The 57,671-nt window shown below is 36.6% G+C and carries 45 protein-coding genes (2 of these 45 running past the window's edge); 10 read left to right on the forward strand and 35 right to left on the reverse strand.

Going from position 1 to position 57,671, the window contains the following annotated elements; all coding sequences use genetic code 11:
• Window positions 1-595 carry the 3' portion of a PucR family transcriptional regulator gene (locus IGM09_RS08565; protein ID WP_033625058.1) on the forward strand. It extends 257 nt beyond the left edge of the window, so 595 of the gene's 852 nt are visible here — the last part of the coding sequence; its start codon lies off the left edge, out of view; its stop codon occupies window positions 593-595.
• Between the two features lie 56 nt (window positions 596-651).
• Window positions 652-1,497: a PhzF family phenazine biosynthesis protein gene (locus tag IGM09_RS08570; protein ID WP_010713247.1), complete on the forward strand. Its 846-nt coding sequence runs from the start codon at window positions 652-654 to the stop codon at window positions 1,495-1,497.
• A gap of 26 nt (window positions 1,498-1,523) precedes the next feature.
• On the opposite strand, the gene IGM09_RS08575 is transcribed toward IGM09_RS08570, so the two are convergent.
• Both IGM09_RS08575 and IGM09_RS08580 read right to left on the reverse strand, forming a co-directional pair.
• Window positions 1,524-1,862 (reverse strand): hypothetical protein, encoded by a 339-nt coding sequence (locus IGM09_RS08575; protein WP_002356871.1) that lies wholly within the window; start codon window positions 1,860-1,862, stop codon window positions 1,524-1,526.
• A gap of 83 nt (window positions 1,863-1,945) precedes the next feature.
• The gene (locus tag IGM09_RS08580; RefSeq protein WP_002384290.1) at window positions 1,946-2,650 is read right to left on the reverse strand and encodes a zinc metallopeptidase; all 705 of its coding nucleotides are present in this window, start codon (window positions 2,648-2,650) and stop codon (window positions 1,946-1,948) included.
• A gap of 198 nt (window positions 2,651-2,848) precedes the next feature.
• On the opposite strand from IGM09_RS08580, the gene IGM09_RS08585 reads away from it, so the two are divergent.
• Entirely contained in the window at window positions 2,849-3,202 is a 354-nt protein-coding gene (locus IGM09_RS08585; RefSeq protein WP_002398569.1) for a YxeA family protein, read from the forward strand.
• 37 nt (window positions 3,203-3,239) lie between these two features.
• On the opposite strand, the gene IGM09_RS08590 is transcribed toward IGM09_RS08585, so the two are convergent.
• Window positions 3,240-4,244, reverse strand: coding sequence for a nucleoid-associated protein (locus IGM09_RS08590; protein WP_002356866.1), 1,005 nt, complete (start codon window positions 4,242-4,244; stop codon window positions 3,240-3,242).
• A gap of 127 nt (window positions 4,245-4,371) precedes the next feature.
• Window positions 4,372-5,838, reverse strand: a complete 1,467-nt coding sequence (treP, locus tag IGM09_RS08595; protein WP_002383776.1) for a PTS system trehalose-specific EIIBC component — start codon at window positions 5,836-5,838, stop codon at window positions 4,372-4,374.
• 211 nt (window positions 5,839-6,049) lie between these two features.
• Between treP and gloA2 the strand changes: the two genes are divergently transcribed.
• Together gloA2 and IGM09_RS08605 are read left to right on the forward strand one after the other, a co-directional pair.
• Window positions 6,050-6,430: an SMU1112c/YaeR family gloxylase I-like metalloprotein gene (gene gloA2 / locus IGM09_RS08600; RefSeq protein ID WP_002366964.1), complete on the forward strand. Its 381-nt coding sequence runs from the start codon at window positions 6,050-6,052 to the stop codon at window positions 6,428-6,430.
• 21 nt (window positions 6,431-6,451) lie between these two features.
• Window positions 6,452-6,934 (forward strand): SRPBCC family protein, encoded by a 483-nt coding sequence (locus IGM09_RS08605; RefSeq protein ID WP_002356863.1) that lies wholly within the window; start codon window positions 6,452-6,454, stop codon window positions 6,932-6,934.
• Between the two features lie 43 nt (window positions 6,935-6,977).
• On the opposite strand, the gene IGM09_RS08610 is transcribed toward IGM09_RS08605, so the two are convergent.
• Complete coding sequence (locus IGM09_RS08610) at window positions 6,978-8,078, reverse strand: FUSC family protein (RefSeq protein ID WP_113826059.1); 1,101 nt, start codon at window positions 8,076-8,078, stop codon at window positions 6,978-6,980.
• A gap of 172 nt (window positions 8,079-8,250) precedes the next feature.
• On the opposite strand from IGM09_RS08610, the gene IGM09_RS08615 reads away from it, so the two are divergent.
• On the forward strand, window positions 8,251-10,392 hold the full coding sequence (locus tag IGM09_RS08615) for a GH92 family glycosyl hydrolase (protein ID WP_033625060.1): 2,142 nt from the start codon (window positions 8,251-8,253) through the stop codon (window positions 10,390-10,392).
• A 40-nt stretch (window positions 10,393-10,432) separates the two neighbouring features.
• On the opposite strand, the gene IGM09_RS08620 is transcribed toward IGM09_RS08615, so the two are convergent.
• The 8 genes from IGM09_RS08620 to IGM09_RS08655 all read right to left on the reverse strand — a co-directional run bounded on the left by IGM09_RS08620 (window position 10,433) and on the right by IGM09_RS08655 (window position 23,665).
• Window positions 10,433-11,914: a response regulator transcription factor gene (locus tag IGM09_RS08620; RefSeq protein WP_033625061.1), complete on the reverse strand. Its 1,482-nt coding sequence runs from the start codon at window positions 11,912-11,914 to the stop codon at window positions 10,433-10,435.
• An 11-nt stretch (window positions 11,915-11,925) separates the two neighbouring features.
• Window positions 11,926-13,656, reverse strand: a complete 1,731-nt coding sequence (locus IGM09_RS08625; RefSeq protein ID WP_029655980.1) for a sensor histidine kinase — start codon at window positions 13,654-13,656, stop codon at window positions 11,926-11,928.
• Entirely contained in the window at window positions 13,610-14,245 is a 636-nt protein-coding gene (locus IGM09_RS08630; protein WP_002362905.1) for a YesL family protein, read from the reverse strand. The genes IGM09_RS08625 and IGM09_RS08630 overlap by 47 nt, the downstream gene beginning before the upstream one ends.
• Window positions 14,246-14,315: 70 nt before the next feature.
• Window positions 14,316-15,782, reverse strand: coding sequence for an ABC transporter substrate-binding protein (locus IGM09_RS08635; protein WP_033625062.1), 1,467 nt, complete (start codon window positions 15,780-15,782; stop codon window positions 14,316-14,318).
• Window positions 15,783-15,805: 23 nt separating this feature from the next.
• Window positions 15,806-16,729 carry a carbohydrate ABC transporter permease gene (locus IGM09_RS08640; RefSeq protein ID WP_002359877.1) on the reverse strand — a complete coding sequence of 308 codons (924 nt, stop codon included), beginning with the start codon at window positions 16,727-16,729 and terminating at the stop codon, window positions 15,806-15,808.
• Window positions 16,730-16,740: 11 nt separating this feature from the next.
• On the reverse strand, window positions 16,741-17,697 hold the full coding sequence (locus IGM09_RS08645; protein WP_002356852.1) for an ABC transporter permease: 957 nt from the start codon (window positions 17,695-17,697) through the stop codon (window positions 16,741-16,743).
• Between the two features lie 536 nt (window positions 17,698-18,233).
• The gene (locus tag IGM09_RS08650) at window positions 18,234-22,376 is read right to left on the reverse strand and encodes an isopeptide-forming domain-containing fimbrial protein (RefSeq protein WP_033625063.1); all 4,143 of its coding nucleotides are present in this window, start codon (window positions 22,374-22,376) and stop codon (window positions 18,234-18,236) included.
• A gap of 473 nt (window positions 22,377-22,849) precedes the next feature.
• Window positions 22,850-23,665, reverse strand: a complete 816-nt coding sequence (locus IGM09_RS08655; protein ID WP_002395516.1) for a MerR family transcriptional regulator — start codon at window positions 23,663-23,665, stop codon at window positions 22,850-22,852.
• A gap of 66 nt (window positions 23,666-23,731) precedes the next feature.
• On the opposite strand from IGM09_RS08655, the gene IGM09_RS08660 reads away from it, so the two are divergent.
• The gene (locus IGM09_RS08660; protein ID WP_002359874.1) at window positions 23,732-25,459 is read left to right on the forward strand and encodes an ABC transporter ATP-binding protein; all 1,728 of its coding nucleotides are present in this window, start codon (window positions 23,732-23,734) and stop codon (window positions 25,457-25,459) included.
• 52 nt (window positions 25,460-25,511) lie between these two features.
• Window positions 25,512-27,290 carry an ABC transporter ATP-binding protein gene (locus tag IGM09_RS08665; RefSeq protein ID WP_010729996.1) on the forward strand — a complete coding sequence of 593 codons (1,779 nt, stop codon included), beginning with the start codon at window positions 25,512-25,514 and terminating at the stop codon, window positions 27,288-27,290.
• Window positions 27,291-27,343: 53 nt separating this feature from the next.
• Here the strand turns inward: IGM09_RS08665 and trpS are convergent, their stop codons facing one another.
• The 10 genes from trpS to IGM09_RS08715 all read right to left on the reverse strand — a co-directional run bounded on the left by trpS (window position 27,344) and on the right by IGM09_RS08715 (window position 40,647).
• Window positions 27,344-28,348, reverse strand: coding sequence for a tryptophan--tRNA ligase (gene trpS, locus IGM09_RS08670; protein ID WP_002356846.1), 1,005 nt, complete (start codon window positions 28,346-28,348; stop codon window positions 27,344-27,346).
• A 161-nt stretch (window positions 28,349-28,509) separates the two neighbouring features.
• Window positions 28,510-32,289, reverse strand: coding sequence for an Ig-like domain-containing protein (locus IGM09_RS08675; RefSeq protein WP_010775981.1), 3,780 nt, complete (start codon window positions 32,287-32,289; stop codon window positions 28,510-28,512).
• A 10-nt stretch (window positions 32,290-32,299) separates the two neighbouring features.
• A complete protein-coding gene (locus IGM09_RS08680) occupies window positions 32,300-33,268 on the reverse strand; it encodes a hypothetical protein (RefSeq protein WP_010775982.1) in 969 nt (322 codons plus the stop codon).
• A 100-nt stretch (window positions 33,269-33,368) separates the two neighbouring features.
• Window positions 33,369-34,040 carry a hypothetical protein gene (locus tag IGM09_RS08685; RefSeq protein ID WP_002389950.1) on the reverse strand — a complete coding sequence of 224 codons (672 nt, stop codon included), beginning with the start codon at window positions 34,038-34,040 and terminating at the stop codon, window positions 33,369-33,371.
• Window positions 34,041-34,052: 12 nt separating this feature from the next.
• Window positions 34,053-34,970, reverse strand: coding sequence for a carbohydrate ABC transporter permease (locus IGM09_RS08690; protein WP_002383582.1), 918 nt, complete (start codon window positions 34,968-34,970; stop codon window positions 34,053-34,055).
• Window positions 34,943-35,845 (reverse strand): carbohydrate ABC transporter permease, encoded by a 903-nt coding sequence (locus IGM09_RS08695; protein ID WP_002356840.1) that lies wholly within the window; start codon window positions 35,843-35,845, stop codon window positions 34,943-34,945. Before IGM09_RS08695 ends, IGM09_RS08690 begins: the two co-directional genes overlap by 28 nt.
• A 150-nt stretch (window positions 35,846-35,995) precedes the next feature.
• Entirely contained in the window at window positions 35,996-37,273 is a 1,278-nt protein-coding gene (locus IGM09_RS08700) for an ABC transporter substrate-binding protein (protein ID WP_002356838.1), read from the reverse strand.
• Window positions 37,274-37,322: 49 nt separating this feature from the next.
• Window positions 37,323-38,465, reverse strand: a complete 1,143-nt coding sequence (locus IGM09_RS08705; protein WP_010713237.1) for a glycoside hydrolase family 88 protein — start codon at window positions 38,463-38,465, stop codon at window positions 37,323-37,325.
• 15 nt (window positions 38,466-38,480) lie between these two features.
• Window positions 38,481-40,280 carry a DUF2264 domain-containing protein gene (locus IGM09_RS08710; RefSeq protein ID WP_033625064.1) on the reverse strand — a complete coding sequence of 600 codons (1,800 nt, stop codon included), beginning with the start codon at window positions 40,278-40,280 and terminating at the stop codon, window positions 38,481-38,483.
• Complete coding sequence (locus IGM09_RS08715; RefSeq protein WP_002356835.1) at window positions 40,261-40,647, reverse strand: hypothetical protein; 387 nt, start codon at window positions 40,645-40,647, stop codon at window positions 40,261-40,263. Before IGM09_RS08715 ends, IGM09_RS08710 begins: the two co-directional genes overlap by 20 nt.
• A gap of 175 nt (window positions 40,648-40,822) precedes the next feature.
• Here IGM09_RS08715 and IGM09_RS08720 point away from each other — a divergent pair, with 175 nt between their 5' ends.
• The gene (locus tag IGM09_RS08720) at window positions 40,823-41,884 is read left to right on the forward strand and encodes a LacI family DNA-binding transcriptional regulator (RefSeq protein ID WP_002356832.1); all 1,062 of its coding nucleotides are present in this window, start codon (window positions 40,823-40,825) and stop codon (window positions 41,882-41,884) included.
• A 40-nt stretch (window positions 41,885-41,924) separates the two neighbouring features.
• On the opposite strand, the gene IGM09_RS08725 is transcribed toward IGM09_RS08720, so the two are convergent.
• From IGM09_RS08725 to lepA, 12 genes are all read right to left on the reverse strand, one after another.
• A complete protein-coding gene (locus IGM09_RS08725; RefSeq protein ID WP_033625065.1) occupies window positions 41,925-42,758 on the reverse strand; it encodes a hypothetical protein in 834 nt (277 codons plus the stop codon).
• A 202-nt stretch (window positions 42,759-42,960) separates the two neighbouring features.
• On the reverse strand, window positions 42,961-43,284 hold the full coding sequence (locus IGM09_RS08730) for a PTS sugar transporter subunit IIB (RefSeq protein ID WP_002374407.1): 324 nt from the start codon (window positions 43,282-43,284) through the stop codon (window positions 42,961-42,963).
• Window positions 43,285-43,293: 9 nt separating this feature from the next.
• A complete protein-coding gene (locus IGM09_RS08735; RefSeq protein WP_002356828.1) occupies window positions 43,294-44,889 on the reverse strand; it encodes a solute:sodium symporter family transporter in 1,596 nt (531 codons plus the stop codon).
• A 23-nt stretch (window positions 44,890-44,912) separates the two neighbouring features.
• The gene (iolE, locus tag IGM09_RS08740; protein WP_010713234.1) at window positions 44,913-45,803 is read right to left on the reverse strand and encodes a myo-inosose-2 dehydratase; all 891 of its coding nucleotides are present in this window, start codon (window positions 45,801-45,803) and stop codon (window positions 44,913-44,915) included.
• A gap of 21 nt (window positions 45,804-45,824) precedes the next feature.
• Window positions 45,825-46,844, reverse strand: a complete 1,020-nt coding sequence (iolG, locus tag IGM09_RS08745) for an inositol 2-dehydrogenase (RefSeq protein WP_002374396.1) — start codon at window positions 46,842-46,844, stop codon at window positions 45,825-45,827.
• Between the two features lie 23 nt (window positions 46,845-46,867).
• Window positions 46,868-47,875 carry a Gfo/Idh/MocA family protein gene (locus IGM09_RS08750; RefSeq protein ID WP_002364407.1) on the reverse strand — a complete coding sequence of 336 codons (1,008 nt, stop codon included), beginning with the start codon at window positions 47,873-47,875 and terminating at the stop codon, window positions 46,868-46,870.
• A gap of 173 nt (window positions 47,876-48,048) precedes the next feature.
• Entirely contained in the window at window positions 48,049-49,506 is a 1,458-nt protein-coding gene (locus tag IGM09_RS08755) for a CoA-acylating methylmalonate-semialdehyde dehydrogenase (protein WP_033625066.1), read from the reverse strand.
• Window positions 49,507-49,545: 39 nt separating this feature from the next.
• Window positions 49,546-50,385 (reverse strand): 5-deoxy-glucuronate isomerase, encoded by an 840-nt coding sequence (gene iolB / locus IGM09_RS08760; protein ID WP_002372122.1) that lies wholly within the window; start codon window positions 50,383-50,385, stop codon window positions 49,546-49,548.
• Window positions 50,386-50,423: 38 nt separating this feature from the next.
• Window positions 50,424-52,340, reverse strand: a complete 1,917-nt coding sequence (gene iolD / locus IGM09_RS08765) for a 3D-(3,5/4)-trihydroxycyclohexane-1,2-dione acylhydrolase (decyclizing) (RefSeq protein WP_010823829.1) — start codon at window positions 52,338-52,340, stop codon at window positions 50,424-50,426.
• A gap of 10 nt (window positions 52,341-52,350) precedes the next feature.
• On the reverse strand, window positions 52,351-53,385 hold the full coding sequence (gene iolC / locus IGM09_RS08770) for a 5-dehydro-2-deoxygluconokinase (protein WP_010823830.1): 1,035 nt from the start codon (window positions 53,383-53,385) through the stop codon (window positions 52,351-52,353).
• Between the two features lie 158 nt (window positions 53,386-53,543).
• Window positions 53,544-54,560, reverse strand: coding sequence for a LacI family DNA-binding transcriptional regulator (locus IGM09_RS08775; protein ID WP_033625067.1), 1,017 nt, complete (start codon window positions 54,558-54,560; stop codon window positions 53,544-53,546).
• 185 nt (window positions 54,561-54,745) lie between these two features.
• Window positions 54,746-56,581: a translation elongation factor 4 gene (gene lepA / locus IGM09_RS08780; RefSeq protein ID WP_002362155.1), complete on the reverse strand. Its 1,836-nt coding sequence runs from the start codon at window positions 56,579-56,581 to the stop codon at window positions 54,746-54,748.
• 246 nt (window positions 56,582-56,827) lie between these two features.
• Here lepA and IGM09_RS08785 point away from each other — a divergent pair, with 246 nt between their 5' ends.
• Window positions 56,828-57,671: the 5' portion of a GNAT family N-acetyltransferase gene (locus IGM09_RS08785; RefSeq protein WP_002356813.1), read on the forward strand. 377 nt of this gene lie beyond the right edge of the window; the window shows 844 of its 1,221 coding nt (coding positions 1-844); the start codon lies at window positions 56,828-56,830; its stop codon lies beyond the right edge, outside the window.

The raw sequence follows: 57,671 nt of genomic DNA on the forward strand, positions 1-57,671 counted from the left end.
GCAAATTCAAACGAATGTCCCAAAAGAATTACAAGCTGAATGGCAATTTAATTTAACAAAGATGTTTCCAGATACAGTTGATTGTTTCAGTCCAAGTAATAATATGTATATTTTAGTTGAAGAACAGTCAAAAAAGACCTTTCAACAAGAAGAAATTCAAGGGATCTTTTTAACATTAGATACAGACTTTGATTGCACTAGTGCTGTATTTGTTGGCAATTTTTATTCCTCTGAAGACATTCTCCGGCGTTGTTTCCATGAAGAACAACGTATTTTTTCAGAAGAACTTAATTCCTCTAGTCGGACGACTGTTTTTAGTTTAACCGATGTCGCCCTCCACTATTTTACCAAGGAAGCCATGAGTCAAAATATACTTGTCGAGTATTATCGTCGTTTATTAAATAAAGACACCGATATTCAGCCAATCATCAGCGCTTTGTGGAAAAATCAAGGCAATATCAGCTCCACTGCAAAAGATTTATTTATGCATCGAAATACTTTACACTATCGGTTGGAAAAGTTTTTTGAACAAACTGGCTTATCTTTAAAAAAAATGGATGATTTAATCTTTTGTTATTTGTTATTAAGAAAGTAGCACGTCCATTTTGTACTCGTATGTTTTTTATTCCCAATTAGAAAGTAGGCGTTCCAATGAAAATTACCGCATATGTCGCTAGTGCATTTAGTAAAAACCACGAAGGTGGCAACAAAGCAGGCGTTGTTTTTATGACACAGCCCTTAACGAGAACCCAAAAAATGGCCATCGCCAAAGAACTAGGATTTGCAGAAACTGCTTTTATTTCAGACTCAAAGATTGCTGATTTCCGCCTTGAATATTTTACACCAAAAGAAGAAGTCGACTTATGTGGCCACGCGACAATTGGCGCTTTCACCATTATGAAGCACTTAAATAAATTATTGCAAACAGAATATACAATCGAAACGAACAGCGGTTTGCTCGCAATCACGGCGAACGGTGAACAACTATTTATGGAACAAACTGTCCCAACTTTTTATGATACGCTCACTTTAGAAGAATTGAGCGGATGCTTTGATTTAAACGCAGTGGCAACTGCTTTTCCTATCCAGATTGTGTCAACGGGCCTAAAAGATATTTTGGTTCCCATTAAAAATACGCAATTATTACAGGATTTACAACCAAACTTTGAAAAAATTAAGTTACTTAGTCAAAAGTATGGAGTTATTGGGATGCATCTTTTTGCTTTGTCTGAAGAAAATATCATTTGTAGGAATTTTGCGCCCCTTTATGACATCGATGAAGAAGCCGCTACTGGTACATCAAATGGTGCGTTAGCTTGTTATCTGTACCATCACCAAATTTTACAAAAAACCAATTACACCTTTGCCCAAGGTTATACCTTAAACGCTCCTTCAGAAGTCTTAGTGCGTTTGAACACTACATCCCAAAAGACAATTGATCAAGTTTTAGTTGGTGGCAGAGGCTATTATGTTGAAACAAAAGAATTATTTTTATAAAAAAAAGATGGCCTAGGCCATCTTTTTTACTTCATTGCATCTTCAATAAATGTGAAAAAGCGTTCTTTTAAAGAATCTGTATTGTCTTTAACTTTTTCGCCATATTCAGCTAATTTTGAACCGCCATCTTTCACACGATCAACAACATTTAAAACAGAATCTAATTCATCATCGGATAAATCATCGACAATCGATAATAATTTTTGGTTTCCATCAAATTTATCGTCTACAAACTTTTTAACTTTATAACGATTGGAAACATGAGATACCTTCTTAATAATTTTTTCAGAAGCGATGACTGCAACAGAGACACTTGCAACTGCAGCAATGCTTAAACCGATACCAATTTTTGTTGATGCTTTCATTTCCTTCAGCTCCTCTGTTATTTTCTACTTTAATCATAACATATTATTACTTTTATGCGTAATAGAAAGACCTTTACTAGCACTTAGTCTCGTCGGTTGTTACCACCAAATAAAATAACCAAACGTAAAAGTTGTAAAAAGGTCGAAAGCGCCGCTGCTACGTAGGTAAGTGCAGCTGCAAAAAGAACTTTTCTGGCCATTGGGACTTCTTCTTCTGTTAATAACCCACCTTCAGAAAGAATACTTAATGCACGTCTAGACGCATTAAACTCCACCGGTAAAGTCACCAATTGAAAAATCAAGGCTAATGAAAAAGCCAAAATTCCAATGTTGATTAATGTTTGATTCCAACTAAATAAAACACCAATCAAAATTAGTGGAAAGGAGATGGTTGAGCCAATGTTGGCAACTGGAACAATGGCTGCACGAAGACGTAAAGGCACATAGTTCGTATGATCTTGTACCGCATGTCCGCATTCATGAGCCGCCACGCCAATAGCCGCGACCGATGTCGATTGAGCAGTGGCTTCGGATAAGCTCAACATTTTGTTTCCAGAATTATAATTGTCGGTTAAATCACCCGCAATTTGCTGAACTCCAACATCATTAATTTGTTCTTTTTGTAAAATATATTGTGCTGCCTGCGTGCCTGTAACATGTTTACTGCTTCGTACTTGATCATATTTACGAAAGGTACTGTTAACATATGCGGAGGCCGCACCAGAAATCGCAATTCCAATAATTACCAATATATAGGTTGGATCGATTCCAAAATAAAAGGGCATCATTGTCCTCTACCTCCATCTTTTTTTCTTTATTGTAGCATGATAGTGAAAAAAAGGGAGCGACAAACGTTGTCTTTTGTTTAAAAAAATGATGAATTTTTCAAGAAAGTACCAAAACTAACAAAAGTGTCACTCAATTAACGGAAAAAAATATGGCAAATTTTCTAAAAAAAAGGCATACTATTCCTTGAGGTGAGGAAAATGAAAACATTACTAAAAATATTAATCCCCTTAGTCATTTTAGCCGGTGGTAGCTGGGGCGTTTATAATTACTATTACGGCGGAGAAGCCTATTATACACAAATCACAACATCTGGTGAAAAGAAAGATGAAAAATCAGATTCTGGTGAACCGACGACCATGTATTACTATCAACAACCTGCGTTTAATAAAAACGGCGAAGAAAAGACCGTGGAATTAAATGAATACCGTGATCAACCTTTACGTATGAAAGCCTATCTAAAATTGAAAGTCAATCCCCGTAAAGGCGTGATCAGTTGGAATGAAGTGACAGAAAAAGAAGTCCCTGAAAAAGCTTTAGAAAAATTAAAATAAAGAAAAAACCGTTGGCAAACGACCAACGGTTTTTTCTTTATAATTGATTACTAATTTTTTCGATATTTTTTAGCATAATGGACACTGTGCCATCTGGATTATTGACGAATTCAATTAAATCGCCATTGCGGTAAACATCTAACGGAACAATTAATTCAATACCATTATCCATTTTTAACTTTTGTTTGCCAAATTTCTTTTCAGAAATTTCGCGAGATTCTCTGACTGGCGGTGTTTTGTCGACAAACTTCGATTCATTCACTTCTTCTTGGTAAGCTAATTTAGCTGATACATTTTCTTTAAACACTTGCTCAGCAATCTGCTCATTGTCAATCGTCCCCGTTTCCTCAATGCTATCATACACCGCTTCTTTTACAGAAGCCATTAGTTCAAACTCATCTTCGTTAAATTTCTTTCCAATGCGTTTGACTGCTTTTTTAATTTCTTTGATATTTTCTTCCATGGAAGGCGCCGCTTGCGTCTCAATCACTTTTTCAGAGAAATACCAGATTTTTTCTCCTGAAAATTCATATCTTTTCTCTAGTAATTCAAACGCTAATGTATCTAAGTCAACCGTAATCCCTTCATCTGGTTTTTGTGATTTTGAAGACAAAATTGCTCGGTTGATAATCAGTTTGTTATAAACGGATTCTTCCTCATAGTCGACGTAATGCGTGTAACTTTCTTTATAGTTTAATTTAATCATTGCGACATGTAACACCGTATCTAATTCATATAAAATGAACAAAATATCAGCACTAGGCGCATCTTCGCTTCCTGAATAAACATCATACCAATGTTGGGTAACTTCTTGGCTTTTCTTCACAAAATCACTAGGAATCCCACGTAACGTGTCAACAAAGGAACTATTTTCCGCCAATGTTCCAGTCTTTGTTTGTGCAGTCGAAAGTTTTGAAATTTTTGCAGTTAAATACGTTCGAATATACTCGGTCGTTAAATCTAGTTCCTTTTCAGAGAAAACCGGCGTCCCAGTTTCTCGATCAATAATGTGTAAAATTGCTTTTTTTAAATAAATATCCATTTTTACGCTCTCCTTTTCTCAACCTTTTTAGTCTAACTGAAAGAGAGAAAAAAGCCAATAGTTTCTATAAAAAGAAGAAGAATTCGTAGACAAATGTCTACAAATTCTTCTTTACTTCAAAAAGCGATTACCCTTCTTCGCTGTATAACATCCCTGTTGCTTCATCAACTGGATCGACTTTATTAAAGATGCCTTTCTTTCTGAAAATATAAGTTAAGCCCATTGGTACGATAATAGCAATCACCATTGCGCCTAAAAATGGCAAGTAATATTGTGGCACAATAGATAAAATTCCTGGCAAGCCACCGACGCCGATACTTGTCGCACGAACGCCCATTAAAGTGGCAAACATTCCTGCCATTGCCGAACCAATCATGCCCGCAACAAATGGATAAACATATTTTAAGTTGATCCCAAACATCGCTGGTTCAGTCACACCTAGGTAACAAGAAATCATTGCTGGAATCGAAACTTGTTCTTCTTTTTTGTTTCCACGATGCATAAAGATAACTGCTAAAACCGCTGAACCTTGTGCAATATTTGATAGAGCAATCATTGGCCATAAGTTGGTTGACTGAAAGTCAGCAATCAACTGTAAATCAATCGCATTACTCATATGATGCAACCCAGTGATGACTAATGGTGCGTACATAAAGCCAAAGACGGCACCAAATAACCAATTAAATGTTGACGTTAATCCTGCATTTACGATATCAGAGACCCAACTACCAATCGTCCAACCGATTGGTCCTAAAATGACATGTGCAGCCAATACTGTTGGTACTAGAGCAAACAATGGGACAAAAATCATTGAAATTGCTTGAGGAATCACTTTTCTAAAGAAAATTTCAAGATAGGCAAGCAAGAAGCCGGCTAACATAGCTGGGATAACTTGCGCTTGATAACCAATCATGTTAACTTGAGCAAACCCAAAATCCCAGAAAGGAATTTCTGCTGCTTTAGTCGTCGCAACTGAATAAGCATTCAGAAGTTGTGGTGAGACTAATGTAATCCCTAGGACAATCCCCAAGATTTGTGTGGTTCCCATTTTCTTCGTAATACTCCACGTAATCCCAACTGGCAAGAAGTGGAAAATTGCTTCGCCGATTAACCATAAGAATGAATTGACCCCATTCCAAAATTGAGAAACTTCCACGATTGTTTGACCATCAAGAAAGCCAAATGGAACCCCTTCCAAAATATTGCGGAATCCTAAAATCAATCCCCCGATAACAAGTGCAGGAATTAATGGTGTAAAAATCTCAGCTAAAACAGAAACAACTCGTTGAACAGGACTCAAATTACTTTTGGCAGCTGCTTTCCCTTCTTCTTTTGAAACCCCTTCTAAACCGGAAATTGCAGAAAAATCATTATAAAATTGTGGGACTTCATTCCCAATAATTACTTGAAACTGTCCAGCATTGGTAAAGGTTCCTTTTACAGAAGGAATATCTTCAATCACAGGTACATCCGCTTTTTTTGGATCTTTTAATACAAAACGCATTCGAGTTGCACAATGAGAAACAGCTGAAATATTCTCTTTGCCTCCTACTGCTTTCAACAACTGCTGTGCATCGCTTTGAAACTTACCCATTTTACATTCTCCTCTCAAACTTGTATATACAATTAAGTTGTATATACATCATACTTGATTATTCTTTTTTTGGCAAGCGCTTTCTTTCAAAAAAATAATTTTATTTTTTTACAAATCCCTTGTCTTTTCTTAAAGAGTCAAACAGAACGCTTTTTTAGCTGCTTCTTTATTGCTATACTACAGAGGGAAAAAACGAAAAGGAGTATGAAAAATGTTTTTTAAAGAAATTCATCATGTGGCAATCAATGCCTCAAATTATCAAGTAACTAAAAATTTTTATGTCGAAAAGTTGGGCTTTGAAGTTCTTCGCGAAAATCATCGTCCCGAAAAAAACGATATTAAATTAGATTTAAAATTAGGCAGCCAAGAATTGGAAATTTTTATTTCTGATCAATTTCCCGCTCGCCCCTCTTATCCTGAAGCTTTAGGATTACGTCATTTAGCTTTTAAAGTTGAACATATTGAAGAAGTGATTGCTTTTTTAAATGAGCAAGGAATTGAAACAGAACCGCTACGAGTAGATGATTTTACGGGTGAAAAAATGACCTTCTTTTTTGATCCAGATGGACTACCTTTAGAACTTCATGAATAATAAATAAAGGAGAGAAACAAAATGAAAGATACCTTTCGCTTAGAAAACCAGACGATTTATTTTGGTACAGAACGAGCAATTTCAGCCAGCCCTCAAACGATTTGGCGCTACCTGACTGAGACAGACAAGCTAAAACAATGGTTTCCAGAATTAGAAATTGGTGAATTAGGTGTTAACGGGTTTTGGCGGTTTATTCTGCCCGATTTTGAAGAAACGATGCCTTTCACTGACTACGCAGAGGAAAAATATTTGGGCGTGACTTGGGATACTGGTATCATCTATTTTGACTTAAAAGAACAAGCACCTCATCAGACCCTGTTAGTCTTTTCAGAATCTCTCCCAGAAAATTTTACAACACCTCGCCATAAAGATATCGCTGGTTGGTCAATTGTTCTCAACCGCTTGAAGCAAGTAGTTGAAACCCCTGATGCAGCACCAGAAAAAATAGATTTTCCGCAAATAGAAAATCATTACTTAGAAAAATTAACGAATTTAGAAAATTAAAAAGTGTGGCACAACGGGTAAATCACCCTCTGTGCCACACTTTTTAAAAACGTAAAATACGCTGATAAACAAATAAACCTAAATCAATTAAGCAAACAACAAAAATTGCCAATAATACAAAAGAGACCCGCAACTCTGCGGCGTACATCCCTCGTAAACTAATTGTTGCCAAACATAACCCAAAAATCGTTGCCATTGTCACTTGTAACACGGTTCCTGGTTTTAGGGAATAAACAAAAATGCCAATCAAACTAGAAACAACGAGGTGTGTCAGTGGCAATTGAAGCCAATTGACAACAAACAGACTAAGGAAACATCCTAAAAGAGTCCCCCAAAAACGTGTCTTAATACGCGTGTTCATTTCTGCTTTCACTGGATGCAAGAGTAGAAAAACATTCATCGGAATCCAAATTATTTTAATGCCTCCTACACTCCACATTAAAATAAAACTCAGCGTAATGGTGAAACTCATACGAATAGCTAAACGAAATCGTTGCACCCTTTCGTCAGGACTTTCTAAAAATTGTTTGAAACTTGTGATCCCAAAAAAAGTCTGTTGTAAGTCGTGCCAGAAATTAATAACCGCCAATTTTTGTTGTTTCATATTTAATTGAATGCTTTTATGGCCTCTACTCTTTAAGCTGGCTAACTGACTTAATCCTGTTTGCCACCAAGCGTTTAGTGTTAAAGCCAATAAAAAAAGACCAATTAAAAAGGCCACAACTTGAGATTGCATCAAAAATGTATTTCCTTTAACCTGGATTAACTGACAAAACGTAAACATCATCAAATAACTATGATACCGCATGGGTGTCGCAGATGAATAAAATAAATAAACAATTAAAAATGTCACACTACTATTTAAAATAATAGACCAGCTAAAGGAACTACTAGCTATAAATGCTAAAAAACTGATCACAAATTGCCTGATACTCATTTTGAGCAGCGCTACAAACGAATAATCTTTTTTATAGTTAATTTTAAACATAATAGTAAATACAGGCACCATAATTAAATAGCTTGGGGAAAATAAAAAATCCAATGTATAAAAACTAACCAAAAAAAAGGCGATGACTGGGAAAATGGCCCAAACATACGCAAAAAATTGCTGACTTTTTGTACTAAAAAAATAAATAACAATCACTCCAATATCGATTCCTTATCCATTGTAACATGCTTGTCAATTCCCTCTCCAAATTGAATATACCAATTCGTTAAAAATAAATAAAAAAGCGAATAAATACGCTTTCATTTCTCGTTTTTTGTGCTATAATCAGCCTATATGATATATCATTTAAAACAAAGGAGCTACTTTCATGAATATTCAAGCGATTGATACGCGACACGGAACTGCCAACCAACATAGTTTTTCAAATGGAAATTGTCTACCCTATACTGGCGTGCCATTTGGGATGAATTTTTACGCCCCGCAAACAACTGACCAAAAAGGCAGCTGGTGGTTTCATCCAGAAGATCGAACATTTCAAGGCTATCGAGTAACGCATCAACCAAGTCCTTGGATGGGTGATTTTAGCCATTTATTAATGACCCCTGTCAGTGGTTCATTGTCGGAACTTTCTTTATTCCATGCCCAAAGTTCTTATCGTCCAGAAGAAAGTCTTTTTTCTCCTGTCGAAATTAACTTAACTCAATTACGCTATCAAATCACTTCTCAATTAATCCCAAGCATGTATGGTGGTATCTTAACCATTGATTATCAACAAAAAGATAATCACTTACTACTAACTCTGCCTGGACGTTATCAAGTAAAACAATTAGATAACCATCAAGTGGCTGTAAAAGTCATCAACTATTCTGGTTGTGAAGATCCAGATTTTAGTTTTTATTTCGTGCTTCATTTTGAACAGCCTTTAACCAAATGGTTTGCCCCTTCTTCAGGCGAAGATGGCAAAATCCTTCTTTCTTTTGGAAATATTGCTCAACAAGTTGTTCATTTTAGTAGTTCATTTATTTCTGAAAAACAAGCGCAGTTAAATTTAGCGCGAGAAATCTCTTTGCGTTCTACTGAGATGCTGCAACAAGGAATCGCAGATTGGCATAATTATTTCGATCGCCTTAAAGTAACGCATGAAAATCCTGAACATACTAAAACGTTTTATCATACACTGTATCGAACATTCCTATTTCCGCAAACCTTTTATGAATTGGACGAAAATCAGCAGCCGATTCATTATGATACGTTCTCACAAACGGTTCGTCCTGGTGTACTATATACCAATAATGGCTTTTGGGATACTTATAAAACGGTTTACCCATTGTTCTCACTCATTGCTCAAGAAAAATACGAAGAGATGCTAGAAGGCTTTTTAAATAGTTACAACGAAACAGGTTTCTTGCCAAAATGGTTATCGCCAGATGAGCGTGGTTTAATGCCCGGCACCTTGATTGACGCTGTCATTGCTGATGCCGCCGTGAAAAAGATTCGTCCTGACTTGATGCCTCAGTTCCTAGAAGCGATGAAAAAAGGCGCCACACAACAAAGCGAACGAGAAAATTATGGACGTCAAGGAACTCTGGATTATCTAAAATATGGCTATGTTCCTTCAACCTATCATGAATCTGTCAATCATACCTTAGACTATGCGTACAGCGATTTCTGTATTTCGCAAGTTGCAAAAACACTGAATGATTCAGAGACCGCAACATTTTATCGTCAACAAGCCTTGAATTATCAACAACTTTTTAATCCTGAAACTGGCTTTATGCAAGCCAAGGACACTGAAGGCAATTTCCGTCCTGACTTTTTAGATATTCGTTGGGGCAAAGATTACGCCGAAGGAAGTGCTTGGCAATCAAGTTTTGCGGTTTATCAAGATTTTGCAGGTTTGATTAAGCTATATGGTAGCGAGTTAGCTTTCGAAAAAAAATTAATTCAGCTATGCAATCAAGCGCCTAACTTTAACGTTGAAGGCTATGGTTTTGAAATTCATGAAATGAGTGAAATGGCGGCAATTGATTTTGGTCAATTAGCCATCTCAAATCAACCAAGTTTCCATTATCCGTTTCTATTCAGCTACATCGGCAAACCAGAGATGGCTCAACCACTTTTAAAACAACTAATGCAAACATTTGATGCTTCACCAACTGGCTATCCAGGTGATGAAGACAATGGCAGCATGTCTGCTTGGTATATTTTTAATAGCTTAGGCTTTTATCCCGTCACACCAGGAACTGGTGAATATGTAATCGGGATGCCTTTAGTCCAGACGGCGGAAGTAAAACTATCAAATGGTAAACAATTAACCATTCAAACATCACCAAACAAAGTCCAACAACAATTTATTCATGAAATTCAGTTAAACCAAGAAAAACATACTGCGCCTTATTTTACTCATCAAGAACTATTAAATGGCGGGACTTTAGATTATCAATTAGGGATCGTCCCGAATCCACAAAACACAGCAGAACGACCGTTTTCATTAAGTACGGAAAAATAATAAAAAGAAAGATGTTCATAAAAATTGAACATCTTTCTTTTTATTCTTCGACACCTGCGTAATTTGATTGGTATTGCTCTCGAAATTCTTTTGGCGTAATTCCATTTAATTTTTTAAACATTTTTGAAAAATAGTTGGTATTGTTAAATCCTACTTTTTCTGAAATTTCGTTGATTGTATCATCCGTGTACAATAATAATTTCTGGGCATGCTTGGTACGCACTTGATTCAAATATTGAGAAAAACTCCGCTTGGTTTCTTTTTTGAAAATTTGGCCTAAATAACTAGGATTCAAATGAAGCTCATCCGCCACCGTTTTTAAGTTTAATTCTTCTAAATAGCCTTGTTCAATTCTTTCTACAGCTTGGCTAACACTTTCTGAATATTTTTTTATTTTAGGTTTATTTTTCACTTCTGCTAAGACTTGCTGCATTAACGCATACAGTGTATTAAGATTGTTGCTGGCTCGAATTTCTTCCACGATTTTTTCATAGTTTTCTTCTAACACAGTTGGATACTGACGGGAAATATCTGAAAAAAGTAAAAAGACTACATAGCGTACATATTCTGGCGTAGCGTGTTGTTGACTTAACTGATTGAAAATGGCATCTAATTCCCGTTGAATGGTCTGCATATCCCCAATCATCAAGGCTTGGTTAAACGCTAGAAAAGTAAAATCTTCTGCCGAACGATTCATTTGTTCTTTTTGATTATTTGGCAGAAATTCTTGATAGAACGTTTCAATTGCTTGCAACTGTTTTACTTTCTCATAACTTTCATAAACCGTTTCCCATTCATTGACAGATTCCCCTACAAAAATCTGACCTTGACCAGCTAGAATCGCTTCAATTTCACGAATAAATAAGAACGCTTCTTGTCTGGCCCCTTTATAGATAAGTAACAATTGGTGGTACGTACTCATCCAACTTTCAATGAATAACAGTTGGCCTTTTTCCATAAATAGTTCTTTAATTGCTTCTAAAAAAGGCATCTCAGCTTCAACCAATAAAACGGTAAAATCACCTGGTTTTATAGTCGTAAATTGCTGCATTAACTCTTCGTATTCCCCTTCGCTGATTTCATCATTAAGCCAACGCATCAAGCCATTTTCTAGATATAGACGCACGCGGGCATGGGATTTTTTTTGTTGGTCCAATTCTGTTTTAATTCTCTGGATATTGGCTAATAGTTCTTGTTTATTGACTGGTTTCAAAAGATAATCTTGGACCTGCAAAGCCATGCCTTTTTTGACGTAATCAAACTCTTGATAACCTGATAAAATTAAACTAATAAATTGATGTCCTTTTTTCTTTGCTTGCTCAATTAATTCGATCCCACTCATTTCCGGCATCGTAATATCTGTTAATAAAACATCAATGGATTCTGTTTCTAAAAAAGCCAATGCTTCTTGCGCACTACGCGCTGTTTTAACAATTTCAAAGCCTAACTCTTGCCAAGGAATAATCCATTTTAAGCCTTCTAAAATCATATATTCATCATCAACAAACATCACTCGATACATCTTTTCACCCCTTATGCTACAAACGAAAGACGAATTGTCGTCCCTTCTCCTTCTTTCCCTTCAATGGTTAAACCATAACTCTCCCCAAAAAAGCGTTGTAAACGTTCATGAACATTTCTTAATCCAATGGATTGTTCCGTTTCTATTTCTGTTTGATTTAAACGTGCGCGAATTTCCTCTAACCGATTGGCGGTGATTCCTTTTCCATTATCCACAACAGCCACAATAATTTTTTCGCCTTCTCGGTAGGCGTGGACCTTAATAGCATTGTCTTGTCGTTGATAGTCAATACCATGCACAAAATAATTTTCGACAAGCGGCTGAATAATGAACTTAGGAATTTCAACATCAGCAATTGCTTCTTCTATTTCGAACTTATAGGCAAATTGGTCGGGATAACGCATTTGATACAAATACACATATTTTTCGCAAAATGAGATTTCCTCTGCCAAGGTCGTGGTTTTTTCTTGGTTAATATTATTCCTAAGTAACGTTGAAAAAGCATAGACAACATCAGCTAGTTCTTCTTGTTGCCGACTCAAGGCATACATGCGAATATATTCCAACGTATTATAAAGAAAATGAGGATTAATTTGCGACTGTAATGCTCTCATGTGGGCATCGCGTTGCTTAATTTCTAAAGTATAAATATCGTGAATGTATTGATCTAAACTGTCTACCATAAAATTAATCGCAGAAGCAATATCATTCAATTCTTCCTGAACTTGATTCGTGTCAATTCGTTCTTTTAAATTGCCATCGCCAATGGCTCGTGTCGCTTCTAAAATTAATTGGACTTGTTGAGAATAGCGTTTAAACAGGCGGTTTAAGCCCACTAATAAAATAACAATCAAAAGTAACCCAATCCCTAAAATGGCTGCATAATTCATAAACAATTGTTGAAATAAGACTCGGCGGCTTGTTAATAAGAGAATGGTACTCCGGCCACTGCTTTCTATTTCCGTAATATCGTAGCGATTATGAAAAACCTGTTGAATGTCACTATCGGTGTGCATTCTTTTATCTAGTTGCCGCTCTTCTTCTTTGGTAAATTGTGCTTTTTCAGAAAAAATTTGATTCCCAGCACTATCATAGATAAACGCATTAATACCTGATTTTTTCAATAAGTCTGCTTGGTTGCCTAGCAACTCTTGACTTGAAAACACAGTGTACAATTCTCCCAGCGGTTGTCCTGTATAAGGATCGGAGATAATTCGCATTAGTTGAAAGCCATGTTTTTTAATTGATGACATATCCATTTTTTTCCCATTTGTAGCTGTGCGATTGGCGAACAAAACCTGATCAAATTCATCTAAGCGAATAATCACTTCTTCTAAGTCAGGAAAGGTGCTAAATAATGTACTTAAATTATTTCCAAAGTGGGTACTGACCCGATCTTCCGACCATTGACTGTAAGTATAGTCAAAATACTCAGGAGGAGAAAGTTCCATATATTTTCGCATGTTTTCAATTTTACTTGCAGAGCCAGCTAATTCATTAATCATATTTGTCGCCGCATTATTTTTATTCGTTACATAGCTGTCAATTTGGGAAACGGCGTTATTTTTTTGTGAATCAATTGATAAGTTAATTGTATAAGTAACATAAACGCACAAAGCAGCCACCGTTAACAAAATAATACTTGTTAACAGTAGACTGTATTTTTGTACTAATCGATTTAATAAATATTTTTTTTTAAACAGTTTTTTGAAGATTCGCTTCATTTTGTTCCAACTTTCCATCAATAAACTGGCGATTTTTGCGCGTGACATAGGCACACCACATCATAATTAAGGCAAACGAAGCAAATAGTAGCAGTCCTTTCATTTTCCAAGTTAAAGCAACGATACTAATTACACCGAATAAGACTTTAAAAAATACACCGAGGTTTAAAAAGATACTGATAAATGAAAGCTTCATTAAATCAATAGTTGAGATAAAATAGCTTCCTTCATATAGTAGCATATAAATGTAAAAAATAACGAGTATTAGGGAAACAAAAAATAAAATAAATGTAATAATTAACCACATTATTCCGGTAAATTGAACGGCTAAATAAATATTATAAAAAACAAATCCTAAAGTGAAGAGAAAAAGTAGAAAATAACAGTTACTTCTTTTAAAATGTGCTTTCCATGATTCAAATGCTCGTTTAACGGTGATTGCTTGATAATTCATGCCCTCTTCCAAAATGAAATCAGTCATCATTTGGAGTGCTGGACCAACACCAAAAATAATCCCTCCAGCTAAACTAAATAAAACAAACAGTAAATTTAGTTTGATTACTGTCCAGGAAAGGTAAAACAACCGCTGAATCCCTGTACTTTCCATCTTCCTCTTCCTTTCTATTATGTAAAAGGCTGAGCCAAAAGCGCTCAGCTAATGCCTCAGCCTCCTGTGATTATTTTTGAGATTGGATATATTCGTCTAATTGTGTTTGCATTTCTTTTTGAACTTTATCCCAGCCAGCTGTTTTTAGGTCATCCATTAATTTTGGAAGTGTTTCTTCTGGATCAACAGTTCCTGTATTTAAGCTTGCTGCGTAACGATTCATAACTGTAGCAACGTTAGTGATTTCAGTTTTCACTTTATCATTTACAAAAGTAAAACCAAGAATTGGTGAATCTTTTGCTTCTTCGATGCTCTTATCACGTTCTTTAACCATGTCTTCAGTGACAGATTCTTCTGGCCAAATGATTAAGTTGTTTCCTGTGTTCCAAGCACTCAAATGAGTTGTTGGTGTGTAATCTTTCAATAATTTCACGCGATCATCACCAACTTTTTCATATTGTTTGCCTTCTTCACCATAAACAAGTCCGTTTAACAATTCTGGATTGCTGTTTAATAAACCTAACAATTCAACAGATTTTTCTTTGTTTTTAGACGTGTTTGCAACAACATAGTTAGCCATTTGCGCTTGTGCTGTTGTTTTTAATGGTTCTGTTAGTGGACGAGAAACAAGTGGTTTGCCAGCAGCTTGTGTTAAGATTGTATCACCATAATCCATAGGTCCTTGTGTTTCTTGACGCATGAACCAAGTATTGGTATTTAAGTCATATGGTGTTGTACTTGTAGCAGCATCTGTTGGAATCAAGCCATCTTTATACCATTGATGTAAGACTTTTAAGTTATTAATCATGTCTTTGTCGGCATATTGGTTAATAATTTTTGGTGAGCCATTTTCAGTTGTTTTTACTGCAAATGGATATTGGTTACCAATAGGGAAGTCATAATTACCTGTTGCAAAGAATGTTTGGCCGATAGCAAAAGCAGCAATATTTGGTTCTTTTTTATGGAATTCTTTTAGAACTTCCGTTGCACTTTCATAACTACCATCGACTTTACTAATATCTAAATTGTATTTATCGACATATTCTTTATTAAAAGTTAAAACTTGTTGACCGTAAGAGTTACCTAGAATTGGGAACGCATACAGTTTTCCATTGATCGTATTTCCTTTAATATAGTTATCTGGCAATTGATCATAGGCTTCTTTGGCATATTTAGGTGCTAAATCAGTTAAATCAGCATAGGCGCCTTTTTGTGCATTCGTTGCATAATTTTGTGCTAATGAAATATCATAGCTTTCACCAGAAGCAACGATTGTTGACATTTTTTGGTCCCAATCGCCCCAACCAACAAATTCCATTTTTAATTTTGCCCCAATTTTTTTCTCAATAATCTTATTCGCATTATCGATTAATTGGTCATAATTATCTGGTTTGTCCCCAACACGATACATTAATAACGTTGGTGTACTATCATCACCTTTTGACGCTGCATCTTTTGAAGATTTACCGCACGCGCTTAATCCTACAGCTAAAGCTGCTGCGCCAGCTACGGCTAATCCTTTTTGCCATTTTTTCATTCCTTATTTCCTCCTGTACAATTTTATTCTTTCACGCCGCCGATTGTTAAACCACCCACGAAATATTTTTGGAAGAATGGGTAAGTTAACGCAATTGGTAACGTAGATAAGACAACAATCGCCATTCGAGCCGATTCACTTGGTAGAACGCCTAAGCCTTCTTGTGCTGCTGCACCCATATCCGTACTTCTTGATAAGAACTCTAAGTTGTTTTGAATTTTCATCAATAAATACTGTAATGGTACCAAGGTATCTTTTTGAATGTAAAGTAACGCATTGAACCAATCGTTCCAATAACCCAAAGCCGCAAACAAACTAATTGTGGCAATCCCTGGAACGGCTAGCGGTAACACAATGCTGACAAAAATGCGCATTTCACTTGCGCCATCAATACGTGCTGATTCAATAATACTGTCAGGCACGGTTTTCTTGAAAAACGTTCGCATCACTAAAATATTAAATGGTCCTAAAGCTAAAGGCAAAATTAACGCCCAAATTGTATCTTTCAATTGCAATAAGTTTGTCATTACTAAATAGTTCGCAACCATCCCTGGTGAAAATAACATTGTAATTAAAGCAAACAATGTAAAGAATTTTTTAAACGGAAAGTTGGAACGAGAAATGACATAGGCATATAATGACGTCATTGTTGCATTGACAATCGTCCCTGTCACCGTAATGAAGACCGTTACCCCTAAGGCATGAATAATGCGTTGACTCATTGCCCCTTGGAAAATGTAACGATAGGCCTCCAATGAAAATTCTTTTGGCCAAAACCGATAGCCGTTTGCTGCTAATGATCCTTCACTTGTCAATGAAATCATAATAACAAAGAAAAACGGAACCACACAGGAAATAGCAAAAATAGCAATGACAATATTGAAAATCAAATTCGCTGTCGGGTTGAAGGATCGAACGTTAACGCTAGTGACTTTTTTCTTTTTCATAATCCTTCCTCCTAAAATAGTGCTGAATCTGGTTCAATTCGACGAACAACTAAATTCGCAATTAATAACAAACATGCGCCAACGACAGATTGATATAACGCTGCAGCTGCCGTCATGCCTACATCACCAGTAGCCGTTAAGCCATTGTAAATATAGGTATCTAACACACTTGTCACGTTGTAAAGCGCACCTGAGTTTCTTGGTACGATGTAGAACAAACCAAAGTCTGCTCTGAAGATACCGCCGATGTTTAAAATTAATAAAACAGACATCATTGGTAAAATTTGTGGAATCGTAACATTTTTTATTTGTTGCCATTTGTTGGCACCATCTACCATCGCTGCTTCATAGTATGTCGGATCAATCCCCATCACAGAAGCATAGTAGATAATACTGTTGTAGCCTAGACTCTTCCAAACATTTAGGAAGACAAAAATTACTGGCCACCAACGTGGATCTGCATACCAGTTAATCATTGTGCCGCCATTACCAGTAATCCATTGATTCAAAATCCCTTTATCTGGACTTAAAAAGGCATAAACAAAATAGTTAATAACCATCCAAGATAAGAAATATGGTAGCAATGACATCGTGTGATAAACTTTAACCAAGCGACGATTTCTTAATTCACTCATAATAATAGCAAAAGCAATCGCAAAGAATAAGTTAAAGGCTAAAAAGACGACATTGTACAAAATGGTGTTTCTAGTAATTAACCAAGCATCTTTTGACGCAAATAAAAATTTAAAGTTTTCAAAACCAACCCAAGGACTTTCTCTTAGACTAGCTAAGAAACCATCTGGTGAAATATGAAAATCTTTAAATGCGACCACATTGGCTAAGACTGGTATATAGAAGAAAAATATAAACCAGATAAATCCTGGTAACGCCATAAGGATTAAGGCCTTATAACGCCATACATTTTGAAAAAACCCGTTTTTCTTCTTCATTCGTTTCGCTCCTTTCATAAATATAATAGCGTTTTCATAATATCTTTTTAAGGAACAAATTATAGGATTTGAGAAACAAATTATAGATTTTGTGTCATTTAAGGTAAAAATTTGCCGAATTGACCGTTCTTTGTGAAAACGTTTATCTGATATTTTTTTTACAACTGTTTAAGAACCTTAAAAATAATTGGATAAGCCTCACTCATAAAGCGATTTTGCTAGTGTGTATTTGTTTTATAAAACCTGAGAACTTGATAGTTTCACAAAGGTTATCCTCTAATTATTTTTGAGGAGGACTATTTTTGAATTTTATCCGTAAAAACACTAGAGCAATTCGTTTAATTGTAGTTTATTTTTTTGCAGTTTTAATGCAAGCTGGTTCTTTATTATTACTAGCTATTTCACTACTATTTTTCTATTTGACTTTATGCACACACAATATGTTGGGTTTCTTGTTATAAATCAAAAAGAGTTGACGACATAGGTCATTTTGACTTATGTCGTCAACTCTTAAATTTTCAGCTAATTAGTCGTTCTAAAACAATCGATTTTGTTTACTCCTCTTTTTCTTTGTTTCTCTTTATAACATAGAGAATTAATACAATTAAGATCAGTCCTACACCCAGATACGCAAATATTTTTTGAACTTTTTCTCCTGTTTTTGGTAAATAGGATGATTTAGACGTTTCTTTCTTGTTTATGGCAATTTCATTTTTACTATTTTTTGTAGGTTTGTTCTGGTCTGTAACAACTTTGTTTGTTTCCTTTTTATTTTCCGCTGGTTCTTCGGGTGTAATAGGTACCTCTGGTTCTTCTGGTGGATTGATGCCATCACCTACTTTGGCTTTGTTGAGAATTGTTTCGCCCGCTTTGGCTTCTTCGTTAACAATCACTTTGAAACGAATACTCCGTTCTTTCGTATCGGTGATACTTGGGTATTCCGCTGTGATTGTGCCGTTGGCTTCTTTCAAGCTGGTTGGTTTTGGTTCATCACCGACACTTGTTAGGCTATCTTTGACATACGTCAGTCCTTTTGGTAGTTGGTCTGTGATAACTACTTTGTTTAGGACACCATTTTCGATGGTGTTGCGGAAGCTAATTGTGTACTCGATAGTTTCGCCTAGTTTTGGTTTGGCGTTATTAACGGTTTTTGTTGCGGCTAGTTTGCCTGCGTTCGTTTCTGGTACCACAGGCACCTCTGGTTCTTCGGGCGGATTAACTGTGTCATCTACTTTGGCTTTGTTGAGAATTGCTTCGCCTGCCTTCGCTTCTTCGTTAACGGTCACTTTGAAACGAATACTCCGCTCTTTCGTATCGGTGATACTTGGGTATTCCGCTATGATTGTGCCATTGGCTTCTTTCAAGCTGGTTGGTTTTGGTTCATCACCAACACTTGTTAGGCTATCTTTGACATACGTTAGTCCTTTGGGTAGTTGGTCTGTGATAACTACTTTGTTTAGGATGCCGTTTTCGATAGTGTTGCGGAAGCTGATGGTGTATTCGATTTCTTCCCCTAGTTTTGGTTTGGCGTTATTAACGGTTTTTGTTGCGGTTAGTTTGCCTTCTTTTACTCGAGGTGTGATTGGTTCTTCGGGTGTAATGGGCACCTCTGGTTCTTCGGGTGGATTGATGCCATCATCTACTTTGGCTTTGTTGAGAATTGTTTCGCCCGCTTTGGCTTCTTCGTTAACGATCACTTTGAAACGAATACTCCGTTCTTTCGTATCGGTGATACTTGGGTATTCCGCTGTGATTGTGCCGTTAGCTTCTTTCAAGCTGGTAGGTTTTGGTGCATCACCGACACTTGTTAGGCTATCTTTGACATACGTCAGTCCTTTTGGTAGTTGGTCTGTGATAACTACTTTGTTTAGGACGCTGTTTTCGATGGTGTTGCGGAAGCTAATGGTGTACTCGATAGTTTCGCCTAGTTTTGGTTTAGCGTTATTAACGGTTTTTGTTGCGGTTAGTTTGCCTTCTTTTATTCGAGGTGTGATTGGTTCTTCGGGTGTAATGGGTACCTCTGGTTCTTCGGGCGGATTAACTGTGTCATCTACTTTGGCTTTGTTGAGAATTGTTTCGCCCGCTTTCGCTTCTTCGTTAACGATCACTTTGAAGCGAATACTCCGTTCTTTCGTATCGGTGATACTTGGGTATTCCGCCGTGATTATGCCGTTGGTTTCTTTCAAGCTGGTTGGCTTGGGTTCATCACCGACACTTGTTAGGCTATCTTTGACATACGTCAGTCCTTTGGGTAGTTGGTCTGTGATAACTACTTTGTTTAGGGCGCTGTTTTGGATGGTGTTGCGGAAACTGATTGTGTATTCGATTTCTTCCCCTAGTTTTGGTTTGACGTTATTAACGGTTTTTGTTGCGGTTAATTTGCCAGTTACCTGTTCGTCCGCAATTTTTGCTTCTACTATATTAGAAGTTTCGTTGACTTTTGCAGATGTTAAAATATCTACTGCCTCAACGGTTGCGCTATTAGGCACTAATTCATTTGCTTTTGCTCGTTCATTTATCTGCGCTTTAAATTCGTAAATTGTTTCAGCTGTATCAGCTTTGTAGCTACCTCCTTGTGTAGCAGTTGCACCATTGCCGACACGGACTATAATTTGTTTATTGGTTTCATCATATTCAGCTTGATCATCGCCTGAAGCATCCGTTTTTTCACCAGAATTTGGTCCACTAATAATTTTTAAAGAGCCTGGCAAATAATTTAAGCGACCATCTAGTGCATCCTTCGAGACTGAATTTATCGCTTCTGAATCAGCTTTTGTATTTTTTAGTGAGACACGATACGTGATTGTTTCACCAACTTTGTAAGTTTCTTTTGGTTCCACAATTTCTTTCTTAATTTCAAATTCAGGTGTTTCTGCGTTTACAGCAAAACCAATCGCATTCGTAGAATAATCGTCACCACTACTTGTTGTTCTAAAATTAATTTGGTTTTGTCCAGCATTTAAAACACCTTCGGGAATTGCCATACGATCGATATCAATATCTAAAAAATTAGGATGATCCGGCGCAAATTTTCCTGGATACTTATCTACCATATGTTCATCGTTATCTGTCACAGTTGCGTTCATAGCATTATTAACTGGATTGAGCGTGTTCGAAATATTTACCCAAGTTCCTGCGCTATTTTTAATTTGTGCGTTGTCTCCAGTCCAGTATTTATCTCCTTGAACAGTAAACCAGGTCACAATTGGATCAAGATTTCCTTGTTTTGCTGTTAAAAAGTTGCTCATAGTAAATTCATTATTAGTTCCAGCAGCATTGCCACGTGCTCCATAGTAAATACTAAAAGCTCTTGACTTACTTGCCTGATCCTTTGTAACAACAAACAAACTCCAACCACTAAAGTTATAATATTGATATTGACCATTTAAACTACTTGTCATAGGAATATCTGCTAACGTATAACTTCCTGTCGCACTTTTATCCCCTTGTAAAATTGAAGTTACATCTGCATAATTAGAAAATCCAGTATTATTGTATCCGAAACGTTGTCCTGGATTTGTTGCATCTTGATCGATACGATGGTACCTTTGGGGCGAAACGCGCTGTACGGTTCCATTTGGTGTTGTAAATTGAACTGGTGCACTAATTTCTTCATCAGAAAGATTTGTTCCGTAAGCAGGGCCTTTATATCTAGATGCACTCCAAAATAAGCCCGCCCAAGCAATCTCTTTTGCACCATTTAAATCAATATAAGCCCGACTAGAGTTATACGTATTTGGATCATTGTCAACATCTGCAAATTCTAAAGGAAAATTGTTAATTGCATAACCACTACTTGCTCCTCGTGTGTTTAAAAATGTTTGCGCAGCCGCCGTACTTTCATTCGCAATTTTTAAGTTGGTATTTCCCGTTGAAAAAAGTTCTCCTTTATGAACGCTTTGATAAATCGGTGTATTAAACCCCCGACCAGGTGTTGGTGGCACTAACGGACCAGTAGGTTGCGCCTTTAATGGAGGTTGCTCAGGACTTTCGGTAGCCTGCGTTAGTGCAGTCTCTTGAATACTTTCTGTCGCCTTTCCTGCTTCAGGCTTTGTTTCGTTACTAGTAGTTGCGGTCATTTCATTTGTAGAAGAGGCTGTTTCGCTTGCCTGATTTTCTACTTTTGTTTCTGAAGTTTCCTGTTTTTCCTTCGAAACAAACTCTTTATCTGCTAGCATATCTTTACTAGGTAAATCAATTACTAGTGTCCCTTTTTCATTATCTTCTATTAGTACGCTGACCAATAACTTGCTCGACGCTTTTGTAGTTATTTGCCCATTTATGGTAATCTTTCTTGTCGAATTTGGTTGAAGGTTAAGCAGTTTAATATCGGTTGTTCGATCTTTCTCATTTGTTTCAACCTTTGCTTGTTCTTCTAAAGACGTAGGTCCTCGCTCTTCGCTTAAAGTATCTAATACAAATTTGATTGGACTATCATTGTTATTTTTTTGTTTTAAAATGAGATTTTTGATTGGTACATCTCGTGTATTTGTTACTTCGTAAGTGACCGTTTTAATATCTTCTTGAGACGATGTATCTTCTATTTTCCCTATTACTTTGAGCCCGTCTTTTTCAACAGTATTCTCAGCATCACTTGTTACTTCTTGAGCAAATGCGTTCATCATTGGTAACAAATTTAAAATAAACAGCATGGTAATCATAAGGTAACTCACAAAATTTTTAACTGCTCTATTCATTTACATTCTCCTTCGTTCTTTTCATTTACTTAAACAAATCATCTTCAAACAACTTTTACAATTACTAATTGTTTCTCAATATCCACCTCCATAAAATACTTTTCAACCTTCAATTCTTTCTTTATTTAGCTACAACAACTTTTTTTAACGTACGATTTTCCGTTTCTCCTTATAATCAAAAAGTAACACATTATATTAGCTAAAAAAAGAAAAAAACCCGATATTTCAACAAAAAATAGCGAATTAAATAACACGTTTTATATGAAGCAAATATATTGACTTTCCCTAAAAAAATACAAATATAGGTAAGTTCTAGCTTTAAGAGTAATTTTTTTATTGTTTTCCCTTTAATAACATTCGTTCTAAATTGTTTTAAAAACTAAAACTTTTTTCATGTAATTTTCATTACATTTACCAAAAAAAGAAACTAGCTTAGCTACATTTGCTATTGCTAGTTCCTTTTTTTAATTGTTTTACTTTTCCCCTAAAATTTCAATCCAACCATAATAATATTCAATATATTGATTTTCCTCTTCTAGTTGTGTCAAGATATGCTCCCCGACAACGATGCCTGTTTCAAATCCTTGTTTTGCTAAACGCTTTTTTACTTCTTCGATATTATTCAAACGGGTATCTTGTGTATTGACTTTTAAAATAAAGCCTTTGTATTGGCTACTTGGTTCTTTGAGCCAAATCACTTTGTCTAAACTTTTTTTATTCACATGATTTGCCAAACAAATCCCATACGTCAATTCATTGGATTCACTTAAATCCCCGTAAATACCTAAAGTTGAAATGTGTTCCATGTAAACTTTCATCTCTTCTGGATCCTCAATATCAACAACAACAATTTTATCAAAAGGAATTGGTTCATCTGAAAAAACCAATGTTTCTAAATCAATTAACGCATGTAAATGTAATTTTCTTTTCTTGATTTCTTTGTATTTATGCTGAAGCCTTTTTATTTCTTGCCCCAGTTGTTCTTCTGTTGCTTCCATGGTGGCATAGAGATCGGTAGGAGTCTTTTTATATAAATTCAACATATCTTTGATAGGAATCCCCATTTTTCGATAAAAATCAATATCATATATTTTGAACAAATCTTCTAAATCAAAGGTTCGATATCCGTTTTCTTCATTGCGTGTTGTACTAATCAACCCTTGCTCGTCCCAATAACGAATCGTGGACTTAGGGATATTTAACAACTCAGAAACATCTTTTATTGTGTAATTTTTTTCCATACTGTTCCCTCCATCAAAAAGTTTAGCATTTCTACTGTTGACATTCAAGTTACTTGAACGTGTACAATGACTCTTTGTAACAGCTAAAACGGTATTGTTTAAGGAGGAAATTTCATGAAATTAATGAAAGAGTTTATTAAAGAAAATAAATGGATTGTTCTTGCGACAACTTTAACCATCTGTTTGCAAATCGCAGGAACCCTTGGCGTCCCTAAATTAGTTGGCAAGTTGATTGATGTGGGCATCGTTAGCGGTGACCAACAAGTAATTAAAACGATTGGCATACAAATGTTTCTTGTGGCATTCATTGGAACAATTGCCGCAATTATTTCTAGCTATTTGTCTGCTTTAGTAGCTGCTAAGTTTGGTTTTCAAGTTAGAGGATTGTTCTTTAAAAAATTTCAACAATTCTCGATGAAAAATGTTGATAAATTTGGTTCAAATTCTTTGCTAACTAGAATGACCAACGATGTAGACAATGTTCAAACAATGATTGTGCTGTTTTGCCAATTAATCTTTCCAGCGCCTATTATTAGTTTATTTGCCTTAGTGATGACATTTTCTTATTCAGTTTCACTCGCTTGGGTAACATTGGCTTCCATCGTATTTTACTTAGTCGTTGTTTATTTTTTAATGAAAAAAGGTACCCCTTTATCTTTAAAAATTCAACCAAAAATGGATCGAATTACTACGACTTTACGAGAGTTCTTTACTGGAATTAATATGATTCGTGCGTTCAATAATCAAGACTTTGAAGAGCAGCGAACCAATCAAACATTTAAAAATTATGCTGAACGCATGAGTAAAGTGAATCAAATCTTTGCTTGGATTACTCCCGTTGCCTTTTTATTAATGGGCGTTGTGTACGCCTCTATTTTGTGGTTTGGCGGTAATTTAGTTGCAGTAGGCACCCTACAAATTGGCACCGTTACAGCTGTGATTGAATATACGCTTCTAACTTTGGCCTACTTAATGATTGCGGCTATGGTATTAGTTGTCATTCCACGGTCCGTTGCTTCCTTGAATCGCTTGCAAGAAGTTTTGTCAGAAGAAATTGAAATTAGCGATCCTCATACTGAAGCAACCATTGCTTATCATCCTGAGAAAGCCTTGATTTGCTTCGATCACGTCACGTTTCAATACACAGAAACAGCTGATCCTGTTTTAGAAAATGTTAGTTTTGTCATCCCTAAAGGAAAAACAACGGCGATTGTTGGGGCAACTGGCGCTGGTAAAAGTACTTTAGTTAAGTTACTTTTACGAATAAATGAGGTCACAGCCGGCACGATTAGCTATTCTGGCACAGATATCCGCTCATTATCTCAGCAAACGATTCGCCAAGTCATCAGTTATGTGCCACAAAAAGCCTTTCTTTTCAGTGGGACAATCTTATCAAACTTATTAATGGGAAATGCCAAAGCAACTACAGAAGAAATAAGAACGGCACTAGAAATTTCACAATCTTCTGAATTTATCGATTCCTTACCACAAGGGATTGAAAGTTTCGTAGCACAAGGCGGGTCCAACTATTCTGGTGGTCAAAAACAAAGAATGTGTATTGCACGAGCCTTAATCAAACCGGCAGACGTTTATATTTTCGATGATAGCTTTTCCGCATTAGATTACAAAACTGACGCCGCTCTACGTGCCGCTTTACATGCACAAATGTCGGACAAAACTTTACTCATTGTTGCTCAACGGTTAAGTACAATCATGAACGCTGACAATATTATCGTCCTAGATGAAGGAAGGATTGTTGGTCAAGGCACCCACGCTGATTTACTTACCACTAATAGCTATTACCAAGACTTTGCTAAATCGCAAGGTATCTTACCCAAGTAACTAAAGAAAGGATGTGACTGCTTGAAAGAAAGTTTTCTTTTCAAGCCATACAATGAAAAAAACAATGAATCTTCAAAGCTTTAAACGTTTCTGGAAAATGATTAAACCTGAGCATCCAATCTTTTATGGTCTAATGATCTGCAGTTTAATTGGAAACTTATTAATTGTTGCCATGACCTATATTATGGCAATCGGGATTGATAACCTCTTAGAAGCTATCAAGCGTGTCGGGCTCAAAGGCATGACACTTCCTTTAGTTGAAGAAGCACTCTTAGGTCCCGTCTTACTTTTAATTCTCTTTTCAATCATTAGTAGTATCACTTCTTTTATTCAGGAACGAGCAATGGCTTCTTTAAGCGAACGGGTTACTTTAAGAATTAGAAAAGAAGTGACAAAAAAGTTTAAAACTTTACCAATGGCCTTCTTTGACAATCACCAAGTGGGCGATATCATTAGTCGTTCAACAACTGGCTTAAACCAATTGTCACAAGTTCTTTTAACAGGCATCAACCAATTTTTCACTTCCGTCGTGACTATCCTTTTTGCAGGAATCATGTTGTTCTATATTGATGCAAAATTAACCATTTTAGTGTTGCTCCTAATTGGCGGCAGTACTTTCATGACGACAAAAATCGCGAATAAAAACAAGGTGTTTGCTGATCAAAGTCAAGCTGAATTAGGTCAATTAAATAATAAGATGGAAGAATATTTAGCAGGAAATTTGGTCACAAAAACCTTTAATCAACAGCAAAATGCTGAAAAAACAATTGATGCTGTTAATCAACAACATTATCGTGCCTTTAAAAAAGCACAGTTTCTAAATTTTGCGATTTATCCAGCTATTCGTTTTATCAATCAGTTGGCTTTTATTATTAGTGCTATCTTCGGCGCAATGCTCGTTTTATCTGGTGGTATTACGATTGGTTTCTTGCAAGCATATTTGCAATATATCAACCAAATTTCTGAGCCGATTTCTACCGCTTCTTATGTCATTAACTCAATTCAAGCAGCGATGGCTTCCATTGATCGGATTTTTGTTATCTTAGATGAAGCTGATGAACAGCCAGAAGCAACTCATTTAGAAACTATTTCTTCTCCTAAAGGAGCCATTGAATTTAAAAATGTTCAATTTGGCTACACACCAGAAAAAATTTTAATGAAAAATGTTGATTTTTCTGTTCAACCGAAAAAAACAGTGGCCATTGTGGGACCCACCGGCGCTGGTAAAACAACATTAGTTAACTTATTAATGCGTTTCTATGAAATAAATCAAGGCGCCATTACTTTTGATGGGATTGATATTACGAAACTTTCTCGACAAAATCTAAGAAATTTATTTGGCATGGTTTTACAAAACACTTGGCTATTTGAAGGAACCGTAGCAGATAATATTGCCTATGGAAAAAAAGATGCTTCTCGTGAAGAAATAATTGAAGCAGCTAAAATTGCTCAATGTGATCATTTTATTCGGACCCTTCCTCAAGGATATGACACAATTATTTCTAGCGAAAATGGTGCATTATCACAAGGGCAACAACAGTTATTAACCATCGCCCGAATCATTTTAGCAAATCCGCCCGTTGTTATTCTCGATGAAGCAACTTCGAGTGTGGACACACGAACAGAAGCCCATATTCAAAAAGCGATGGAAACTGTCACAGAAAATCGAACAAGCTTCGTTATCGCTCATCGATTATCTACGATTGAAAATGCTGATTTAATTTTAGTGATGAAAAATGGCGATATTATTGAAAAAGGAACGCATCAGGAACTATTACAAGCTCCGACTCTTTACGCCAGCTTATATAATAGTCAATTTCAAACCACTTAAAAAGAACTGGAACAAGTCATTCTTCTTTTGACTTGTTCCAGTTCTTTTATTGCTTAGAAATATTGAATTCCCATCGCTTTTTTGACTTCTGTTAAGGTTTGTGCTGCCACTTTTTCAGCAGCAAGACTTCCTTTATGCAACATTTCCATAATCGCTTCTGGATTTTTAGCCAGCTCTTCACGACGTCGACGAATCGGTGCGAGTTCTTCTTCTAGGACATCAATTAAGTAACGTTTAATTTTCACATCTCCTAAACCGCCATGACGATAGTGCTCTTTTAATTCTTCAATATATTCTTTCTCTTTCCCAAAGACATCCAAGTAAGTAAAGACCATATTTCCTTCAACTTGTCCTGGGTCCTCTATACGAATATGATTTGGATCGGTATACATACTCATTACTTTTTTCTGTACCACTTCAGCTGGATCTGAAAGATAAATACCATTGCCTAAAGACTTACTCATTTTTCCGTTTCCATCAATTCCTGGCAAGCGTCCCATGCCTTTTGGTGGTAACACAGCTTCCGGTCTAACTAAAACTTCACCGTACGTCTGATTAAAACTATGCACAATTTCTTGCGCTTGTTCCAACATTGGTTTTTGGTCTTCCCCAACTGGGACTAAGTTCGCTTGAAAGGCAGTAATATCAGCAGCTTGTGAAACGGGATAAATAAAGAATCCTGTCGGAACACCTTCCCCAAATTTTTTTTGCTCAATTTCTGCTTTGACCGTTGGATTCCGACGTACACGTGACGTGGTCACTAAATTTAGATAGTACATTGTTAATTCAGCTAACTGTGGAATTTGCGATTGGATAAAAATTGTTGTTTTCGTAGGGTCTAAACCAACTGCTAAATAGTCCAAAGCAACTTCTAAAACATTGGCTGAAACTTTTTCGGGATTTTTTGCATTATCTGTCAATGCTTGTAAATCTGCAATCATGACAAATAATTGATTTGTAGGGTCTGCTTGCATTTCTACTCGTTTTTTTAAGGAACCTACGTAATGTCCTAGGTGCAATTTACCAGTTGGACGATCACCTGTTAAGATAGTATTCATTGTCTACACACCTTTATCGTTTACTTTCATTTATTATTTTACCTTGTTTTAAAAAGAATGAATAGTAGGCAATAGAATATTTATTGATTCTAGATAATCGAAGAGACTAGAAAGATTGCAAGGTACAGCAATTCTTGTTCCAGTCTCTTCAAACAGTTTATTTATTTTGTGACTTTAATTGAAAATTGTGCAGTCACTATCGGCAAAACTTTGCTTGTTACTTTGATTTGATAATTTCCTGCAGCAGTCGTTGCTTCTGTCCTAATCAGACCGTTTTCATCTACACTTACTGTATTGCTAGCATCTGGTGTAACCAACTCATACGTGACTTGCGAGCTCCAAGCATCCGTTTCTGTGTGCGGCGCTTGACCAATCACTTTAGATTGAATTTGATAATTTTCGCCTGATTTTATAGTAGCTGTTTCTGTAGCAAATTGAATTCTTTCAGGAATCGCATGAGTTTGCACGACTTGGAAGATTTTTCGTTCATCGGGATTCGCAATTCCTATTTTTTCTTCTACTGCAGCAGGGAACTGGTAAGTACCTGGCGGGCTACTTGGCGAATAATTACTAACATCGTCATCCCAAGAAATAACCTTCAATTTCGTTTCGCTACCATCATCTAATTTTGCAATTACTTCAGTTGGCAAATTCAGTTCGCCTCGCGAGGTGCCTGTTAGGCGATCCAGCGTAGGCAATTCCTTGAATCCAACAATATGTTTAGCGGTGACTTTTACATTGGCAATAATTGGCATTGAGACACCTGCTGCTCGTCCTACAACAGTGAATGTTCCTTCTTTTTGATAAGAAGATGCTGGAACTTCTGACCAATTGACAGTCACTTCTCGTTGTGAACCATCCGAATAAAAAATAGTTGTTTTTTCTGGTAGATTAGGGGCTTGACCCGCTTCTGTCGTGACCTCAATCGACTCATGTTTGACTTCGAAAACATTCGATAAAACAATTTTAGGAGCTAAACTATCCTCTGTTAGCTGTTGACCAGTTGGCAAGGTCAATTTGCCTGCTAAAAAGTCTTGATAGGCCTTTTGTGCGCCTTCTTTTGAAAAAGCATCAAACCCAGCATTATCAGAATCATAACCAGGCAAACGACTGTCTGTAATCGCTAATAAGAAACTTAACTTGGCTGGAATTGTCTCACCACTTTGAATTAGCTTTCGTAGATAGTTACTAATATCAATAGAGATTGTATTTTGATTATTCATAATTGAACTATTTGTAAAAGATTGTCGAGCAATAAATTCTTCATTTGGTACATTTAAATTATTTGGACCATTATTCCAAGTAATGGTGTTACTCATCCAATTAGTATCTGTTCCATAAACATCTACTTGGAACTGCGTATTTTTCAAACGTTCATCATTTGTATTGCCAGCACCATTCCACGCATCATAACGCATCACATTTAGTTCTAAATTGGCACTTTTTAGTGATTGATAGTTCTTCAATTCTTGTGTATCAATTTCAACGTAAATCCGGCGATTATACCCTGCAGAACTAGCATTTTTTAATTTTAATGCGTAATTGCCCGTATAGTTTACTCCATAAGGATATTTATAGGCGTCTCCTGAACTAATGGCAGCGGTACCGCCTGCTATAGCAGAGTATGCTCGGTTACCATCACTCTTTTGAACATAGGCAGTTTGAGCTGTTTTTAGTTTAACGGTGTCTTTTCCTTCACCAAGTTCACCCTCAAAAGAGACCTTGGCTGTTACTTTGACAGCATCTATCGGTAAGCCGATAACTGTTGCTGCAACTTCAACTGTGCCTGCTGTATTAATTTTTTCTTGAGGGATTGCTTCCCATTGTAACTTAAATTCTTTTTTGCCTGTCGCAACCACTTCTTCATTAACGACTTCTTCGTACGTTAATTCAACTTGCTCTGGCAAATTAGGATACACACCTGTTGCCGAACTAATTTCTAACACTTGATTTTGATAACGAATACTTTTTTCAATTGTGGATGCTTGTTGCGCACCAATATCTAAAACTTTATTTTTCAAGCTATTTCCAAAGAAGTCTTCGGCCGCACTGTTCACTTCCGACAAGCCTTTACCAATCGCTGGCGAGGTTTCTTTTAATTGGAACATTTGTGCTCGCTGACGTAAGCGTTCTTTGGAAGTAAATTCAACCACATTATCTTTTGTTGGTTTCAATGTCGTAAATTCTTGCTCTGCCAACTCTTTCACTTTTTCAGGGTTATCTGTGATTTCTAATTGTGGTTTTTCAAAAATGTTTCCACTTGATACTAATTTTTCAACAGTTGCACCACTTTTTTCTGTAGCAATTTCTTTTGGCCAAATAACATTATTTTTGAAATATTTTTCTGGATTATCGACCATTTTACGTTCAATTGGTTGTGTCCCATTTGTTGGATAATTAGATAAGAATTTTAATTGTCCGGTACCTTCTTTGTATAAAATATTATTGTAAAAATTGGCTACTGTACCACTGTTGTCAGAACTATTTCCTTCACCAAATAATGACGTTGAAATGCCGTCGCCAACATAAATCGTATTATTGTGGATAGTTGGCATTGCCGCTCCATCATTTTTCACCCAATAATGGAAAATGCTTTGTTCTTTATAATTGTAGCCACCAGCTCCGCCTGGATTGTCTTTACCTGTTCCTCGGTTACCACCGCCGTCATTAGCTGAGATATTGTAACGAATAACCGAATTTTTTTGATCAGACATAAGCAATAAAAAGCCGCCAGTATTATGATGTGAATAGTTATATTGATAAATAACATTGTTTGACTGCATGTCCACATCATAAGCTTCGGCATCGTTAAATCCATATTTGATTCCGTATACTTCGTTATATTGGAACAGTCCGTCATCTACAGACATTGCCCAAACGCCCGCGTAATTTTGTGTACCATAATCGGCATTGCACATTCGGACAGCAACATTTCCTTCGACGACACCGCCACTTTTGGCTTCTGACAAGACAATCCCGTCGCCAGCAATATCTTCTAAATAGTTATTACGAATCGTAATATTAGAAAACGTTTTGTAGAAAGTGTTGCCTCTTGAGGTATCTGAATCAGCTTTTGTTCGAATTCCTTCAAGTCCCACTCGTTGAATCACATTATTTTCAATCAAAATATCATTAAATCCAGTCGTTGTTCGATGATCATTAGCTGCCGTTACTACATTGCCATTCTCATCAAACCAACTTCCTAAAACAATAATTCCACCTACCGCTTTTAATCGTTTGGTTGCAGTATTCCCACTTAGATTCAAATAATATTCTGTTTGAACATCATGAACATAGTTATTCCTTATCGTGACACTATTGAACGTTCGATTTTGTTCATATCCTAGGACTAATATCCCCGCTCTTTGAGCATCTCCTGGTTTCTTATAGCCTTCGAGATTATCTAGCTCTGGTGTATTTGTCACTTCTAAGTTTGAAATATCCCAATATTCTTGGTTCACTAACTGCACGGCCCCTGAGATTGCACGTTTGAAAGTCCCTGTGCTGTAGGTGCCACCACCGTTAATAATCGGACGCCGTGTGGTTTCAAAAATGGTTTCTCCTTTGTCATTCGTATCATAAAAATCAATGACAATCTTTTGTGCCGCTGTCCCATTCCCTTTTGGATGTAACAATTGGTTATTCCAGGTACTTTGCGCATTCAGCAAAAGATGGTCGCCTGGCTGAAACTCCGTCTGATTCACTTTTTCAAAATCACGCCAAGCACTGGCTGGAGACTGCCCATCATTGGCATTATTTCCTCCTTCCCCATCCACATAGTAGGTCGTTCCATTTTGAGCGACACCTACTGAACGAAAAAGTAACGGTTGATCACTCACTGTTTCCCCATAAGCAGGAAGACTAAATAATTGAAGCTGGGAAAAAACAAGCAAAATAGAAAGGAAAATGGTTACACTTTTAAAATACGCTTTTTTTCTCATTTTCTGCTCCTTAACTGTTTTTATTTTGATAATTTTGAAAAAACTTTTCTCTGTCTTTCTCCAACAAGTCTACTTTGGTTGCTTGTTGATACGTAGCTAATTTCTCTTTGTAGCATGTGTTGATATAGGCATTTTTGCCAAATTGTGGTGCTTCTTCAAACTGTAAAAGTTGCCCTCCTTCCTTATTAAAAATATAAAAGTATTGGTTTTCGTGGTATCCTTTCACCACGGTACCAACAGCTTTTTCACTAAGAATCTCCCCAACAGACAACGAATAAATATCCTCTTTTTGGATTTCTGCACTCTTCAATTGATACGATGCAATAACAAGATTAGGTAATTTATTTTGCCATTCCAATAACGTCTCCTCATAAGATAGATTCGGAGAGATTGCTTCGGCTATTTTTTCTAATTCTGCTTGCTTACCTGAAAAATTTGGAATTTCAATTGCTTCAATAAAGTAATCGGTCTTTTTATATTTATCATCCAATTGCTCAAAGGCCTGCCGCAATTCTTTTTGCGTTGGCTTTTCTTTCTCCATTAATTTCTCTTTTATTTGGTCCTGTAATTGTTGATCTTTTGCATCTAAAAATTGCCAGAGCGTTAAACTGCTCTTTTGGTCTTGCCATTCTTTTTTTTCTTGCCCAAATGTTTGTGAGTGGGCTATTTCTAACTCCGTCGCCAGCTGTTTAATCATTTTATGTTGTACTAAATCCTTCGTTGCAACCTTCAGTAGTTCCTGAGTGGGTGATTTTCCGTTATACGTTTTGCGCCAGAAATTTTTCCCAAACGAAGTTAAATTATTCTGATCAGAGAATTGCTTCGCTACACGATTCATATTTTTATCGCCATAAACAATTAATTCTTCGACTTGGATTGCTTCGTTATTAATCATACTTTGCTGGCTGGTAGTAAAAATAACGAGCACAAAAATAGCACCTATCAAAAAGCTACTTAAAATAATTATTTTTTTCTTCATTCGTTCGCTCCCTCCACTTTAATAAACAAGGCAAGAACAAAATAAGCAACCCCACCTTCATTCATTTTCCTGAAAATCGAGATTACTTATTAGGTAAAAATTATTTATTCTTTTTTTGCTTTTCATGCAATTTCCCAGTATTTAAATAAATAATCCCTAGGAACAGGACAGGGGTTACAACAAACCCAAACTGTGGCTTCAAAAACATCATTGCAAACATTGAGAATAGTAAAAAAACATTTAGACAGCTGACATACCATTTCCGCAGTCCATAGTAAATTGAAATCCGAAACACATCTTTAAAAGAAGCTTGCGGGTTTCGTACTTGAAAATACCAAGCATTCAGCATAATAGCTAACCCAAAAATTAGCAGAAGGACCATCAATGGAATAAACCATTTACCAATCGTTGTTTTGGCAAAAAAGAATATATCTGTCACACTGATGATGCTACTTCCTAAGCCTAGCAAGCTGATAAGAAAGCCTCTTAACCCAAACTGACGAAACTTTTGGAAAAAAGTTTTAAATGGATCCAGCTCCTTTTCTTCTTTAAAAGTATCGATTAAACCTAAAAGTGCAATCATCCCTGCCCCCATCGGCAACAACGTTACTACAAAAAGTGGGAGGTTTCGTGGATCAATGTCTAAGCTAATCACCGCTATGAAAAAAGGAATGTTCACTAAGAGAAGCCCTAGATTACCGATAAATAAAATGTAAAGCCAGCGAAAAATTTTCATATAGATATTATTATCAAAGGTTTGCTTAGTAAACATTCAAACTTCCTCCTAATTCTTCATTCCAGATGTAGCAATACCTTCAACAAAGTATTTTTGCATTGCTAAAAAGACAATCCCTACTGGTAAAATAGAAACCACTGATGCGGCCATGATTAAGGCATATTCAGCATCAAATAAACCGACGAACATTTTCAAACCTAACTGAATCGTTTTATTCTCAGTAGAAGATAAATAAATGAAAGGTCCCATATAGTCATTCCATGTATTCACAAAAGTAATAATCGTGAGACTAGCTAAAGCTGGTTTGGTTAATGGTAAAATAATTTTCCAATAAATTCCCCACTCACTTAACCCATCAATCCGCGCGCTTTCACATAGTGAATCTGGAATACTGCTGTAATATTGTTTCAGTAAAAAGACCCCAAATGCATTAAATGCTTGTAATAAAACAAGTGACCATAACGTGTCAGTCAAACCTAATTGACGCATCATAATAAATTGTGGAATCATATACGATTGCCAAGGAATAGCAATTGTTGCGATGTACGTAATAAAAAGTGTATCTCTTCCTCTAAAATTCATTTTTGAAAAGCCATATGCTGCAAAACTTGAAGTAAATAGTTGAATAATCGTAATCACAATACTTAAAAATAACGTATTTTTAAAGAAAGTTAACAATGGAATGCGTTCCCAAATAACGGAATAGTTTTCTGGATGCCAACTTTTAGGAATCCATTGAATTGGAATGGTGAAAACTTCATTGTTTGTTTTAAATGATGCTGAAACCATCCAAATGAAAGGCACCAAAGTAATTAACGCAAGTAAAGTTAAGAGAATGATTACAAGGATCCCACCAGGTGTGACTTTTTCTGCTTTTTTCGTTTTTGCTTTTCGAGTATTTTCTTTTTTTGAAAAAGTTGCTTCCATCTTTTCTCCTCCTAAACTTTCTCTTGATGTTGATTCCATTTAAATTGAGCCACAGTAATCGCTAGAACGATGATGAATAAGACCATCGCAATGGCTGATGCATAACCAAAATTAAATTTGACAAAGGCTTCATTGTAAATTTCGTAAACTAACACATTCGTTGCACGTCCTGGTCCACCACCAGTCATAACTTGAACTAAGTCAAACACTTTGAAACAGTTAATTACAAGCATGATAGTCACGAAAAAGGTCGTTGGTCGTAGTGAAGGTAAGGTAACATTTAAAAATTGATTCCATTTACCCGCGCCATCCATTGACGCTGCTTCATATAATTCTCTTGGCACACTTTGTAAACCAGCTAAATACAAAATCATATAATACCCCATAAAGCGCCACACACTAACGATGATAATTGCTGGTAAAGCCCAAGTAGAACTAGATGTCCAGCCAGGAGGATTTTCAATAAATAATTTCAAAAATTGATTAATTGGTCCCATCGTTGGATGAAATAGCATATTCCAAACGACCGCAATCGCAACTAATGACGTTACATAAGGAAAGAAAAAAGCCGTTCTAAAAAATTTCATCCCTCTAATTTTACGATTCAACAAAATCGCTAGTCCTAATGAGCAAATCAATGTTAACGGAACAACACCAATCGTATAGATAAACGTTTGTTTTAACGAAATCCAAAACGTATCATCATGAATCATTTTGGTGAAATTTTTCATTCCGACAAATTCAGGAGTTGAAAAAGAATCCCAACTCATAAAAGCTAAAATCAGTGAACAGATAACCGGGATTAAAGTGAAGAGGAAAAAGCCAATAAAGTTTGGTGCGATAAAAGATAACGCAGTCCACGTATTTTTTCGTCTCAATTTATTTGCTGTTTTTGTTTTTGAAGTAATTTCCATAATTGTATTCTGTTAAGTGAACTTAACAGGCCCTCCTTCCAAACTCAAGCTACATTCTTTATTTAAAAAAATAAGCTGAAATTCATTGTAGGTTACTCATTTCAGCTTATTTTTTTCATCAATCTTTTGTGTTTTTGCTGGAAATAATAATTAGTCTATCTCTGCTTTGACACGTTTTTCCATGTTAGCAATACCATCTTTTGGTTTTTCGTCGCCGACCATAATTAAATCATGTTCTTCTTGTAATACTTTATCAATTGCGGCACCGTTTTTATCAGATGGGAATTCTAAATTAATTGTATCTGGGTTAAAGGCTTTTTGTGAGACTTCATCTGAAGGCATTCCTTTTCTTGCAAAGTAGATTTTGTCAATTTCATCTGTTTTATAAGAAGGAACCACCCCTACTTCTGCTAAAAGTTTTGCACCTTCTTTACCTGAAGCAAAGTCTAAGAATTTTTGAGCAGCTTTTTGTTTTTTACTGTTTTTATTAATTGCAAAACTTGTCGGTGAGCCAAAGGTAGTTGCTTTGCCTTTTTCTTGTTGTGGTATTTCGGCAATCCCCCATTCGACATTTGTTTTGCCATCATCAATGTTGGTTAATAAAGTCCCCATGTACCAGCTACCCATGTACATCATCGCCGCTTTTGAATTTTCAAATTGTGATTGATACGTTACTTTTGTTGATTTTGCTGTTCCAAAATCCATTTGTGATTGATCTTTTTGCATTCTCAATGCGCGATCATAATAAGTTTCCATATAATTGTATTTCGGTTCAATCAAATTGGCATTATTTTGAGCAGCAGCAATCGCTTGAACGGTTGAGCGCCAAGTATGTTGATAGGCACCATATACTTGTTCTTCTGGTTTAGATAATTTTTTCGCTAACGCTTCATATTCGTCCCAAGTTAAGTTATCGGGATAGGCAATTCCGGCTTCATCAAACATTTTTTTATTGTAATACAATACCCAGAAATCTGTACGGTAAGGCTGAGCATAGGTTTTACCATCGATTTCATACATCTCGTAACTTGCTTTGGCAGGTGCGATATCTAAATCTTTAACGTGATCGGTTAAATCCACCAATTGATTGCGTAGCGCGTAATTAGAATATGAAAGTAAGTTTTTCATGGTTAAAATATCCGTCGTATCTCCTGATGAAAGCATCGTTGTTACTTTTGTGTCATAATCATCTGAAGCAATGTCCACCGGTTCAATAGTGATATCAGGATTTTCCGCTTCAAAAGCTCTGAATAATTTCTCAAATTCTGGGGTCGTGTCATAATTCCAAGTAGTTACTGTTAATTTTGTTTTGCCATCTTCACTCTTTTCAGTTGCTTTCTTTTCACTTGAACCACCACATGCTGTTAAAGTTACTGCCGCCACCGCTAACAACGCTGCCGCTGTTAAGCCTTTTTTCCAAAATTTCATTTGTACTACCTCCGCTATTTATTATTTTTTAGGAGTTTTCCTCCATGAATTACCAAAAAGAATACCAGCTTTTCGCTAAACGAGTTAACGCTTCCAAATAAAAGTAGTCGCCCCAAATCATGCATTCATCGACTCCTGTATTTGTTTTTTTATCATAGACACCATGAAGCATTAGGCCGTTCGACTCTGGTCGTAAAACCGTTGTATACTTTTCCGCTAATGCTTGTAATAGTTCTAGCGCAACCTTTTCATAATAGCCATGTTTTTCATCATTTAATGGAAGCTGACGAGATAATTCTAGTAAGCCACATGCAGCAATTGCAGCAGATGAGCTATCACGTTCTTCTTCACTCCCTTCATTGAAAATTAAATCCCAGTAACAGATTTTGTCTTCTGGTAATTCTTGAATAAAGTAATCAGCAACATTTTTTGCTGTTTCCAGAAAACTACTATCTCCTGTATATAAATAACTTAACGTAAAGCCGTAAATTCCCCAGGCTTGGCCGCGAGCCCAACAAGAATCATCTGAGTATCCTTGCTGTGTCTTTCCGTACAAGGCTTCGCCTGTTTCCGTATCAAAATAATACGTATGGAACGTGGTGTGATTTTCTCGCACAATATATTTTTGTGTTTGTTTCGCATGATTGTAGGCAGCTTCATAATACTCTTGCTTGCCAGTCATTTTTGCTGCAAAGTATAATAATGGTAAGTTCATTAAACAATCAATAATCATTCTACCTCGTTGCTCTGGATCGTCTAAATTCCCCCAAGCTTGAATAATCTTGGCTTTTGGTGAATAACGTTTCATTAATAAGTCCGCAGCTTGCAAGGCCATTTCTTTTGAGGCCTCATGACCATTGACTTGATAATCGGCAATGGCTGTTAAAATATACAAAAAGCCTATATCATGTGTCTCCAGCTCAATTTGTTCATCTAAGCGATGTTGAAAAGAAGCCATCTGTGTGGCAATCACCTCATCGAACTCTGTTGAATTTGTTAATTCCTTTGCTAAAAATAACATTCCTGGCCAAAAGCTGGCCGTCCAGTCAATATTTTCTTCAGGATAATAAATTTGATTTAAACTTGCCGCGGGTGGAACTAATTCTTTAAATGTCTCTAAATTTCCTCGAACTTTGTTTAAAGCAAAACTGATTTGCTTCGGCAACCACTCAATCTGTCCATTTTCTGTCATTGTGTATTTCTCCCCCTAATTCCCCAAAATTACAACTTTTTCTTCAACTAAAAGCTGATTTTCTTTTAACCTAACTTTAACTGGCTCAATTTGTTCATTCGGTAGTACGCCTGTCACCAATGAAATTAAAAGATGTTTCCCTTTCGACAAGTTTGCTTTCAAATATGGCAACTCCGTTAACGGATAAAGTAAATTTGTATTCGGTTCTGTTCGAATAATCGCAGCTTCAGAAAAGCCGTTGATATTTTCTACTTTTGACACACCTTTTGCATTTTTTACCTCAGCCATTTGATCAGAAACGCAAGTGACCTTTTCATCGAAGAGCGGGATTGAGAAGCCACCTTCATAAGCCACTAATGCACGTTGTGTCTCAATTTCGTGGATCCGTAAATGTTGGCCTTCTAATGGTACAATTGTCGTTTTGATTGCTACATCGGACCAAGGATGCCATTGATGAATGATACGATCATCAAGAATTTCGTACTGATCATCTAATCCTTTCGTGCGGAAATAATGGTCGTCTTCAGCTAAAGCCAAGCAATTATCATAAGCACCTTCGTAATACCAATAATCACTCTTTATAGTACTGAAACCAAAATGGGAAGAATAAACAAATTTACTATATTTATCATGCGCATGAGCTTGATAATTAATAAATTGTCCCGCTGGAAACATTAAACCATGTGTCCCTGCATCATTTACTTGATAGTAGTTCCGACTTTCTGGTGAAGGTAAGTGTTTTTCTGGAAAGCTAATAGGCTGTGTTTCTACTTGCCAATAAGGATGATCTTTTGGAACCGCTAACAAAATGAATGTTTTAAAGGCCCAATAAGGTGAACCAGGACCATTATAGCCTTCGGCAAAGACCATATTTTGATAATCATAACCTACCGACAATAATCCATCTGTTGTAAAAATATCTTTGTTCATCCATTGATGAAGATGTCGGCTGATTAGACCTTTGATCTCACCCCACGGCAATGCTTCAACATCTGCAAAAACTAAGGCACTAAAAAATGACACTTGAGCAAAACGATACGTTAAGCTACGTCCAAAGGGAATCGCTTCTCCTGGCTGAGTAAACCAATATTTAAACTCTTGCGCGAACAAAGTTGCTCGTTCCTTCATAATAGCCACTCTTGCGGTATCTTCCGGGGCAAAACGACAATACAATAAACTATAATAATGAATAGCGAAAGAAACATAATAATCAACTTGTGTCTCGACTCCGTCATAATACCAACCATTACCGACATAAAAACGATCAATTACAGCCAAATCAACAGCGATCTGTTCTTTTGAATACGGCATTTCACAATGTTTCATCGCTAAATTCAGCAACACTCTAAAGAAATGCCAATTATTTGGCGGAATAATGTTTTCATTGGCTTGTATCAGCCAACTGTGTAAATTATTTTGCTGTTCTTTTGTTAGCTGGTCCCACGTTTTTTCTTTGTTTAACAAAAGAAATGTACTTAATGCTGCCATCTCAACAATCAATTGATCATAATCTTTTGTTTTTCCCCAATAAGATGAACTCTCAGGATCGGTGCCTTCGATAATTCCCGTTAGAAAGTCATTCAAATATTCACTTTCATTTTGCGTTACATAAGGACCTAGTCCCCATAATGGTCGTAAAAATGCCTCCGCATCACGTGTTCCTTTAGAATAAACTGTCCCGTGTGTCCCTAAATCCAGATGACCTTGATATTCTCGATCAAAAAACAATTCCAGTGGCGCTAATAAATCTTCAAATCCTTCTGCAACTTCTTCGTATGTTTCAAAAGGATTCTGTCTAATTCGTGGCTGAATCATGATTCTCCTCACTTTCAATTAATGTCCCTTTCAAAAAGCCGTAATATTCTCCGTAAACTGTCACTTCGTCACCAATTTTCAATTTTTTCTTTTGCTCATTAAAAACTTGATATTTACTAGAACCACTTTTCAAAATAAAACGATCACCTTTTTTTATTAAACTGGAACGACTGTCACTCTCAACAATCTCCCCTTTCAAAGAAATATATTCATTTAAACGAACGTCACCATTTTGTAATTCTGTTTCTGAATAAGACTGTGCCGTTTCCTTTAGATTTTGAAGAGATTCTTCATCAAATTCTTTTTCACCGGATTTACAACCTGTTAAAGCAAGTAAAATTAGTAAAAAAAGTGAAAATCTTTTCACTAAACCACCTTCTCCATCGAATTAAAGCGCTTTCTTTGACTTTATAGTATATTTTTTTAGTCAAAAAATCAATAGTTTTTGCTAAAAAAAAGTAAAAAAAGCTTTTTCTTGCTTTTTTTTACTAAAAAGAAATATACTATATGCTATAATAGTACTTGAGAAGGAGGCATTTAGAATGGCAACTATCACAGATATCGCAAAAGTCGCGAATGTTTCAATTTCAACTGTATCGCGAGTTCTGAACTATGATCCAAACTTATCCGTTACAGAGGAAACCAAGCGAAAAATTTTTGAAGCAGCAGAAACCCTGAATTATACGAAATATAAAACTAAAAATAAAAACAAACAGCAGGAGCAACTGACACCTAACCTTTCCGTACAAACAGCTCCGCAAGAGCCTTCGATTGCCGTCGTTCAGTGGCGTTCAGATGACGAAGAACTAACGGATATTTACTATATGTCGATTCGTTTAGGCGCTGAAAAACGGGCCGAAGAGTTAGGTTACAATATTCTAAAAGTTTCTCAATTGGAACAACATAACCTTCAAGGGATTGATGGCATTTTGGCAATTGGCAAATTCACTCAAAAGACGTTACAAGAGTTGCAGCAACTGCATCCAAACCTTTGTGTAATTGGCAGTAATTTCCCACTGGAAGAATTTGATTCTGTAAATACTGATTTTTATCAAGCAACCGAGATTGCCTTAACCCATCTTTTGGAATTGGGCCACGAAAAAATTGCCTTTATTGGTGCCGAAGAAAGCGAAAATATGTATGGTTTCCGTCGTTATAAAACGCCGACAACCAATGCTTATCTTGACATTATGCAGCATTATCACTTGTTTAACGAAGATTATTTTATCTTAAAAGAAAATGGCATGTTGGATGTCAAAACGGGGGAACAATTGACAGAAGAAGCGTTAGAGAAATGGGGAAATGATTTACCTACTGCGATTCTTGCTTATAACGACGCCTTTGCAATCGGTGTGATACATACGTTAGCCGCACACGGTATAAAGGTTCCTGAAGAAATTAGTGTCATGGGGATCAATGATATCTCTATTTCTCAATATGTCTCACCACCGCTATCCTCTGTCCATGCCTTTACTGAAGAAATGGGCGAGACAGGCATTAATTTATTGCACAAACGAATTCAAATGCCTAGCATTCCTCGTAGAGTCCTGTTAAACACAGAATTGGTTGTCCGCCAATCGACAACTAGCCCACGCCAGAAATAAAAAATAAGGACCGCTCCTATAAAGGAACCGTCCTTATTTTTTATTTGTTTTGACCAAATAATTCAATTTGTGTTAATGCTGGAAATGGTGATGGTTCATCTGCTTGAATTAACTCTGTTAGTATCACCCACTCCGCTGCCCGTTTCGCAAAGGTAAAGCTCTGGCGTTGCTCAGTCTTAACAGTTTTAAAAACTTCATGTGTACCGTCGGAAAATTCTAAAGTCACTTGTTGCCAATAATTATCATGGGGAAAGTCCGCTCGTAATGTTAAGATCACTTTATCCAACAAGACTTCACGCCCAAATTCAATTTTTAATGCGGCATCTAATTGCTGATTAATCCCCCATGATTGATAAGGATACGGCCCATGATAAAGATTAGCAAAGGTACCGTCAATCGCATTGCAAGCAAAAAAAGTGGCATCATTTCGCGTTTCCACGTTGGCAGATGCATGAGGATACGCACCAGTAAAATGTTGTAAATCATGTGGATTTAACGCCCAATTACGATAACTCTTAATTTCTTCTTTAGTGGCAATACGCACACTTATATAAGGTTTCTTGGTTTCAAAACGATACGCTGCTCGCGCTTCGATAGCGTTTTCATTTTTTATGATTGGAAACGTCCATTTTTGTTCTGGAACATAAATCAAACTGCTATCAAGCGTAGCATCTAACTTCACCATTAAATAAGTATTGGGCGTATCTAAACAAACTTGAATCACATCGCCGTCTTGTAATTGACAATCCCGAGCAGCTAAACAAACAAAATCTTTTCCTGTAATAGTTAACTCTTTCAAAGAATCTGAATCATCTATCTTAGCTTTTCTAACTTCTTGTTCTTGATTTAAAATCGATAATGAAATACACGTCATATGCTTCCCTCCTAGTTTTACCTTTATTATATATTATTTTAGTAAATTAATCTATTTTTTACTAAAATAATGACTTTAGCTTTATTTCTATAAAAGCATTTGATATTCACTATAAAACGTAAGATTTTGATTCTGCTCTTTTTGAACACAATAAAAAAGCAAGACATCAACCAAAGTTGACTGATGTCCCACTCTCTAAATCTTACTTTTCGATACTTGCGAGTATCTTCTCTGTGTTCATATAACGAAAATCTTCTTGATCGATAAAAACAACCTGCCCCTGACAGCCTTCTAAATATTTTTCCACTTTTTCTTTGACACGAGCGACTTGTGGGGTCAACATTAACACATCATACTCTTTATAACCAAGTTTTTCCTCAATCCGACAAACAGGTGCATAATCTAAATCATAAGATAACTCTTTTTCCCTAATTGCTTCAAGTAATTTTGAAACTAACAGCGATGCACTAATTCCTGTCTCACAAATAATCAATATGTTTTTGCTCATAAACCTCTCCTCATTCATGAAATATTTTTATCTAGCAAATCCAATTGGTGAAAATGCTGCATAGGTTAGGATAACCACGACAACTAATATACTTGCGACAAGTTTTGTATGTTTCCAAGGTTCAATATTTACTTTCGTATCAAAAGAATTTAAAACAAATTCGCCATCTGGTTTTATTTTAGAAACCACTATTAAAATAAGAATATCTAAGAAGAAGAGCAGGCTTAAGACATATAAAAAATGGATATCTTTCAAAAACACTTTTGACAGCGCATACAAAACAATGTGGATAGCAATTGTCATTTTTGCTCCAAAAGCAGTTGCTTTTTTGGAATAAAATGCAAAAAGTATAATCACTAACAACGGCATATTGTATAATCCATTAAACTCTTGAACAAATTGATACAATCCAGCTGGTGCAAAAGAAATAAACGGTGCAACGATAATCGAAATAATCCCTACAATAACTGTAACTGTTTTTCCCGCACGAGCAATTTGTTTGTCATCTGCTTTCTTATTGATAATTGGTTTGTAAAAATCTAGCGAAAATAGAGTGGAGGTTGCATTTAAAGCCCCCGCAAAGGAAGATAAAATTGCTCCAAAAATAACTGCAGCAAAAATGCCGAAAAGCATTTTTGGTAAAACTTCAGTTACTAAATATGGATATGCGTTATCAGGATTGGACATCAACGCATCCCCAAAAAGATTTCTTGCAACAATTCCTGGAAATACTAAGAATAAAGCACCAAACACTTTGAAAATCCCCACTAAAAAAGCCCCTTTTTGTGCTTCTGCTAAATTTTTTCCTGAAAGTGCTTTTTGAACAATCATCTGATTGGTACACCAGAAATACAAATTATTAAACAACATCCCTGTAAATAATGTTGGCCATGGTACAACAGCAGAATCAATTGCACCTACAGAGTTCAGTAACCATGGTGTGTTTTCAACAACCTGTTCAATCCCACCAATAAAACTGCCATCACCCAGTTTCATTAAACCTAGTATTGGAACCAACAAACCACAAACCAATAAACCAACGCCATAAATCGAATCGCTATTGGCACTTAAAGATAGGCCGCCAATCAGCAGATAAAGAATCCCAACAATACCAATCACCATCGCCACAAGAATGATTGCGACGATAGGTTCGACACCCAGCAGCTCATCAATATGAAAAATCTTATTGAATACTAGTGACCCAGAATAAAGAACTACTGGTAAAAAAGAAATCATATAGGTAACAATAAACAAGATTGAAATAATTCGTTTTGTAACTGTATCATAACGAATTTCAATGAAATCTGAAACCGTATTAATACCGTATTTAAAATATTTTGGTAAAAAAATGACTGCCAATGCGACAATTGCAATTGCAGCAGTTACTTCCCAAGCCATTACTTCCATTCCTGCATGATAGCTTTGACCGTTTTGTCCAACAATTTGCTCTGTGGATAGGTTGGTCATAATAATTGTCCCAGCAATCGGTAAGGCTGTTAAGCTTCGGCCACCCATGAAGAAACCTTCTGATCCAGAAGTATCTACACTTCTGGATCGAGAATAGGCAAAAATCCATACGCAGATGACAATTACTAGGAAACTGATTATTGAAAATAGATTCATTGTCTAGCTCCTTCTCGATTAGATTAAAGATCGGTGACCTTTCGGATATAGTTTCGTGCTTTGACGGCATATTCAAACGGATTGGCTTTGGCCGGATCTTGTTCCGCTTCAACCACAATCCAACCTTCATAGCCACTCTCTTCGATTGCTGACCAAATTGGTTTGAAATCAATCATACCATCCCCAGGGACTGTAAAGACGCCTTTTTTCACGGCCTTTAAGAAGCTATCTTCTTCTGTTCTAACTTTCTCTGCCATTTGTTGGCGAATATCTTTGAAGTGAATGTGTTTAATCCGGTCTTGATAGCGCTGATAGATTGCGATTGGATCTTCTCCTGAGAAGACAAGATGGCCAGTGTCAAACAATAATTTAACTTTTGTCGGATCCGTCATTTTCATTAATCGATCGATTTCTTCAGTCGTTTGGACTCCTGTCCCCATATGGTGATGGTAAACAATCTCCATACCTTTTTCATGTGCCAAGTCCCCTAGTTTTTCTAATCCTTCAGCTAGTTTTTGCCATTCTTCATCAGAAAAAATTGGTTTCTCATTAAAAACAGGAGCCGTCATAATTCCTTGTATGCTGTGTCCTTGTTCAGCCACAACAATAACCTTAGCATCCATTGCATGTAAAAAATCTCGATGTTTTTTGAAGTCTTCCGCGGTTTCTTCGAAAGGTTTTGTTGTTAAAAATGTACTAAACCAGGCACTCGCTACTTTTAGTCCACGAATATCTAAATATTGTTTTAAAACCTGTGGATCTTTTGGATACTTGTTGCCAATTTCCGTACCTGTGAATCCAGCCAGCGCCATCTCACTAACGCATTGTTCAAACGTATTTTCGCTTCCTAGCTCTGGCATATCATCATTTGTCCATGCAATCGGCGCAATAGCTAGTTGAATTTGTTTCGCCATTATGTCACTCTCCTACTTCATTTATAGTTGTACCAAACGATTCGTATCAAATGATTCTTGACAAGCTAATGCAATTTTTGTTGATTGTAAACCATCTTCTGCATTAACTGCTGGTTGACGTTTTTCTTGAATACAGGAAATAAATTCTTGTGCTTCTCGAATGAACGCTTCTCTAAATCTTTCTGGAAAGTTTTGAGAGCAAGGTCGCACAACCCCTTGATTATTCATAACAGTCACTAAATTTTTTTCAGGTACTTGCGCTACTCGTAACATCCCTTTGGTGCCCATAATTTCTGTTTCGACATGGTAACCATGTGCAGCATTTCTTCCAGCAACTAGTAAAGCCATTGTTTTATCTTTAAGACTCATCATAGCTGCTCCGGTTTCCAATTCACCGACTTGATCTAATTCTGGATATGCAGCATTTTTACCAATTGCCCAAACTTGTTCTACCTCTTGACCAGTAAACCAACGAACCAAATCAATATCGTGAATCGCCATATCTAGAAATAAACCGCCACTATCATTGTTCATTGCAAACTTAACGAAGCTTTCCAGCCCATCACTCGGATCAATTCCATAACAACGGATTAACGTGACTTCCCCGATTTCCCCATCTTCTACCATTTTTTTGGCATACTGATAAGATTCATCGTAACGGCGCATGAAACCTAACATAAATACTTGCTCGGGATATTTTCCAATAACCTCTTGTGTCTTTTTTATGTCCTCAATTTCAATTCCCAATGGTTTTTCAGTAAATACGTGTTTCCCATTTTCCATAGCTAAACGGACTTGTTCACAGTGGAATCCTGAAGGTGAAACAATAAAAACGGCATCAATTACAGCGCTTTGAACCATTTTTTCATAACTAGAAAACGTATACTTAACACCTAACTCCTTCTGTGCAAATGCTAATTCTGATTCAACTAAACTACAGGCGGCCGTAAGCTCACAGCCACTAACAGCAGAAGATAAATTTTTTGCGTGTACCTTGCCTAATCTACCTAGTCCTACGATTCCTACTCTAATATTTTCCACAAAACCCCTCCTTTTTTTAAGAATTATTTGGTATATAACGCTGGTTGTTCATCTATTTCAATCATTACTTTTTCCCCTGACTCACGAGACTCATGACAAGCCATCATTGTGATTGCTGCCACGTAGCCATCCCAAGCAGTTGGACCAACAAGTTTATCGTTTTTAATTGAATCAACCCATAACTTAAATTCGTAATCATACGCATCTAAAAAACGCGTTTGCCAGTCGGGCGAAATTGGTGTGTAATTTTTCTCCGCAGCTTTAATTTTGGTATAGGCTGGATCCGTCATTCCGACTTCTGCCGTTTCAAAAACTACGTCACACTTAATATCGTAGCCAAAACGACAATTAACAAAAATTTCTAAATCAATTGTTACACCTGATTTCGTCTGGAAAATCAGTAATTGAGGATCATGTAAATCTGCATGTGTATGGCTGGTTTTCTTTGGTAAAATCATTTGCACTGAGGCATAATCTTCGGCTAATAGCCAACGAAGAACATCAATTTCATGGATTGCAGTATTACTGATTGCCATTGGCGTCTTATAATTTTCATCAGCGCTTGGATTTCTATGCGCACAATGGAGCATCAGAGCTTCACCATACTGTTTTGATTCAATTGCTTCTTTCAACTCAATGTAGCCACGATCGTATCGACGCATGAAGCCCACCTGTACCAATTTTTTACCATAAGCGACTTCTGCATCTACAATTCGGCGACATCCTGCGGCATCCATTGCTAATGGTTTTTCGCAGAATACGTATTTTCCATGCTTGATTGCTTCCAAGACATATTTTTCGTGTGTTGGGTCCCAGGAAGTAACAACAACAACTTCCACTTCTTCAGAAGCAATTAATTCTTCGCCTGTTTTGAAAAATTGAGCCCCAATCTCCTCAGCAATTTTACTTGCCGCTTCAACATTAATATCTGATACTGCTGTTACAAAAGCGCCTTGTGTCTTGTGATTAATTCTGTTAATATGTTCGATTCCAATCGCCCCTGTACCAATTACGCCTACTTTTACTTTCAATTATTTGTCCTCCGATTTCTTTATTTTATGCGTATTGTGTATACGCTTACAATTTTATTTAGTCAATCATTATTTTCAGAAAGTCATGTCTTATATTTGTACTAATAAAAGATACTTTCACCGCTTTAATCATAGAATCTTCGAAGCTCCTTTGACAGAGCTTCGAAGTAAAACTAGTTTATTTCGCTAGGAGCGTATCGAGCGGTCACAACTTTTCGATGTGTATAAAATTCTACACTGTCTTTTCCATTGGCGTGTAAGTCACCATAGAAAGAGTGTTTCCAGCCGGAAAAAGCAAACCAAGCCATTGGTGCTGGTACACCTAAGTTGATGCCTAACATTCCTGCATCAACATTCTCTCTAAAGTAACGGATAGCTGAAGCATTACTCGTATAGAGACATGAACCGTTAGCAAATTCTGATTGATTGGTCAGTGTAACTGCTGCTTCTAGATTTTTCACTCGAACAATTGAGGCAACGGGTGCAAAAATTTCATCTTGCCAAATCTTCATGTCCATCGTGACACGATCAAAGATCGTAGGTCCCACGAAGTAGCCTTTTTCAGGAATATTTTCACGGCCATCTAACAATAAGTCCGCTCCTTCATCAATACCTTTTTGAATGTAATCAAATGTTCGTTGCTGCGCCTCTTTTCGAATCACGGGGCCTAAAAAGACTCCTTCTTCCAGACCATTTCCAATTTTTATCGTCTGTGCTGTAGCCTTAAATTTTTCAACGAATTGATCTGCAATAGTTTCTTCTACAACGATCACCGAAGCGGCCATACAGCGTTCACCGGCTGATCCAAAAGAGCCACCGATAATGTCTTTTACTGCACGATCAAGGTTGGCATCTTTTAAAACGATGACATGATTTTTTGCGCCAGTTAATGCCTGGACTCGTTTCAGATTTTTTGTTCCTTCTTTATAGACATATTCACCAACATTTTTTGAACCTACAAAGCTAATTCCTTTTACTAATGGATCACGCAATAAAGTATTAACAACATCGTGTGCCCCATAGACAACATTAAAGACGCCACTTGGAAATCCTGCTTCTTCTATTAATTCAACAATTTTTTCCATCAATAATGGCGTTTTTTCGGAAGGCTTCAGCACCACCGTATTCCCTGCTGCTAACGCCATTGGGAAAATCCAAAACGGTACCATCATCGGAAAATTGAAAGGAGTAATTCCCCCAACAACACCGATGGGATAACGGTAATTGGTAATTTCAATATCTGTAGCCGCTGTGGATAGAGAATCACCCATTATTAAATTCGTAATGCCCGATGCATGCTCGACATTTTCAATCCCTCGCTGAACCTCACCTAATGATTCTGACAAAGATTTTCCATTTTCAAGCGTAATTAATCGTGCTAGCTCTTCTTTATTCGTCATCAATAAATGATGCAATTTGAAAAGATAGCGGCCACGAACTGGAACACTTACTTTTTTCCATGTTTGAAAAGCCTCATCCGCTACTCTGATTGCTTCTGCAGTTTCTGCTTCACTAGATAATGGAACATTTACTAATGCTTCTTCTGTTGCCGGATTGACCACTTCTTCAAATTCAGTGGCTGCACTTGTTACCCAGCGGCCACCTATATAATTCTTTAAAAATCGAGTCATTTATTTTCCTCCTAAAAAAGTCTACTTATTTTTTTATTTCTAATTGTTAGTCAATTCGTTCCGATTTAAAATCCACTCGTGTTTTTTCTCGTTATGAAACTTCCAAATTCGTTCAGGTCCTGCCATCACATTTAAATAATAAGAGGTGTAACCATCTGGCACGCCGACAGGATGATATCCCTTAGGTACCTCCACAACATTTTGATGCTCTACAGTCATCGTTTCATCTATAGAACCATCCTCTGTATATACTCGTTGAAAAACAAAGCCTTGCTCTGGATTCAGCTCATGATAATACGTCTCTTCTAAATAAGATTCGTCAGGTAAATTTTCTTGGTCATGTTTGTGTGGTGGATAGCTAGAAAAGTTACCACCTTCAGTGTAGACTTCAACCACCAACAAACTACTGGCAGTATCAACATTGTCTGGTAAAATGTTATGCACTAGTCGTTTATTCTGATATATCCCTCGTTTTTCAACCGTATTTTCCTCAGCGGTAATCACGTGCACTGGCAACGTTTTTTTAGCTGGCGAATAACAAAGGGCCAAACGAACAGTGTCAGAAGTTGCTATTAGTTCAAACGACGTTTTTGCTGGGATATAGATACTATCTGTCGGAATTTTTTCAAAAACAGAGGTTCGTTTACCTAAATTCTCGTACCATTTATCGCTCACCTTAACATTGATTTTGCCAGTTAATACGACGATACAAACTTCCAGTTCATTACCAGCTTCTTGATACATTGCTCCATTATCTAATTCAAGAACTTGAAACTCAATATACTGTAAATCAGTGTTGTTTTTTCGAATATTTTGAACTTGTCGAACACCGGGAGCTAGTTCTTTTATCAACGGTTGATGTTTCAATGTTTTTTTCAATTCATTCGCTCCTAACTTTTTGGTTGTATGACGAATACCTAATATTTTCTAGCAGTTGCAAGTTTTTCTTTTTTAACTTGGTATGCTTCTTGAATCGCTGGTTTTTCTGATACTTCAGCAACACCGACATTCCACCAACTACCATCGTAACCAGCAGTCATCGTTTTAGGAAGAACATTTATTTCAATCAATGTCGATTGCGTTTGGTTTTTCGCGTCGACAATCGCCTGTTTTAGTTCTTCAATCGAATGGACTTGATACGCTTTGGCACCATATCCTTCAGCGATTTTAGCATAATTGATATTCATAATTTCGCCTTTTGTATTTCTAAATTCCGTCCCTTGACTTACGCCGCCATTCTCCATTTGCAGATTATTAATGCATCCGAACCCAGAATTATTGAACAGAACAATATTGATTTTTTTGTCATATTGTAATGCAGAGACCAGTTCGCTATGCAACATCAAAAAACTACCGTCACCGACTAATGCGTAAACCTCTTGATTAGGATTAGCAAGCCGTACCCCCATTGCACCAGCAATTTCATAGCCCATACAAGAATAGCCATACTCTAAATGATAAGTATTTTCCTTTACAGGATTCCACAATCGTTGCATATCGCCTGGCAATGACCCTGCCGAACCAATCACAATCGCATCATCTTCGACAAAATCATTCAAATGAACGAAAACCTCTGTTTGTGTCAGAGTTGTATTCAAAGAATCAGCATAATCATTTAAAATATCCTGTGTAAAGTGGTTTTTGATTTCCGGATCAAAATCTTTCCGTTTAAAATGAGTTGTTTTTAATCGCTCCCGCTCTTTCACCCATTCGTTCTTCAGTTCAGTGATTTTTTCACCATAAGCCGTTCGATATCCTTCTATCATTGGCAGAATTCCTTCTAAGGTTGCTCGAGCATCTCCCACAATTTGAAACGCTTCCATTTTGTAAGTCTGTGGTCGACTTACGTTAATATTTATCATTTTTGATTGTTCAAAATTAAAAATACTTTTTGATGCAGTGGTAAAATCCGTATAACGCGTGCCAATTCCAATAATCAAATCCGCTTGCTGAACAGCTTTATTAGCAGCTGAGGTACCTAAAATTCCCAAGCCTCCAAGATTATTTTCAAATTTCCATGAAACAGTTGATTTACCAGCATGTGTTTCAACCAAAGGTATCTGATGAACTTGAGAAATTTTCTGAAGGCTCTCACCTGCTTCTGAATACTTGCAACCGCCCCCCACAATAATTACTGGGTGTTTACTATCCTTTATCAAGTGACTAGCTGTTTCAAGCTCACGAATTGTCGGCATCCGTCGATCGATATAATGAACTCTTTTTCTAAAAAACTCTACTGGATAATCATAGGCTTCTGACTCAACATCTTGTGGCAAACAAATGGTGGCAGGTCCTGTAGTTGCAGGATTGGTCATAACTTCAAATGCCCGTAGCAATGCTGACATCAGTTGTTCTGGCCGATTAATACGATCCCAATAGCGAGAAACTGCTTGGAAAGCATCGTTGGTAGAAAAAGTTACACTTGATTCATGTTCCAACTGCTGTAATACGGGATCTGGTTGCCGAGTAGCAAACGTATCTGCTGGCAGAAACAATACAGGTATATTATTAGCGAAGGCGGTTCCAGCAGCAGTCAATAAATTAGCTGAACCTGGACCTGCAGACGCTGAAACTGCGAATATTTTCTTACGTAAACTTTGTCTAGCAAAAGCGATAGCAGCATGAGCCATCCCTTGTTCGTTTTTTCCACTGTAACTTTTTAAATGTCCCGGATCTTGTTCCAACGCTTGACCAATCCCTAAAACATTCCCATGACCATATACATGAAAGATTCCTTCCACATAAGGTGTTTCTTTTCCATCAATGCTAATATATTGTTGATTCAAAAATTTTAATAATGCTTGTGCTGTCGTTAAACGAATCGTCTTTTCCATTTTATCCACCTTAAATCCTAGCGATCATTTCGCCGTATATTTCCTTCTCCAGTTTAATGAACTCTTTTACTTCTTGCGTCGTTGGTAAAGAATCTGAGCAATTGTTACTTTTGACCATCATCGAAGCTTCCGCTGAGCCAAACTCCAAGCAATCGATAATTTCCCAACCTTCAAATAAACCATATAAAAATCCAGCTGCATAGCCATCACCGCCACCAAATCCCTTGCGTGCCTCCACTGGAAATGGTTTAATTGAAAACTGTTGTTGATCTGCTGTATAAGCTGTTGAGCCTTTCATCCCGTGTTTAATAACGACTATTTGAGCGCCACAATTATGCCAAAAAACAGCGCTTTCATTATCTGTCATATTTGGTTGAATCAATCTTTCAGTTAAATCAAATTCTTCTCTCGAGCCCATAATAATATCTGATTCTTTCGCAACTATTGAATAATAAATAGCGATTTCATCCACATTTTTCCAATTGTATTCTCGATAGTCTATATCAAAAATAATTTTGACGTTGTTTTTTTTCGCTAACATCACAGCTTTTAACACGGCTTCTCTTGAAGGGCTTTCCGCCAAAGCAGTCCCTGAAATTAATAAGGCTTTTGAACGTTTCAAATAATCTTCATCGATATCTTCGACACTTAGTTGTAAATCCGCAGCTTGGTTCCGATACATTAAAATACTACTTTCTTTAGGTGATAGCATTTCTGTAAAAGTCAGACCCAACTTTTCGCCATGCTGCGCTTTACTTATCTGAGAAGTATCAATGCCTTGCTCATTAAAATAATCAATAACATATTCTCCAAACTGGTCATCGGATACTTTCCCAATGAAGCCAGCTTTCATCCCATGTTTGGTGATACCCACGGAAATATTTGCAGGAGAACCTCCCACAAACTTTTCAAACATATGAACATCTTTTAAAGGCTTAAATTCTTCTTTAACTTGCTCATTATAGGCAGGGTTAAAATCGATAGCCACTCTACCTAAAAGAACTAGATCAAATTCTTTTGATTGATCAAAGCTAATATAACTCATAGATCCACCTCTTCTTCGTTCTTCTATTATTTACAAACGAATTATAGCACGCTTTCAAAATGCGTGCAACATTAAATTAGCACATTATATTTGCGTGCATTTTAAAAGAACGCAAAAAAAGAAGCATGAATTGCTTTACAGCAAGATTCACACTTCTGTTAAAGATTATATTTTGTTTTAATAATGATATCTGTAAATAACATCTCTTCTGTCATAAATTTATTATTCTGTAGTTGATTCGCTAATAATAGTAAAGAACGATAGCCCTGCGTAAAACCATCTTGATCAATTAGAAAATCAACTTGATTTTTTTTCAGCATCTCGATATTTTTCTCAGTTAAATCATAGATAATCACATACGGTCTGTCTTTCCCTGCCCTTTTTTTCAACACACGAGCAATTCCTGCTTGACCTCCTGAAAACACAACGACACCTTTTAAATTAGTATAGTTCTCTAATGTGTCACTTAAAATCTTTTCGACTTCATCGCTCGAATCAAAACTGCTTTGAACACCTGTTAATTTCAATTGTGGAAATGACTGTTTCAATTCTTCAACAAAACCAGCAACTCGCAAACTATTCACACTATTTCCAAAATATCCAGTAATAGCTAGGACATCTCCCTCTCCTTTTGTCAACATTCCTAATAATCCAGCAGCTGTCTTCCCGCTTTTAAAGTTATCCATTCCGACAAAGCATTGACGTTTACTACCAACAATGTCCGAATTGAATGCGATGACCTTAATGCCTTGTTCCGTAAGCTGATTGATTTTTTCCCTAATCGCCACACTATCAACTGGCATGATGGCAATTCCTTTTACACCAAGTTCTAACAAGCGTTCAAGTGCCTGTAACTGCGCCGCTTCATCGACCCCGTCTATTTCCTCTAAAAAGCAATCAATATTTCTTTTTTTTAGATCACCTATAACTGCTTGTAAACCTGATCGAATTGGAATCATAAAAGAAGATTTTGCCAATTGTGTCACAACACCTAATTTGATTGGTTCTTCTTTGGCCATCTTTTTTTTCTTCGGAACATAGTTCATTTCTTTCGCTATTGTTTTAATTTTTTCAGCAACCTCAGGATTGATTCGGCCGCGATTATTCAATGCTCGATCCACAGTTCCCCTAGATACTCCTGCTTTTTCAGCAATTTCTTTTATTGTTCCAGCCATTTGTTCTCTCCTTATTTACTTGATTTGCAAAATTATTTTGATTATTTATAAGCTTTCGTATGTATATTCTATCACAATATAAAAAAGCACGCAATTTTGCGTGTTTTATTTTAAAATGTAGTTTACTTTAATTTATATTTTCAAAAAAAGCACCTCAGCTCAGACTGAGGTACTTTTTTAATAAGTTATTTTTTCTGATCATCTTCATCCATTTTCAGAACCGCCATAAAGGCTTCTTGAGGAACTTCCACGGATCCAATTTGTTTCATCCGTTTCTTCCCTTCTTTTTGTTTCTCTAACAATTTACGTTTACGAGAAACATCGCCACCATAGCATTTAGCCAGTACGTTTTTGCGTAAGGCTTTAATATCTGAACGAGCCACAATTTTTTGACCAATCGCCGCTTGAACTGGGACTTCAAACTGTTGACGTGGAATTAGTTTTTTCAGTTTCTCAACAATCGCTTTACCACGCTCAAATGCGAAATCTCGGTGAACAATAAAGCTTAACGCATCCACTTTTTCAGCATTTAATAGAATATCCATTTTCACTAGGCGGCTAGTACGATAGCCAGCCATTTCGTAATCTAAGGATGCATAGCCTTTTGTACTTGATTTCAATTTATCGAAAAAGTCAAACACGATTTCAGATAACGGAATTTCATAAACTACGTTTACACGATAATCGTCTAAGTAATCCATTGTAATGAATTCGCCACGTTTACGTTGTGATAATTCCATTACTGCTCCTACATAATCGTTTGGCACCATGATTTGCGCTTTAACATAAGGTTCTTCCACAGATTCAATCGTTACTGGTTCTGGAAATTCAGCTGGGTTGTCAACAACAACGGTTGTTCCGTCTGTTTTATTAACATGATAAATTACGGACGGTGCTGTTGTAATTAACTCTAAATTAAATTCTCGTTCCAAACGTTCCTGAACAACATCCATGTGCAGCAAACCTAAGAAACCACAACGGAAACCAAATCCTAAAGCTTGCGATGTTTCCGGTTCAAATTGTAACGCCGCATCATTTAATTGTAATTTTTCTAATGCTTCCCGTAAATCATTGTAGCGCGACGTATCAATTGGATATAAGCCACAATAAACCATTGGATTCATTTTGCGGTAGCCTGGTAGTGCTTCTGCTGCTGGATTGTCGGCCAAAGTCACTGTATCCCCGACCCGTGTATCTTGAACCGTTTTAATGCTAGCGGTGATATAACCCACATCACCAACCATTAAATAATCACGAGCAATTGGTTTCGGTGAAAAAACGCCGACTTCTGTTACATCAAACGTTTTACCATTACTCATCATTTGGATTTTATCCCCAGGACGAACGACACCGTCAATTACACGGATGTTTAAAACGACCCCCCGATAACTATCGTAAATAGAGTCAAAAATCAAAGCCTTTAAAGGAGCCTCAATATCGCCTGATGGAGCTGGTACATACTCCACCACTTGTTCTAAAATATCTTCAATCCCAATCCCTGCTTTTGCACTTGCTAAAACAGCTTCCGATGCATCAATTCCAATTACGTCTTCAATCTCTGTCCGAACACGCTCTGGATCAGCGGCGGGTAAATCAATTTTATTAATAACAGGTAAAATTTCTAAGTCATTATCCAATGCCAAATAGACATTTGCTAGCGTTTGCGCTTCAATTCCTTGCGCCGCATCAACAACTAGAACAGCCCCCTCACAAGCTGCCAAGCTACGAGAAACTTCATAGGTGAAATCGACGTGCCCTGGTGTGTCAATCAAATGGAAAGTATAGGTTTCACCATCTTTGGCTGTATAGTTTAATTCAATTGCGTTTAATTTGATGGTAATGCCGCGTTCTCTCTCTAAATCCATTGAATCAAGTAATTGATCTTGCATTTCTCGACTGCTAACTGTATTTGTTTTTTCCAAAATCCGGTCGGCTAAAGTTGACTTCCCATGGTCAATGTGGGCAATGATCGAGAAATTACGAATTTTCTCTTGTCTTGCTTTCATTTCTTTATTGTTCATTTTTTGCCTCATTTCTTTTAAGAAAAGCTAGCTCCCTGCTAGCTTCATCAATCAATTGTTATATTTTAGTTGCCTTTTTTATCAAATTATCATGTTTAAAGGTCTAGGATAATCAGCACTTTTCATTATACCAATTTTTGAAGAAGATTTAAAGCACTTCCCTTTTATTCTTTTGGTTTCGAAAGGCTAACAGAGTTTCGAAAAATTTGGTATACTAAAAACAGTAAATTTATTGGAGATGGAAAAATGGATGAACAAGAATTTCGAAAGCAACTGACCTTAAAGCCTGTTGAGGAAGAACACATTGATCAATTTAATGAACTTCTTTCCTATGTTTTTCAAGTAACTGAAGCGGATATTGAAGAAAGTGGTTTTGAAAACAAACGCGCATTTATCAAATCAAAACAACCGATTTTAGAACTTTCAAAAGTATTTGGCTGGTTTCACGAAAATCAATTAATTTCACAAATTGCTATCTATCCATGCGAAGTCAATATCCATGGTGCTTTGTATAAAATGGGCGGCGTTACTGGTGTCGGTACCTATCCTGAATATGCCAACCACGGTTTAATGAAAGACTTGATTCAAACAGCATTAGAAGAAATGCGCCAAGATAAACAGTGGATTTCTTATCTTTTCCCTTACAACATTCCTTATTATCGACGTAAAGGTTGGGAAATCATGTCCGACAAGTTATCTTTTAAAATTCGGGATACGCAATTACCAAAAACCGTTCCTGTTCCAGGAATGATTGAACGGTTAGCTGTCGATCACCCAGACGTCTTTGATGTCTATGCGCGATTCGCTCGTCAAAATCACGGCGCGCTCATTCGTAGTGCCTTCAACTGGGAAGAATATTGGCGTTTCGAAAACGAGGAAGAACGGACTGCTGCTGTCTATTATGGTGCCAATCAAGAACCTTTAGGAGTACTTTTCTATTGGGTGGCCGATGAGGTATTTCATATTAAGGAAATGTTTTACTTGAACCAAGAAGCCCGAAATGGCTTGTGGAATTTTATTACTGCGCATTTTTCGATGGTTTATTGGGTCAAGGGCGATATCTATAAAAATGAACCACTAGCCTTTCTTT

Origin of the sequence: Enterococcus sp. DIV0167 (genome assembly GCF_050541555.1) — a bacterium.
GTDB lineage: Bacteria > Bacillota > Bacilli > Lactobacillales > Enterococcaceae > Enterococcus > Enterococcus faecalis.

Excerpts from the sequence above, each read along its gene's own strand:
- IGM09_RS08725 (WP_033625065.1), bottom strand. The coding sequence starts at position 42,758 with ATGACGTGTATTTCATTATCGATTTTAAATCAAGAACAAGAAGTTAGA.
- IGM09_RS08735 (WP_002356828.1), bottom strand. The coding sequence starts at position 44,889 with ATGAATCTATTTTCAATAATCAGTTTCCTAGTAATTGTCATCTGCGTA.
- IGM09_RS08570 (WP_010713247.1), top strand. The coding sequence starts at position 652 with ATGAAAATTACCGCATATGTCGCTAGTGCATTTAGTAAAAACCACGAA.
- iolD (WP_010823829.1), bottom strand. The coding sequence starts at position 52,340 with ATGGAAAAGACGATTCGTTTAACGACAGCACAAGCATTATTAAAATTT.
- IGM09_RS08755 (WP_033625066.1), bottom strand. The coding sequence starts at position 49,506 with ATGACTCGATTTTTAAAGAATTATATAGGTGGCCGCTGGGTAACAAGT.
- IGM09_RS08575 (WP_002356871.1), bottom strand. The coding sequence starts at position 1,862 with ATGAAAGCATCAACAAAAATTGGTATCGGTTTAAGCATTGCTGCAGTT.
- IGM09_RS08605 (WP_002356863.1), top strand. The coding sequence starts at position 6,452 with ATGAAAGATACCTTTCGCTTAGAAAACCAGACGATTTATTTTGGTACA.
- IGM09_RS08615 (WP_033625060.1), top strand. The coding sequence starts at position 8,251 with ATGAATATTCAAGCGATTGATACGCGACACGGAACTGCCAACCAACAT.
- iolE (WP_010713234.1), bottom strand. The coding sequence starts at position 45,803 with ATGGCGAAACAAATTCAACTAGCTATTGCGCCGATTGCATGGACAAAT.
- IGM09_RS08720 (WP_002356832.1), top strand. The coding sequence starts at position 40,823 with ATGGCAACTATCACAGATATCGCAAAAGTCGCGAATGTTTCAATTTCA.
- iolC (WP_010823830.1), bottom strand. The coding sequence starts at position 53,385 with ATGAGTTATATTAGCTTTGATCAATCAAAAGAATTTGATCTAGTTCTT.
- IGM09_RS08640 (WP_002359877.1), bottom strand. The coding sequence starts at position 16,729 with ATGAAAAAGAAAAAAGTCACTAGCGTTAACGTTCGATCCTTCAACCCG.
- IGM09_RS08710 (WP_033625064.1), bottom strand. The coding sequence starts at position 40,280 with ATGATTCAGCCACGAATTAGACAGAATCCTTTTGAAACATACGAAGAA.
- IGM09_RS08730 (WP_002374407.1), bottom strand. The coding sequence starts at position 43,284 with ATGAATGAGGAGAGGTTTATGAGCAAAAACATATTGATTATTTGTGAG.
- IGM09_RS08685 (WP_002389950.1), bottom strand. The coding sequence starts at position 34,040 with ATGTTTACTAAGCAAACCTTTGATAATAATATCTATATGAAAATTTTT.
- IGM09_RS08675 (WP_010775981.1), bottom strand. The coding sequence starts at position 32,289 with ATGAGAAAAAAAGCGTATTTTAAAAGTGTAACCATTTTCCTTTCTATT.
- IGM09_RS08705 (WP_010713237.1), bottom strand. The coding sequence starts at position 38,465 with ATGACAGAAAATGGACAGATTGAGTGGTTGCCGAAGCAAATCAGTTTT.
- IGM09_RS08690 (WP_002383582.1), bottom strand. The coding sequence starts at position 34,970 with ATGGAATCAACATCAAGAGAAAGTTTAGGAGGAGAAAAGATGGAAGCA.
- lepA (WP_002362155.1), bottom strand. The coding sequence starts at position 56,581 with ATGAACAATAAAGAAATGAAAGCAAGACAAGAGAAAATTCGTAATTTC.
- IGM09_RS08650 (WP_033625063.1), bottom strand. The coding sequence starts at position 22,376 with ATGAATAGAGCAGTTAAAAATTTTGTGAGTTACCTTATGATTACCATG.
- trpS (WP_002356846.1), bottom strand. The coding sequence starts at position 28,348 with ATGAATACTATCTTAACAGGTGATCGTCCAACTGGTAAATTGCACCTA.
- IGM09_RS08680 (WP_010775982.1), bottom strand. The coding sequence starts at position 33,268 with ATGAAGAAAAAAATAATTATTTTAAGTAGCTTTTTGATAGGTGCTATT.
- IGM09_RS08635 (WP_033625062.1), bottom strand. The coding sequence starts at position 15,782 with ATGAAAAAATGGCAAAAAGGATTAGCCGTAGCTGGCGCAGCAGCTTTA.
- IGM09_RS08580 (WP_002384290.1), bottom strand. The coding sequence starts at position 2,650 with ATGATGCCCTTTTATTTTGGAATCGATCCAACCTATATATTGGTAATT.
- IGM09_RS08695 (WP_002356840.1), bottom strand. The coding sequence starts at position 35,845 with ATGGAAATTACTTCAAAAACAAAAACAGCAAATAAATTGAGACGAAAA.
- IGM09_RS08585 (WP_002398569.1), top strand. The coding sequence starts at position 2,849 with ATGAAAACATTACTAAAAATATTAATCCCCTTAGTCATTTTAGCCGGT.
- IGM09_RS08660 (WP_002359874.1), top strand. The coding sequence starts at position 23,732 with ATGAAATTAATGAAAGAGTTTATTAAAGAAAATAAATGGATTGTTCTT.
- treP (WP_002383776.1), bottom strand. The coding sequence starts at position 5,838 with ATGGGTAAGTTTCAAAGCGATGCACAGCAGTTGTTGAAAGCAGTAGGA.
- IGM09_RS08630 (WP_002362905.1), bottom strand. The coding sequence starts at position 14,245 with ATGGAAAGTACAGGGATTCAGCGGTTGTTTTACCTTTCCTGGACAGTA.
- IGM09_RS08665 (WP_010729996.1), top strand. The coding sequence starts at position 25,512 with ATGAAAAAAACAATGAATCTTCAAAGCTTTAAACGTTTCTGGAAAATG.
- IGM09_RS08775 (WP_033625067.1), bottom strand. The coding sequence starts at position 54,560 with ATGGCTGGAACAATAAAAGAAATTGCTGAAAAAGCAGGAGTATCTAGG.
- gloA2 (WP_002366964.1), top strand. The coding sequence starts at position 6,050 with ATGTTTTTTAAAGAAATTCATCATGTGGCAATCAATGCCTCAAATTAT.
- IGM09_RS08625 (WP_029655980.1), bottom strand. The coding sequence starts at position 13,656 with ATGGAAAGTTGGAACAAAATGAAGCGAATCTTCAAAAAACTGTTTAAA.
- IGM09_RS08590 (WP_002356866.1), bottom strand. The coding sequence starts at position 4,244 with ATGGATATTTATTTAAAAAAAGCAATTTTACACATTATTGATCGAGAA.
- IGM09_RS08700 (WP_002356838.1), bottom strand. The coding sequence starts at position 37,273 with ATGAAATTTTGGAAAAAAGGCTTAACAGCGGCAGCGTTGTTAGCGGTG.
- IGM09_RS08645 (WP_002356852.1), bottom strand. The coding sequence starts at position 17,697 with ATGAAAGGAGCGAAACGAATGAAGAAGAAAAACGGGTTTTTTCAAAAT.
- IGM09_RS08620 (WP_033625061.1), bottom strand. The coding sequence starts at position 11,914 with ATGTATCGAGTGATGTTTGTTGATGATGAATATATGATTTTAGAAGGC.